The sequence below is a fragment of the Bifidobacterium sp. ESL0704 genome (assembly GCF_029392075.1).
Taxonomy (GTDB): Bacteria; Actinomycetota; Actinomycetes; order Actinomycetales; family Bifidobacteriaceae; genus Bifidobacterium.
In genome coordinates, this window is the sequence record NZ_CP113929.1 from 2306859 (window position 1) to 2364529 (window position 57671).

29 protein-coding genes (2 of these 29 cut by a window edge) are annotated in these 57671 nt (G+C 58.3%); 7 read left to right on the top strand and 22 right to left on the bottom strand.

Annotated features, from left to right (window positions below; translation table 11 throughout):
* A protein-coding gene (locus OZX64_RS08515; protein ID WP_277172726.1) for an aldo/keto reductase crosses the window boundary here: on the bottom strand, positions 1 to 443 show its start. Its footprint begins 499 nt before the window's first position; 443 of the gene's 942 nt are visible here — the first part of the coding sequence; it begins with the start codon at positions 441 to 443; the stop codon falls past the left edge of the window.
* A gap of 396 nt (positions 444 to 839) precedes the next feature.
* Between OZX64_RS08515 and OZX64_RS08520 the strand changes: the two genes are divergently transcribed.
* A complete protein-coding gene (locus OZX64_RS08520; RefSeq protein ID WP_277175034.1) occupies positions 840 to 2327 on the top strand; it encodes a C1 family peptidase in 1488 nt (495 codons plus the stop codon).
* An 850-nt stretch (positions 2328 to 3177) separates the two neighbouring features.
* Here the strand turns inward: OZX64_RS08520 and metG are convergent.
* Positions 3178 to 5055, bottom strand: a complete 1878-nt coding sequence (gene metG / locus OZX64_RS08525) for a methionine--tRNA ligase (RefSeq protein WP_277172729.1) — start codon at positions 5053 to 5055, stop codon at positions 3178 to 3180.
* Positions 5056 to 5260: 205 nt separating this feature from the next.
* On the opposite strand from metG, the gene OZX64_RS08530 reads away from it, so the two are divergent.
* Together OZX64_RS08530 and OZX64_RS08535 are read left to right on the top strand one after the other, a co-directional pair.
* Positions 5261 to 6151 carry a hypothetical protein gene (locus OZX64_RS08530; protein ID WP_277172732.1) on the top strand — a complete coding sequence of 297 codons (891 nt, stop codon included), beginning with the start codon at positions 5261 to 5263 and terminating at the stop codon, positions 6149 to 6151.
* 135 nt (positions 6152 to 6286) lie between these two features.
* The gene (locus OZX64_RS08535; protein ID WP_277172736.1) at positions 6287 to 8041 is read left to right on the top strand and encodes an MFS transporter; all 1755 of its coding nucleotides are present in this window, start codon (positions 6287 to 6289) and stop codon (positions 8039 to 8041) included.
* A gap of 526 nt (positions 8042 to 8567) precedes the next feature.
* Here the strand turns inward: OZX64_RS08535 and OZX64_RS08540 are convergent.
* The 8 genes from OZX64_RS08540 to OZX64_RS08575 form a co-directional block, all read right to left on the bottom strand.
* Entirely contained in the window at positions 8568 to 10496 is a 1929-nt protein-coding gene (locus OZX64_RS08540) for an isopeptide-forming domain-containing fimbrial protein (protein WP_277172739.1), read from the bottom strand.
* Between the two features lie 106 nt (positions 10497 to 10602).
* Entirely contained in the window at positions 10603 to 13686 is a 3084-nt protein-coding gene (locus tag OZX64_RS08545) for a hypothetical protein (RefSeq protein WP_277172742.1), read from the bottom strand.
* 578 nt (positions 13687 to 14264) lie between these two features.
* Complete coding sequence (locus tag OZX64_RS08550) at positions 14265 to 15245, bottom strand: class C sortase (protein WP_277172745.1); 981 nt, start codon at positions 15243 to 15245, stop codon at positions 14265 to 14267.
* A gap of 540 nt (positions 15246 to 15785) precedes the next feature.
* Positions 15786 to 17621 (bottom strand): ABC transporter ATP-binding protein, encoded by a 1836-nt coding sequence (locus OZX64_RS08555; RefSeq protein WP_277172748.1) that lies wholly within the window; start codon positions 17619 to 17621, stop codon positions 15786 to 15788.
* A 332-nt stretch (positions 17622 to 17953) separates the two neighbouring features.
* Positions 17954 to 19813: an ABC transporter ATP-binding protein gene (locus OZX64_RS08560; RefSeq protein WP_277172750.1), complete on the bottom strand. Its 1860-nt coding sequence runs from the start codon at positions 19811 to 19813 to the stop codon at positions 17954 to 17956.
* A 196-nt stretch (positions 19814 to 20009) separates the two neighbouring features.
* Entirely contained in the window at positions 20010 to 20576 is a 567-nt protein-coding gene (locus OZX64_RS08565) for a MarR family transcriptional regulator (RefSeq protein WP_277175035.1), read from the bottom strand.
* Positions 20577 to 20802: 226 nt separating this feature from the next.
* Complete coding sequence (locus OZX64_RS08570; RefSeq protein WP_277146035.1) at positions 20803 to 21006, bottom strand: hypothetical protein; 204 nt, start codon at positions 21004 to 21006, stop codon at positions 20803 to 20805.
* 405 nt (positions 21007 to 21411) lie between these two features.
* Positions 21412 to 22989, bottom strand: a complete 1578-nt coding sequence (locus OZX64_RS08575; RefSeq protein ID WP_277172753.1) for an amino acid permease — start codon at positions 22987 to 22989, stop codon at positions 21412 to 21414.
* Between the two features lie 546 nt (positions 22990 to 23535).
* Between OZX64_RS08575 and OZX64_RS08580 the strand changes: the two genes are divergently transcribed.
* Positions 23536 to 25158 (top strand): amino acid permease, encoded by a 1623-nt coding sequence (locus tag OZX64_RS08580; RefSeq protein WP_277172756.1) that lies wholly within the window; start codon positions 23536 to 23538, stop codon positions 25156 to 25158.
* A gap of 777 nt (positions 25159 to 25935) precedes the next feature.
* Here OZX64_RS08580 and OZX64_RS08585 read toward each other — a convergent pair.
* From OZX64_RS08585 to menB, 6 genes are all read right to left on the bottom strand, one after another.
* Positions 25936 to 26313 (bottom strand): hypothetical protein, encoded by a 378-nt coding sequence (locus tag OZX64_RS08585; RefSeq protein WP_277172759.1) that lies wholly within the window; start codon positions 26311 to 26313, stop codon positions 25936 to 25938.
* Positions 26314 to 27844: 1531 nt separating this feature from the next.
* Positions 27845 to 28900 (bottom strand): ketol-acid reductoisomerase, encoded by a 1056-nt coding sequence (gene ilvC / locus OZX64_RS08590; protein WP_277156520.1) that lies wholly within the window; start codon positions 28898 to 28900, stop codon positions 27845 to 27847.
* Positions 28901 to 29405: 505 nt separating this feature from the next.
* The gene (locus OZX64_RS08595) at positions 29406 to 30704 is read right to left on the bottom strand and encodes an MFS transporter (protein ID WP_277157482.1); all 1299 of its coding nucleotides are present in this window, start codon (positions 30702 to 30704) and stop codon (positions 29406 to 29408) included.
* An 820-nt stretch (positions 30705 to 31524) separates the two neighbouring features.
* A complete protein-coding gene (locus OZX64_RS08600) occupies positions 31525 to 32052 on the bottom strand; it encodes a hypothetical protein (RefSeq protein ID WP_277172762.1) in 528 nt (175 codons plus the stop codon).
* Positions 32053 to 32118: 66 nt separating this feature from the next.
* A complete protein-coding gene (locus OZX64_RS08605; protein WP_277172765.1) occupies positions 32119 to 34029 on the bottom strand; it encodes an AMP-binding protein in 1911 nt (636 codons plus the stop codon).
* Between the two features lie 260 nt (positions 34030 to 34289).
* Positions 34290 to 35114, bottom strand: a complete 825-nt coding sequence (gene menB / locus OZX64_RS08610; RefSeq protein ID WP_277172769.1) for a 1,4-dihydroxy-2-naphthoyl-CoA synthase — start codon at positions 35112 to 35114, stop codon at positions 34290 to 34292.
* A 417-nt stretch (positions 35115 to 35531) separates the two neighbouring features.
* On the opposite strand from menB, the gene OZX64_RS08615 reads away from it, so the two are divergent.
* Complete coding sequence (locus tag OZX64_RS08615) at positions 35532 to 35897, top strand: PaaI family thioesterase (protein WP_277172772.1); 366 nt, start codon at positions 35532 to 35534, stop codon at positions 35895 to 35897.
* Positions 35898 to 36110: 213 nt separating this feature from the next.
* Entirely contained in the window at positions 36111 to 37541 is a 1431-nt protein-coding gene (locus OZX64_RS08620; protein WP_277172776.1) for a DASS family sodium-coupled anion symporter, read from the top strand.
* 536 nt (positions 37542 to 38077) lie between these two features.
* Here OZX64_RS08620 and OZX64_RS08625 read toward each other — a convergent pair.
* From OZX64_RS08625 to OZX64_RS08645, 5 genes are all read right to left on the bottom strand, one after another.
* Positions 38078 to 39919 carry a ClC family H(+)/Cl(-) exchange transporter gene (locus tag OZX64_RS08625; protein WP_277172779.1) on the bottom strand — a complete coding sequence of 614 codons (1842 nt, stop codon included), beginning with the start codon at positions 39917 to 39919 and terminating at the stop codon, positions 38078 to 38080.
* A gap of 342 nt (positions 39920 to 40261) precedes the next feature.
* Positions 40262 to 41563, bottom strand: a complete 1302-nt coding sequence (locus OZX64_RS08630; RefSeq protein ID WP_277172782.1) for an adenylosuccinate synthase — start codon at positions 41561 to 41563, stop codon at positions 40262 to 40264.
* A gap of 358 nt (positions 41564 to 41921) precedes the next feature.
* The gene (locus tag OZX64_RS08635; RefSeq protein ID WP_277172786.1) at positions 41922 to 45065 is read right to left on the bottom strand and encodes an HAD-IC family P-type ATPase; all 3144 of its coding nucleotides are present in this window, start codon (positions 45063 to 45065) and stop codon (positions 41922 to 41924) included.
* Positions 45066 to 45274: 209 nt separating this feature from the next.
* The gene (locus OZX64_RS08640; RefSeq protein WP_277172790.1) at positions 45275 to 46663 is read right to left on the bottom strand and encodes a class C sortase; all 1389 of its coding nucleotides are present in this window, start codon (positions 46661 to 46663) and stop codon (positions 45275 to 45277) included.
* A 26-nt stretch (positions 46664 to 46689) separates the two neighbouring features.
* Positions 46690 to 48645, bottom strand: coding sequence for a hypothetical protein (locus OZX64_RS08645; protein WP_277172793.1), 1956 nt, complete (start codon positions 48643 to 48645; stop codon positions 46690 to 46692).
* A gap of 593 nt (positions 48646 to 49238) precedes the next feature.
* Between OZX64_RS08645 and OZX64_RS08650 the strand changes: the two genes are divergently transcribed.
* Complete coding sequence (locus OZX64_RS08650) at positions 49239 to 52004, top strand: hypothetical protein (RefSeq protein ID WP_277172797.1); 2766 nt, start codon at positions 49239 to 49241, stop codon at positions 52002 to 52004.
* On the opposite strand, the gene OZX64_RS08655 is transcribed toward OZX64_RS08650, so the two are convergent.
* On the bottom strand, positions 52001 to 57671 hold the 3' portion of the coding sequence (locus OZX64_RS08655; RefSeq protein ID WP_277172802.1) for an FctA domain-containing protein. 416 nt of this gene lie beyond the right edge of the window; the window shows 5671 of its 6087 coding nt (coding positions 417-6087); its start codon lies beyond the right edge, outside the window; its stop codon occupies positions 52001 to 52003. The genes OZX64_RS08650 and OZX64_RS08655 overlap by 4 nt on opposite strands.

Below are 57671 nucleotides of genomic sequence, written 5' to 3' on the forward strand. Positions count from 1 at the left end.
TTACCGGAGTTCTGCAACTCGTCGAACGCCTCGGCAATCTGCTCCAGTTCCATCAGCTGGTCCGGACGGTGCAGCAGCACCGAATCGACGTAATCGGTCTGCAGATTCTTCAGCTCGCTGTTAACCTGATCGACGAGGTACTGCTTGGTGAAGTCGTAGCGGTTGGCCTGGTCGTCGCTATCCGTGTCGCGATGGATGCCGACCTTGGTCTGCACGTAGATCTTGCTGCGGTCGACCTTGAGGTCCTGCAAGGCCTGCCCGAAGTGTCGGCTACTTTCGCCGTGCGTATAGCAATCCGCGGTATCGAAGAAATTCACGCCGCCATCCAACGCCGTACGCACGATTTGCGCCGATTCCTCTGCTGTTTTAGAGTTCATCCGCATCACGCCGAGAGCGGTGCACGAGGCATTCATGCCCGACGTTCCTAGCTCACTATATTTCATAAATGACCTTCCTTGGTGGGTACATCAGCTTCCAGTCTAGGGCAAGAGCGTGAAGTGTCTGAGACGCGGACGCTCACTTTTCGCGAGGCGCAACATTTCCTGCGGCGTCCTATCAGAGCGACATCCCTGCCGCAACCTCGCAGTACGACGTCGCTACCTCGCCACCTTCCAGCACGACACCACAACCCCGCCACCTTTCGGCACGACACCACAACCCCAGCACAACGTCATAGCACAACACAGCAAGCAACAATCACACAACAGTCTGCACCTACGAGCAAAGCGCTCGAAGACAAGTCCCACGATAAAATATGAGCAAACGATTATGGAGGCAAAATGAGCGAAAGCAACACCGCAGGCGACGAAGCGACAACGACGGGCACGGCCGCCGAAAAAATGGCCATGAGCACCGATGATGTGCGCCAATACCACGAAGCGTACAACACACAGCCCGCGGCCCGTGCCAACCATGTCGCCGCGAATGCCGCGGTCAACAACGGCGTGCTCAAGGCCGCGACCAGCTACGCCGGCACGCGCGAGCTTGCACACGATTTCTCGATCGAGCTGAAACAGGGCACCATCACCAACCAGCGCCAAAGCGGCCGCTGCTGGATGTTCGCGGCGCTCAACACCCTGCGTTACGAGCTGATGCACCGCTTCAAACTGGAAAACTTCGAGTTCTCCGAGACCTATCTGTTCTTCTGGGACAAGTTCGAGAAGTCGAACACCTATCTGGAAAACGTGCTGGCCACACTCGATGAGCCGACCGACAGCCGCACCTTCGAGGCAATCAACAGTTATCCGGCCGATGACGGCGGCTGGTGGCAGATGTTCGTCAACCTGGTCGACAAGTACGGGCTGGTACCGAAATCCGCCTATCCGGAATCCGCGAATTCCGAGAATTCCGACGCCTTTACGCAATACCTGACCACCAAGCTGCGCCAGTTTGCCATCGAACTGCGCAACCATCACGAGCAGGGCGCCAGCATCGACGAGCTGCGTGCGTTCAAGAAGAAATACATGGAGGACATCTATCGTATCTGCGCGATTGCGCTCGGCGAGCCGCCTGCCACGTTCGATTGGCGAGCGCGCGTCAAGGACGGCGACGACGATAAGGATTCGGCCGATAAAAAGAAAGCCAATGGCAAGGCCGCTGTCAACACCGGCACCGATTCCAAATCGAGCGAAGACAAATCCGCAACTACGATCGCAGCCAAAGACGCCAAGGGCGAATCCGGCATCGACGAGCGCAAACAGATCGTGGAAATCGGCATCACGCCGCTCGAGTTCTACCACAAGTACGTCCCGGTCGATGTCGACGATTTTGTGACGGTGTGCAACAACCCGATGCCGAGCCGCCCGTTCTATACGCATTTCCAGCTCAAATATTCGACCAACGTCGCCGAAACCGGCAATCTCGACTTCACCAACGTCCCCATCGATGTGCTGCGCAAGGCGGCCGTCGACCAGGTGAAGGCCGGGCATCCGATCTGGTTCGCTTGCGACTGCATGCAATACAGTTTGCGCGACAGCGGATATTTCAGCAAAGACGCGGTGCGGGTCGACGAGCTGTTCGGAACCGATTTCAGCATCGACAAGGCACACGGCCTCGAATACGGCGATTATCCGAGCAATCACGCCATGACCATCACCGGGGTCAATCTCGACAAAGACGGCCAGCCCAATCGCTGGAAAATCGAGAACAGCTGGGGCAAAGACAACGGGGATGACGGCTACTACGTGGCCGACGGCAAATGGTTCGACCAGTTCGTCACCGAGGTCATCATCCGCAAGGAGTTCTTGGACGAGAACACACTTAAGGCAACGGCCAGCGAACCTACCATCCTTGAACCGTGGCAGGTGCTCAGCGCTCGTTGCGACTGAATACGATGAGGCCCGCCTTCGCCTTCTGTGCAAAGCGTGGGCCTCATTGGCCAGCTTCCATCGGTCGATCCTCTCGTTCAATATCCATTAGTCAGCTTACCGGCTTGTCGGCTTACCGGTTTACCGGCTTACCGGCTTGTCGGCTTACCGGCTTACCGGCTTACCGGCTTACCGGCTTACCGGCTTGTCGGCTTACCGGCTTACCGGCTTACCGGCTTACCGGCTTACCGGCTTACCGGCCACCCGTTGGCTCGTCTCCCACAGCGGCGACACCGCGACGGGCTCGAAAACCGAGGTATCCCCCAGCTACTCACTGTCGAAATCCGTGTATGTTACTGGATCAGCATCGGTTTATGCATCCACGGAAACGAATACCCATTCGAAAAGCCGACGAAACCCGGAGGGCTGGGCACAAACAGGCAAAACCTACACAAAAAGAGATGCCCGGCGGAGAGAAGGCCGCCGGGCGAGAGAAGAGAGAAGAAGGTTCAATTATGGGATTCAGAGAAGAATCTCGCCAGCGGTTGAACCGCTGACACCTCTAATATAGCAGCATCTTCCTTGGGAAAATGATGTCCAGAACTCAAAGAAGCCTGTGAAAATTGTAACAATTATGCAACGATATGTCGAAATATGTGACCGCGGACACCTTTATATGCCTTTAACCGAATAAATCAAGCCCAACTCATCGACATACGGAAAGCAACTGTCGCTTTACCGACGAAAACCGTAATCGCAAAAGCTCAGCTCAAAGCACAAACCCCGCCAACGACACATGTCGCGGACGGGGTTGCCATCTAGCATCATGAGGCTCTAAGCCCCTACCGAGCTATCAGCCGTCAAGAAACCGTTACTTGCCGTTCTTTTCATCGGCAAGCTTTGCCTTGGCCTCCTTGAGACGTTCGGCTTCGGCCTCCTTGCGGGCGGCAAGATCGGCTTCAAAACGCGCCAGTTCTTCGTCGACGGCCTCTTTCGGAATCTTCTGGAAGATAGGCGAGGGCTTCGGAATCGTGGTACCTACGATCAACGGCTCGCTGCGCCACGGATGAACCGTGCGTCCAAGCTCATAGTCTCCGGTGATGATCGGATAGGTGAAACCGGGCTTATCGAGATCCTCGACCTCCTCGATATGCGGCAACGGCGAGAACGTGCCCACGCCGCCGAGCGCCTCCCAGACCTTCTGCGCGGCCTGCGGCAGGAACGGGGCGAGCAGGTGGTTCGCATCCGAGACCGCCTGCGCACACGTATGCAGCACAGTGCCGAGACGCTTCGGGTCGTCTTTGATCTTCCAAGGCTCGACCGCGGAGATGTACTTGTTGATGTCGCCGACGACTTTCATCGCCTCGTTCAGGGCGTTCTTCTGGTGGTGATGCTCGATGAGCCCGCCGACCGTATCGAAAGCGGTGGCCGTCTCCTCGAGCAGAGCACGGTCCTCGGCCGTCATGGAATCCTCGTCAAGCACCGGAATCTCGCCGAAGTTCTTGTACATAAGGTTGGCGACACGGTTGACCAGGTTACCCCAGCTGGCGGCAAGCTCCTCGTTGTTGTGACGCACGAACTCCGACCAGGTGAAATCGGCGTCGGAAGTCTCGGGGCCGGCCACGGAAATGTAGTAGCGGACGGCGTCAACCGGGTACCGCGCCAGAATATCCTTGACATAGATGACGATGCCGCGCGACGAGCTGAACTTCTTGCCCTCCATGGTCATGAACTCGCTGGCCACGACCTGCTCGGGCATGTTGAGTTTGCCGAACTCGCCCGGCTCGCCGCCCTTGGAACCCTCGCCGTTGTAGGCGAGCATCTCGGAAGGCCAGATCTGGGAATGGAAGGTGATGTTGTCTTTGCCCATGAAGTAATAGGCCGGAGACTTCGGATCGTTCCACCATTTCTTCCATGCGTCAGGCTCACCCTTGCGGCGGGCCCATTCGATGGAGGCGGACAAGTAGCCGATGACTGCATCGAACCAGACGTAGAGCTTCTTGTTGGGGTTGTCGATCCAGCCGTCGACCGGCACGGGGATGCCCCAGTCGATGTCGCGGGTGATGGCACGCGGCTTGACTTCCTTGAAGAGGCCCAGCGAGAAGTTGATGACGTTGGTACGCCAGCCCTTGCGGGTCTTGAGCCACGCCAGATTCGCCTCGGCGAGCGCCGGCAGGTCGAGGAAGAAGTGCTCGGTCTCCTTGAATTCCGGCTTTTCGCCGTTGATCTTGGAGACGGGGTTGATCAGTTCATCCGGATCGAGTTCGTTGCCGCAGTTGTCGCACTGGTCGCCGCGAGCGCCGTCCGCCCCGCAGATCGGGCAGGTGCCCTCGATGTAGCGGTCGGGCAGGGTACGGCCGGTGGAAGGCGAGATAGCGACCTTCTGCGTACCTTTATATATGTATCCGTTTTTCAGGCACTGCTTGAACAACTCCTGGACGACGTGCTCGTGGTTGCCCGTCGTGGTGCGGGTAAAGAGGTCGTAGCTTAAGCCCAGATCGCAGAGATCCTTGGCGATGACGCGGTTGTAGCGGTTGGCCAGCTCCTGCGGGCTCACCCCCTCCTTGTCCGCCTCGACCAGAATCGGGGTTCCGTGCTCGTCGGTGCCGGAAACCATCAGGACATCATTGCCCTTCATACGTTCGTAACGCGCGTATACGTCGGAAGGCACGCCGAAACCGGCAACGTGGCCGATATGGCGTGGACCGTTCGCATACGGCCATGCAACGTTTACCAAAATATGAGTCATAACTACTGATTATTGGGCCCAGCGGGGACAGCGAGGGGCTTTCGCCTTCAAGCAAGCCAACAGATTCGAGGCGATAAGCGGAACTGAAGCACTTGTTGACCGTGTCATCCACAATTGCGCCAATGCGACAGCCAGCTGTCCACATGTCCACCTTTTACCTGTTTTGTGTTGCAGGTCATACCATGTCATACCTATATTGCCAACCATGAACACTGCAACCATAGACGCACAGCGCACAGAGCACCCTTACTTCCGCAAACCGACAGACCGGGGTGGAGCGCTCGGCACCGGGCATCCGCCGCCGAGCGCCCGAGCAGATGCTGGCCGGCACAAAAGCACCGGCAGGCCGGGCATCCTCGGCCGGAAGCAACGCAAGCCGGCAAATCCGAAACTAGGCAAAGGCAGAAGCGAACGTTTCGAGCCAAACGTGCCAGACCTCGCTGCCCGCGGCACGATGGAGCGTCCCGGCAACATCGCCACCAGCACCGCGCCGCCCATTAACCGCACCGCGCCGCCCATTAACCACACCACGCCACCCAACCGCAGCACGCCCATGCTCATGAGCAATCGCGACCTGCCGGGCCCGTTAAGCATGAACCGGCTTGACGATTTCGGCGCCCTGCACCGTCTCGATGACATCAGCGCCTATCTCGCCGAATACTCGGACACGCTTTTCGGCAGAGGGATCATCATGACCAAAGTCGTGCCGAGCCACGCCATCGCCTGCAGCCGCAGTGCCCTGTGGGTATGGATGGGCGGCGGTTTCCCCGATGTCATCGACATCATCTCCGGATCGCACTTCCGCTCGATGGCCTATGGCCGTCCGATCAAAACATACGATCGCTGCGTCCCCGAAGGGCACATGAGCACCATCGCGGGCCTGAAAGTGACCTCGCCGACCAGAACGGCATGCGACATCGCGCTGATGAGCGGCGCCACCATACCGGGCAAACGTCGCTCGGAACTGATCTGCGCGATTATGCGGGAATACCATATCTCTCCAGCCGCTTGCCTCACGATCCTCGAAAAGAACCATTTCTGGCCGAATGTGCCGCAAGCCCGTCGGTTCTTCAAAGCCGTCCAATACTGTTTTTAGAATCCGCTCGTCGTCAATAGACAGATTGACGATTAAGCCCTACAAGAGAATAAAAAAGGTGAAGAGCTATCATGGTGTAATCGGCGTTCACGCTCACAGGCGATTTGAAACGCGCATCGAGAGGACAGATTTGCCATGTCATCACCGAATAAGCAGAACCGGAACCGCAGTGCGGCGAATGCGGAACGTGCCTCACACGGGGTCCATCCGATACAAAGCGTCAAACAGGTGATGCACATAGGAGCAGGCTCGCCGCAAGGCAAAACCGACAAGCCAACGATGCAGAAGGTCCATGTTCGCCGTCGCTTCCTGCGTGCCAAAGACATCACCGTCGTCGAGGAAAAGACGCTGAAGCAGGCCATCGCCGGCACCGTGGTCGGCAACTTCATGGAATGGTATGATTTCGGCATCTACGGCTACCTGGCGGTAACGATGGCCAGCGTCTTCACCAGCGGGCTGCCGAAAAGCATGAGCCTGATCGTGATGCTGCTCGGCTTTGCGGTGAGCTTCCTCGTCCGGCCTCTCGGCGGCATCATTCTCGGCCCGCTCGGCGACCGCGTGGGTCGGCAGAAGGTGCTGTTCCTGACCATGGGCATGATGGTGGTCTCCACCGCGCTTATCGGCATCCTGCCTACCAGCCATCAGATCGGAGCCTGGGCCATTGTGCCGCTCTATGCGCTGCAGATGGTGCAGGGCTTCTCGACCGGCGGCGAATACTCCGGGGCGACCACCTACATCTCGGAATTCTCACCCGATCGCAAACGTGGCTTCTACAGCGCCTGGCTCGACATGGGCTCCTACATCGGCTCGGCGTTCGGCGCGGCTATGGTGGCCATCACCACCATCGTGGCCGAACACGGCTGGGGCGCGGACGCGATGGTCAACGGCGGCTGGCGCATCCCCTACTTGCTGACCATCCCGCTGGGCATTCTAGCCATGGCATTGCGTACCCATATCCCCGAAACCCCGCAGTTCGCGGCGCATCAGGAACGCCAGGAAGAGGAACAGGCCGAACTCTCGCACGAGGCCCGCGAAGCCGCGTGGAGGCAGGAATCACCTTGGGACCGCCCCGGCACCATGCTTTACGTCATCAAGCGCCACTGGCGCCGTTTGCTCATCGCCGTCGCCATCGTCGCAGCCACCAACACCGCCGGTTACGTGCTCACCAGCTACATGCCGACCTACCTGCGTGAAGAAGTCGGCACCACGCCCACCATGGCCGCCGCTGCGACCGTGCCGGTACTCATCATCATGGCCCTGTGCCTGCCGCTGATCGGCCACCTTTCCGACATCATCGGCCGCAAACCCATCTATGCCATCGCCGTGATCTCAACGTTCGTCCTGATCTACCCGGCTTTCCAGCTGCTGCATCACGGCACGTTCTGGGCCATCCAGGGAGCTTTGGCGATGATCGCCATCCCCGTGGCCTTCTACGCCGGAGTCTCGGCGAGTACGCTGCCGGCGCTGTTCCCGACCGAATCGCGCTTCTCCGGCATGGGACTTTCCTATAACTTCGCGGTCTCGCTTTTCGGCGGCACCACGCCGCTGGTCTCTCAGGCGTTGATCACTTTGACCGGCAATCACGACATGCCTGGTTTCTATATCATGTTCTTCGCCATTTTCAGCGGCATCGCCTGCATCGTGATGCGCGAATCCTCGGCTTCGCCGCTGCCCGGATCCATGCCGACGGTAGGTAGCGAAGAAGAGGCACGCGAGTTGGTGCTGACCCAGGAGCAGAACCCGAAGATCGACACTTCGACCATGCCGATGCCTATGATCACTGTGGAGATTCCGGTCGGTCAGACCCTCCCCCAGCGCCCGGAAAACATTAAATTCACGCCGAAGAAATCATCAACCCCGGAGTCAACCTCGAAGCAAGACGATCGATAAAACACAAAGAGCACAACGAAGGCGCATAGACAAGCTCGGCATCCCGAAGCAGGCCAGTCGGCAGGATGCCCAGGAGCGCAATACCGATATGCCTATCGATGAAAGCCGAAGGTAAATTCGTACACACCAAGGCACGCTCACCAAGCCCGAACCGCCTAGTCAGCGCTTGAAGAGAGTCTGCCTCCTGCGTGGAACCGCCCCGGCCGGCACCCATCGAATGGCATGAGACATTACGGAAGGCCTATCTCACCTGCACGCGGGACGCCCGGTAACTTGGGGACGAGCCGCATGCAGGATCGGCCAGGTGCAGGATCGGCCAGGTGCAGGATCGGCCAATGTGGGACTGGGCGCGTACAGGACCGGCCAGGTGCCACTACATATATATAGGTGTGCCCGGAAAGCCAATATAGACTTTCCGGGCACACCCAGAATTCAGGACCGTCAACCGACGCTCGTGATTCGCCACCACTCCGCGTTCACAGCGGGCAGGAACGGCTCACCAACACCGGTCGGCGACCGAACGCACTCACGCGCTCAGCTTGCGGCGGGTCACGATCAGCAGGCTGGTCGCACCGGCCAGCGCCACGACCACGAGCAGCGCCAGCACCACACCAGCACCACCAGTCAACGGCAGCTGAGAGACCGAGTTCACGTTCTTGACCAAGATTGCACCTTTATCAGTGCTCATCGCCACATCGGTCAACGTTGGTTGTGCGTCAATCAGACCGAACACGGCGTCCTTGGTGTTGGTGTAGGCATCCGTGGCCGGCGTGGTGGCGTTGCCCTTCAACGTCACAACCGTGGACGGAAGGAACGTGCTCGAGAAACCGGGAGCTGCCTTCACTTCAGTGACGGTATAGTCGCCTTCCTTCAGCCCGTCGACGCGCAGTTCACCAGGGTGCTGCGCCTTATCATCACCACTGTGAGTACTCGGAGCAGAGGCCTCCGAATGGACCGCAAGATTTTCGACTGCATCCTCGGAATCTTGCTTGGCAGCCTTCTTGTATGAGCCGTCATCCAGCTTGTTGAACTTCACGACCTTTTTGGTGGCATTGTCGGTCACCTTGAACTCGGCACCAGCCAAGCCAGTGCTGTCGGCCTTCTTCAAGTTGATCAGATCAAAGTGACGGAAGTAGATGGTAGCGCTGGTGTCGCCACTGTCGCTGCCATCATTGCTGATGGAGCCATTGGAGCATTTTGTCGTATCAGTGGCAGTGGCGCAGTCGGTAACCTCACCCTTGCCGTCGCCGTCGGTACCAATTACCGCCTTATCTGTGCTGGGCTGCTTGCTGCTGTCGTTGGAATAGCCGAGCTTCACGCCGTTCTTCAGAGTGCCGCCCTGCGCATTATCATTGACCTTCATTGAATAAGTGATGACGATAGCATCCTGATACTTCAGGCTGCGGATAGACGGGGAAAGATCGAAGACCACATACTTGATACTGCCGTCGGCGTACGTCTGCGAGGTATCAACCGTGTAATCCGTGCCCTTCGTCAACTTCGTGCCACCGACGGTGACTATAGCATCGTTATTGTAATCCAAGCCAGTCTGTGAAGGCTGATCGATCATGGTGAAAATATAGTGTTTGAAACCAGTGGTCAGCGGCACCGCGCTGGTGAGCTTGTAGTGCAGCGTGCCACCAATCGACGGATCATTGTTGGTGCCATCGAGCACCTTCTTGACTGTCGGCGAATCGCTCTTCATATTGACTTGATTCAGAGCCAGGTCACCAAGCTTGTTGTAAACGACCGTATCGTTACCATTCTTGATGGTGATACCAGTGCTGACCAGCATCGGAATGGATGCCTTGCGAGACGTACCGACAGCGGCCGACGAGAAATCGGAAGTCACATCCTCGACGATGTACATGCCAGGGTGGGAGACAGAAAGCGTGGCGGTCTTGTTGTCCTCAGCAACAGTGGAGTTAGAGGCACCGATCTCGCTCTTGAAGGTGGCGTTGTCGCTGAGCTCGGTGACGAAGGTACGCAGGTTGCCATCGTAGCCATGCTTGCTTGGATCTACTGCCGTGGCAGTGTTCGATGTGGTATCATCACCGGACGTTCCATAGCCGAGCCACTTCGAAGCGACCTCGCCCACCGGGTTGTCCACGTACGCCGAGTCCTCAGCAGTCGAAACGCCGATGGCAGTCTTCGCATCAGTCAAAGCCTGCTTCGCAGCGGCCTTCAGTGTGCTGGTAGTACCAACGGACACGCTCGAAAGCGTTCCGGTATCGGCATCACCCGATGCGTTCTGGTAGTCACCGATCTTCACCGCGGCGAACTTATGACCCTTCAGCTTGGCCTCAGGAGAATTGACGGTGATGGTCTCGCTCTGAGCCTTGCTCAAGTCAATGGTGTCATTGGCTGCGTTTGCCACACCCAGCGGTGCCAATGCCAGCAAAGTAGCCGCTGACACTGCTACTCCCGCAAGCGTGCGTATGTTGAATTTTGTCATGGGAGTACCTCTCTCTTTCCCTATTGTTGTTTGATTGTGACAAATTTTTGATATGTTGCCGGGCATGCATCCGCCGCCTCACGACGACAGACGCTTCCCGGAAAATTTACCTTCGTCGAATGCTATGTCGAGCCTTGTCGCCTCGTCTGACGGCATGCAGGGGCCGGCCTTCAGCCAAGCCGATTCGATAGCGCTTCAACAGTTCGTACCCGCCGACCGTGACCACGATCATGGCCAATGCCAGCAGCCACACACCCCAAGGACGGTTACCGGTGAACGGCAACTTCTCAAGCGGCGGGGCCGGAATCACGGTCATGCTCTCCAGCGCAGACTGGTTGGTCAGAGTGCCATCGGCATCCACCTCTTGCGCCTGCACGGTCACCTTGCCTTTCGGAGTGCCGGGCTGCAGCGGAACTGACCAATTACCATTGGCATCGGCCGTGGTCGAAGTTTTTGCGCCTGCCGGCGTACCCTCAGGCCAGGTGATGGTAATCTTCGCGCCTGCTGCAACAGATTTCAGCGCCGGTCCGGTCGGTGAGACCACACCGCTAAGCCCGTGGTTGTTGGCGGTTTTCAGCCCAGCCTTGGGAGCGTAAAAGTCAACGGCCGAAGTCTTTTCACTGTTGATCTCGTCCCCCTCGCTATTGGCAGTGACGGCGGTGAAAGTGAACTCACAGCCCTTCTTGCCATTCGGGGTATGACCAACAAACCATGAGGTCGGCACCTGACACGTCCACTCGGTACCCGTCAGCTTGCCGGTGCCAGCGTCCGTCGTGCTCTTGGCCACGTTGGTCTGCGCACAGACCGTCAACTCATCGTTCGACGTCGGCGCAGCCCGACCAGTTGCCTGTTTCGAACGAACGACGGCGGCAACGGAGCGTACAGACCCTGAAGTCTTCGTCTTACCTGCCTTCGTGGAGCTCAGCGCTTGCGCCGACCCCTTGTCGACATGCTGGGCGTAAAGCTTCATCGACGAGCCACCCTCGTTCGAGTACACCTTGCCGGAAACGGTGACCTGCGGATCGGTGCCCTCGAGTTTGCCGTTGACCGTATACGGAGCCACGACCTTGTCGACGCTCGGCGCCGGATCCAACGGCATCTTGAACTGCACCAAAGAAACCGGCGAGAAGAAGGATGACAACTCCATACGCATACCATTCATCTGTGTTGTCATATCCGTCTGATAGGCGTGGTAACGCCGCAAACGTTCAGTCGGCTGCGTAGCATCGACCGTGTCATCTGCGTCAGTGGCCTGTATCGACCACTTGCCGTCATCGCCTACCCTAGCCTTGCCAACCAGATGACCTGTGTTCTCGTAATCGTCAGTCGTGCCTTTGACGATGATGTTCTTCTTACTGCCGTCCGAATAGTTACCAGGCGAATTGGGAACATCCTCGTACAAGGAAATCCACTGGCCAGGCGTGCCGGTGCCTTTGATAGTGGGCTGGCTTGCACCGGAACGGGCGATGGCCTTGTTGTCACCAAGAGCGAACTGACTATCACCGCTTGCCATATCGGAGAAGGCAATGTCGGAGTTATCTTCGTTATCGGCAGAGACACTAGTAATCGTCGGCACCTTCGGACGGGAGACGTCGTACTTATAGAACGCCGTGTTGTTGACCCAGCCCTTGTCCATCTGAGCCTGCGCCACGTCCGGATGATTATTAGCCATATCGAGGGTAATGCCCGGGTTGTTTGTGTCCGCGTTGGTCGCACACCCATTGGCATCGACGTTCGGCCAACTGACCAGCCTGAAGTAGCCGTCACCCGGGTCTTCGGCCTTCGCTTTCTTGAAGTCGATGGAGCCATCCGCGTTCTGTGCCGGCTGCATGGGACCGCCAGCCTGGTTCGTGCCTTCGGTCGGACGATAGTAAAGATTGTCCTCATGTTTGCCTGCATTGTTCTCGTTGTAGGCAAAAGGATCGTCGTTGTCGAGCCTATAGGCACTGCTGGTACCACCATCGGACCTCTCTGAGGCGGCACCAGCGCCAGTAACCAGCCGCGCGCCGTCACCGGTTAATGAGGTTACCGGCACCCACTTGGTGTTGTCCTTGAGCTCCATCCATTCGTACCAATACGACTTATACCGATGACATGTGTCGATTCGAGAAGCGTTCCTCTGGTTGTCATACCAACTAAGGACAAATGAGTTCGGTGGAGCTACTCCCTCATCGGTTCCGTTCGGGTGATCCGAGGGACTATAAGTTGAATGCGTCGCGCCACCTTTTCTATCTTGGTCATGATTGCCTCTGCTGTCATCCAAATTACTGTAGAAGCTACCGCCAAGGCCGTAGTCAGACACAAGGCCCCAATTCGATTGATTGCCACTCCACAGATATGGCGGCTGATTGTTATAGCTCATAAAGAGGTTAGGCTGATCACAACCTTTGGTCCAATCACCATTCGACCCGTCACAATACGGGAACAGCTGCACATGATAACCCGCCATGATGTTAGTCGTCAGGCCGTAATGGCTTTGATACCAATCCAAGTCCCCGCGTCCATTGATTTTATAGTTAGCGGAATCAATCGCTGCATGTCCTACCATCACCCAGACCTGGGCGGCATCAGTCGTGCGGCCATTGGCCTCAGTATCTTTCCACCAACCGTCTGACCTGTCATCCGGATAGTTGACATCCGCTACGAACGACACGGTGACATAGTCGTAGAGACCAGAATGAACGATCTTGTGGATTGTGTAGTACTCGTGTTGGTTGGCCGCCCACTGATTTGCACCTAATTTGCCATCAGCGGTAGCCGCATACTTGACAGCTCCACCATGCTCATAGACCTCACCCAATCCATTTCCGTTAATCTGGTTATCGACGAAATTGTATACAAAGCGCAGACCCGTATCACCAGACCATGAGCCTGTCTGAATCACGTGACCGTCCTTTTCGGTCGACACCTCACCATGGGCCACGCGTATCACCGCGTCAATACGAATCTCATCGATATCGGTGTTGATCTTGTCGTTGTACGAAAGCATCTGGAAGAGGTGCGGCGTCCGGTCAGCCCCATTGGGAGCTGTCTTATCGTAAGAGTCACGCCACTTAGTGTCGCGGGTATTGGCATCGCGGGCGTCCACAGCGGAATCAGCCTGGGCGTCATCGGCAGAAGCCGACGAGAGGACATACCCTCCGCCCAGCACCGTCATGACTGCGACGAATACTGCCAATACCAATCTCACCACACCACGATTCCGCAAAACAATCACGCTCCATACCGGCGTGCCAATCCACCAAACGGTGTGAGATGACACACATCATCGTCCTACATCAAACGATACTAATTCCAAATATCCGAACCTGCACGCAATCCTAAAGAGAACTGCATCACAATCCGTGCATGACGAATATAACACTTTCCCCCGAATAAGTGAAATACAGAAAATCGTTTTACTTAGCGATCTTCCATCACGAAACTCCGCTGATACGATACTCCCGATAGTGATGCAAATCATGACAAAGTATAACAATTACAATCATTTTCTGTACTTAAGCAGACACCTCAATTCGTATTGCAAAATTAAAAAAATAGAAAAATAATTTTTCTCTATCTGCGTAATTCATATGATGTGCGTCACAAAATTTCAGCTATCCAGACGCCGCTTGTCCGCCTCAAGCTCACACTCACGATAACGACGCCTCCTCGCGCCTACGCATCTTCCTCGAAAGGCACCATCGCCCTTCAACGGTCTGGCGTCAACGCCATATAGCGCTTGCCTGTGCAACCACCGACAAGCGCATACCTCGACATGGAAACCGGCTACAGCCGCATCTGACGCCTGATACGCGGGGGACGCGGGCCCTCGGCCGCATGCCGAATCTTCCACGGCTTACGATGCGAGAACCGCACCGCTGGCAGCCCCAGCAGCAGACCTGCCACGGCAACGAGAATGCCATAGAGCATGCCGTCGCCCTTGGCATTGTCCGGCTCAGGAATCGGTTCAGGAATCGGCTGCCTGGTTCCGGTGACGATCAGACGCTCCGTGTTGACCCCATAAGGCGTGCAGGTCATCAACGTGACCAGATCGCGGCCCGGAACCACCTTGTAAAGATGGGTGTCGCTCGGCTTGATGACATGGATGCCGACCACGCGGTAGCCCATGGTACGGTTCAAGGTCTGCACGTAGAAAATGTCGCCTTGCTTCAGCTCGTCCAAGCGGGTAAAGAGCAGTGCGCTCGACAAACCGGTGTGCCCGCTCAGCACGGCGTTGGTCGAAGGGCCTCCCACCGGCAGGCTCGTGCCGTAAAGATGGCCCGCGCCATGGAGCAGGACTTCATCGGAGGTGCCATGGTAGATCGGCATCTTCACCGAAATCTTGGGAATGCGGATGACACCCATCACCCCGGTGCCGTCATTCAACAGCGACTGGTATTCGGTGTCCTTTTCGCTCAGCGGTTTCGCCTTGGCGCCGCCTTTGTCGAAGGGATCGGTGTACTCCCCCAGCTGGGCCTGGCCAGATTCGAAAATACGGCGGTTGTAGGACTGGGCGCGATGGTACTCGCTGGCGACCTTGCCCTGCGGCCAGCGCGAGATGCGATCGATCGAGTTCTGCACGGCGGCGTTCTCCCGATACATGTCGATCGTCCAGCGTGCGGGGAACCAGCAAATCGACACGATAAGGGCCACCAGAAAAATCGCGATAAGCGCGTCGACGATATAAATGGCTACCTGCCGACGATGGCTGATACGCCCGCTGTTATCGTTGATAATCGTCTCGAACGTAAGATCATCAAGCTCCACGCTGCATCTCCATATCCCTAGCCGTCACCAGACACCACAATGTAATGCCGACACTTGAACGAACATACCACCAAAGCTACCGGAAATCGAATGCGGTCACCCTATGCGAGCTTCGTCGCTGCGCCAAGCAGCCAGCAGGGAGAAACCATTCCCCATGGCGGCTTCTGCCGCGGGCGGGCAGCCTCAATGCCATACAATCCGCCAGAGCCAGAGCCGCTGCGTGTTCATATCGAGGTCTCAACGTGCCCCGGGCTGCGTTGACGGCGAGCTCCAGCATCACGTCGCAACACGCCGATTCGTCCCGTTGCGCCATAGACCATCCCCGGTTTCTCCGGAACCGTAAAAGTCTTGGTATCCCTATGTGCGTATCGATATGCCGGAGAGCCTTCGGATCATCCTGCACCGTTTCCGGCACAACGAGAAACCCCGTCTGCCCCGGAACGCCGAAGCGCGTCGGAAGCAGACGGGGTGATCACGGTTCCACGGACCATGCTCAATGACCGAGCAACCATGCCAAAGACACGGCCGGCCGCAGAGGCGCTAATCCACCAACTCGGAGAACTGGCTGTTGTAGAGGTCGGCGTAGAAACCGCCGGCAGCCAACAACTCGCCGTGGGTACCGCGCTCGACGATGTCGCCGTGGTTCATCACCAGGATCATGTCCGCGTCCTTGATGGTCGAGAGGCGGTGCGCAATCACGAAGCTCGTGCGGCCCACCGTCAGCGCGTCCATCGCCTGCTGAATCAGCTCCTCGGTGCGGGTGTCGACCGACGAGGTGGCCTCGTCCAAGATCAGGATTGGCGCGTCCTGCACCATCGCGCGGGCGATGGTCAGCAACTGGCGCTGGCCGGCCGAAAGCGAGGTGTTGTCGTCGAGGACGGTGTCGTAGCCCTGCGGCAGCGAGCGCACGTAATGATCGAGCCCGACGGCCTTGCACGCCTGCTCGATCTGCTCATCGGTGACGCCTTTCTTGGCATAGGCGACATTTTCGCGCACGGTGCCATGGAAGACCCACGTGTCCTGCAACACCATCGAGAACTGCTCGTGTACGTTGGCTCGCGGCACGGTGGAGGTGTCGATGCCGTCGATGGTCATGGAGCCGCCGTCGATGTCGTAGAAGCGCATCAGCAGATTGACCATGGTGGATTTGCCGGCCCCGGTCGGGCCGACGATGGCGACTTTCTGGCCCGCCTTCACCGACGCAGAGAAGTCGTGAATAATCGTCTTGCCGGGCTCGTAGCCGAAGTTGACATCCTTGAATTCGACGTCGCCACGCACACGCGCGGGCTTGCCGGTCTTCGGGTCGCGGCCGAGCAACGCGGGCTTCTTGCTCTCGTCGCTCATCTCGGGCTCCTCGAGGAAGCCGAAGACGCGCTCGGATGCGGCGGCGCAACGCTGCAGGTTCTGGAAGGCCTGTGCGAACTGCGAAAGCGGCTGGGTGAAGAGACGGACGTACATCATGAAGGCCACGATGACGCCGAACTCGATCTTGCCGTCGATGGCGAGCGCCCCGCCCACAATGCAGACCGCGCCGAAGCTCAGGTTGCCGATCATGTTCATCATCGGGCCCATCAGGCCGGAGAGGAACTGGCTCTTCCACGCGGAATCGTAGAGGTCGTTGTTGTACTTCTCGAAGCGGCGGATGGAGTCGGCCTCACCGTTGTAGGCCTTGACGACGGTGTGGCCGGCGTACATCTCCTCGACATGGCCGTTAACCTCGCCGAGCGCGAGTTGCTGCTGGGCGAAGTACTTCTGCGAGTATTTCATGATGAGCATCATCACCACGATGCCCAGAATCGAGACCACGATGGCGCAGACGGTCATGATGACGTTGTTGTAGAACATCATCGCCAGCGAGCCGACGAAAAGCGTGACCGAGGTGATCAGCATGCCCAGCGACTGGCCCAGGGTCTGGCCGATGGCGTCGACGTCGTTGGTGATGCGCGAGAGCACGTCGCCATAGCTGGTCTTGTCGAAATACTTGAGCGGCAGCTTGTTGATCTTGTCGGAAATCGAGCGGCGCAGGCTCTGGCCGACGCGCTGGGTGACCGTGGCCATCATCCACTGCTGGACGTAGCCCAGCACCGCGTACCCCGCGTACAGACCGACCAGCAGCCACGCGATGCGCGTGACCTCGCCCATGTCGACCGCGCCCATCACCGGCTTGCCGTGCACCATGGCGGGCAGTCCCTTGGCGATGGCGTTGGTCATGTTCTTCAGCTGGTCAGGCCCGATGATCTGGCAGATAGTGCCGGCGGCACCCAGCACAAGCGCGACGACGATAGCGGGCACGTACTTCTTGCAGTACCGCACCAGCTTGGCCATCACTCCGCCGAAATCGGCCGGCTTCTCGACCGGTCCCCTCATTCTTGGCATTTGTTCACTACTTTCGTTTTCAAATTCCTACGTTGATTATGATTTCAGTATCTGCGTGCAGCTGCTGCGTGCGGATTCATTCATTCCTCCGCTGCCGAAGTGGGTCTACGACATGGGTTTGTAGCTTTTCGACGAACCCCGGCTACAAACCCAGCATCAAGGCCCGCTTAAACATGGGTTTGTAGCTTTCGTACGAATAAAAGCTACAAAACCTGCATCTGCACCTTCCTCAACATGGGTTTGTAGCTTTCCGACGGACTTTAGCTACAAAACCTGTTCCTGCACATTCCTCACGTGAATCGGCACCGTGCCTGACGCACGATGAGCACCGTTCACGCAGCCAGCTCGTCGGGACTCAGCTGGGACTCGGCGATCTGCTGGTAGACCTCGCAGGTGGCGAGCAGCTCCTTGTGCGTGCCGAGGCCGACGACCTTGCCATCATCGAGCACGACGATCTGGTCGGCGTCCATGATGGTGCCGACGCGCTGGGCAACGATGAGCTTGGTCGCGTCGGCCGCGTGCTCCTTCAGGGCGTCGCGCACCGCACGGTCGGTCTTGAAATCGAGCGCGCTGAACGAGTCATCGAAGACCATGATCTCGGGGTGGCGGTAGACGGCGCGGGCGATGGAAAGCCGCTGCTTCTGGCCGCCGGAGACGTTGGAGCCGCCTTGCGCAATCGGCGCATCGTAGCCGCCTTCCATGCGGTCGACGAACTCGCCGGCCTGCGCCACCTCACTGGCGGCGCGGACATCGGCTTTTTGCTCGGCGCTCAGCTCGTCGCGCTGGCTTTCACCGGCAATCAACTCCAATTCGCGCTTGCGCCCAGCCGCGGTTGAGGTGTCGGCCACCTCGACGGTTTCGGCATCTCCGGGCTGGTCGCCGTAGCTGACGTTGGACGCCACAGTGCCCTTGAACATCACCGATTGCTGTGGCACGTAACCGATCTTGTCGCGCAGCGCCTTGATGTCGTAATCACGGACGTTGACGCCGTCGATCAACACCTCGCCCTCGGTGGTGTCATAGAAGCGCGGCACGAGATTGACCAGCGTGGATTTGCCCGAACCGGTGGAGCCGATGAAGGCAACGGTCTGGCCACGGCGGGCGGTGAAGCTGACGCCGCGCAGCATCTCGTCGCGGGTGTCCGGGTAGGCGAAGCCGACGTTGCGGAACTCGACGGTGCCGGTCTCGCCGGGTTTGCCCTCGCGCACGGAACCAGACTTGACGGAAGGCTCGGTGTCCAACACCTCCATGACGCGCTGGGCGGAGACGTCGGCGCGCGGCCACAGTACGAAGACCATGCTTAGGAGCAGGAACGCCATGATGACCTGCATCGCGTAGCTGGAAAAGACGACCATATTCGAAAAATCGGTAAGCTTGTCGGCCGGCAGCGCGGCGTCCTTGATGAGGTAGGCGCCGATCCAGTAAATCGCCAGGCCCAGCCCGTTCATCACGCTGGACATGACCGGAATCATCGCGGCCATCGCGCGGGTGGTGAACAGTTGCGTGCGGGTCAGGTCGTCATTGACGCGGGCGAACTTGGCCTCCTGATAGTCCTCGGCGTTATAGGCGCGGACGACGCGCAGGCCGGTCAGGTTCTCGCGGGCGACGGCGTTGATATTGTCGGTCAGGCGCTGCATCGAGCGGAACTTCGGCATGACCAGAGTCATGATGATGACGACGAACACCAGCATCGCGACGGTGGCGATCCCTGTGGCGAGCGTCCATTGGAAGCCCTTACCTGCGATCTTGCACACCGCCCAGACCGCCATGATCGGAGCGCGGAAGACCAACAGGACTCCCATCGTGATGAACATCTGGATCTGCGTGATGTCGTTGGTGGAACGGGTGATGAGCGAGGCCGTGGAGAATCTGCTCATCTCGGCCGGCCCGAAGGACTCGACCTTACGGAACTCGAGCGAGCGCAGGCGTTGGCTGAACGAGGCGCCGACGCGGGCCATGAAGTAGCCGACGGCGATGGCGCAGACGACCGAGCCCAGCGAGACGAGCAGCATCTTGCCGCCCTCTTTGAAGATGTCAGCCATCTTGCTGCCCGGCGTCTCGACCAGCGCCGTGACCCGTGACATGTAGTCCGGCAGTTTCAGGTCGAAAAAGACCTGGCCGGCAATGAAGGCAAGGCTGAGCAGCATCTGACCGATCTCCGTTTTGGAGAGGTATTTGCTGATACGAAGCATGGATCCCCTTTCATACTTCTTTGGAATAGCCAACGAATTTATTGACTACCCATAGATTACTTACAGTGTTAGATATTTGATTATCTGCGCGGTACATTACACGCAATCTTTACCTTTGATGCGAATTTCGCCACGCGCTTGCACGCGCGTACTGCTCCAGCTCGCACCCGTCGCGAGTTGATGCGGAAACCTTGCTTCACGCCTTCGCGCCAGCCGAATCCGGCTCATCTTTACGGGCTGCGCTCACACTTTCGCCACCCGAGTCGAGCCATGCCCGATGACGCTGCTCCCAGTCCGCAAACGCCTGCGAAACCTCGGCGGCGCTGGGACGATCCTCGCCAGGCTTGCACACCGTAAGGTAGACGATAAATTCCTCGGCCAGATTCACGAACTCACGAGCCCTGCGCTCACCCATCTGCGAAAAGATCCAGCAGACGGCCGAGTCGATCTTCCCCTGGTCGCCGGCGGCCTGTTCGCGGCCGGCATCGGTCAAGGAGACCAATACATTGCGCCGGTCCTTCGCGTCGATCTCACGCGAAACGAGCCCCTTCGACTCCAAAGCCTTAAGCAGCGCGGAGATGCGGCCGGAACTGGCATGGAGCGCAACGGCAAGCTGGGTGGGCGTAGCGGTACCGTGCCGCAACAACTGGCGCAACACGAACGGCTCGCCCCGGTTCGAACGGTCCAGCTCGTTCCACAACACTGATTTGCTGTTCGCCGCGCTCCAGTTGAGGTCGCGCAACGCCTCCTGCTCAAAACCCATCATTCACTCCGTTACTCTTCTTCGATGGCATTAATCCTAACACCGATGAATAGTTTGCACTAGAAGCTTTCGCGGATACAGGAACATCTACCGAAAAACGGATTCGCATTCTTTGCCCCCTCCACGAAACCGACAACCGCACAAACAAAAACTTCCCGCCTCAAGGGACGAACCCAAGAGACGGGAAGACTAAAGTCTAAATTTTTAAATCCCGAACAGAACCCTATCAGGCCTTTGCAACCGGACGAAGATCAGCATGATGACGCTTGAGATACTCACCGACCGCCTCACGAATGAGTACAGAAGGACGAACCTCTTCATCCGCCGCTCCCGAAAGAACCCAATCAGCGAGCTCCGACGTCGCACGAACGCACCAAGTACGCTCTTGAAGCTGACGAACCCCATGCTGTGCCTTAACCGCCTTAGCCATTTCCTACCTCCATTATTATGAATAAAACTTGTGTTACCGATAGCCTAACTGTAACACATTTTCGGTAAACCGAAACAGTTACACACCGATTGTGAGCCAACTATCATCACACAAACCCCGTTGGTGCAAGTTCCCTAAACACCAACAATATTCAAGGTAATACAGCTTTCAGATTTGTCAATCTGTATTTCAGCCAACACCGCGATTTCACCCAATCCATTTCGGATAAAAATTATCCAAAACCCAATATTTGCAATATCTTTCGGGGACTTAAAACCTTTTAAAAAAGATTTTACGCTCTTGGCGTAATCCTCGAAAACCGTGGTGCGACACGCCCGAAATGGAATATGGCACACTCATCAAACGTTCTAACAAAAAAATACCGATTCATTACCCATTTTCGGTTCAGACCAGCAGCTCGACCTCTCTGCCGCGGTAACGAATCAGGCTGTAACCGCCGAAAAGCACCAGCCAGACCAGCCCGGCGATAGCCGAACCACGGGTGTCGGGAGCCAAGAACAACGTGGCGTAGATGAACACGAAGAAGAAGATCGTCAGCGTATTCGTGAGCTTGTAGGCCGGCATCACGAAACCGTCGGCCTCGAAATCGGCGGAACGGCGATAGCACTGGTGCGCCACCATCGTCAGGATGTAGATGAAGATGATCGCGGCGCTGGAGGCCGAGGCGAAGAGCACGAACGCGCTGGAAATCTGCGGAATCGCGTTGATGACCGGCGAAAGCAGGATGAAGCAGGCGGAGACCACGATGGCGCGGGCCGGAACCCTGTTCTTCGAGACGACGCCAAGCTTCTTGAGCGTGGGCGAGGTGGAGACCTCGGCGAGCTGGAAGAGGTGGCGACCGGCGGAATAGAGCAGCGAGTTCAACGCGGAGGACGCAGCGGTGATGACCACGAAGAAGACCAGCGCCGAGGCCCACTTGAGGCCCGCGTACTGGAAGACCATGATGAACGGGGAGGCGAAGGAGCCGTCCTTGTTCGGCTTGAACGACTGCCACGGCACAATCAGCATGATGGCGATCAGCGCGCCGACATAGAAGATCAGGATGCGCATGATGATCTCGTTGATGGCTTTCGGCAGCACCTTGCGCGGGTTTTTGGTCTCGCTGACGGTGACGCCGACGAATTCGATCATCTCGTAGGAGAAGAAGACCATCTGGAAAGCCATGAGGAAGGCGACCCAGCCGTTGGGCGCCAAGGTCAGGCCGTTGAAGATGTTGTCTAGGCCCGCATGGCCGGCCGGGCTGATATGGTCGACGCCGTGGACCTGCACGGCGGGATAGTGGAAGTTGACGATGACCATGACCACGGCGGTGACGATCAGGCCGACTATCAGGGTGATCTTGATCATCGAGAACCAGAATTCGGTCTCGCCGAACGCTTTGACCGCAATGAGATTGATGATCGCGAGCAATGCGAGGAAGCAGACCTCGATCAGCGGCTGCCACGCGCGCAGATCGAAGCCGAATGTGTCGAAGAAGGTGACGAAATACGTGCCGACCGCGGTTATTTCGCTCAAGCCCATAAGGATAAGGACGATCCAGTAGGTCCAGCCTGCGAAATGCCCCCAGCCGGAGCCGAGGTAACGGCCGATGAAATTGATGAAGGTATGCTGGTCCGGATCGTGATACATCAGCTCGCCGATGGCCCGCATCAGGAGGAACATCATCAGGCCGACGAGGATGTAGACCAGGATGATGCTGGGGCCGGTGAAGGCGATCGACTTGCCGGAGCCCAGGAACAGGCCGGTGCCGATGGTGCCGCCGATGGCGATGAACTGGACGTGGCGATTGCTCAGGCCACGCTCGAGCTGGTTGCTCTCCTCGCCCGCGCTGCCGCCGCCAGGTCGGGAAGCGTTTGCCGACGTGCCCGTTGCCGTGGCGTTGGCTGCTGACGATGCATGTGCAGCTTTGGCGTTGGTTCCGGCATCGGTCGCGGTATTCCTGCTTCCATCCATTGGTGTCATAATCTTCCCTTCGCTTCTTGCTGCTTCAAGCGCAATAGTGAATAGAGTACGCCGGAAGAGATGACATCGGGGTTTCCGGGGGCGGTTTTCGGGGGAATTACCGCCGATAAAGTGACAATATATGATGAAAACTGACACAAATAATCGACTTTTCCGCGCAAGCAACACGCCATTTCAGCGTTTATCGCTCGTTGATGGCGCAAATGCAAAAGTTTTGGTCAGTGTCTCATAACGTGGACTATTTCACAGCGCCAACGAAGGCCAACAGCGCAAACCAAGCGGAACCGGCTCGAATTGAACAAACTCGAGACGCGCACTTCAAGGCGAGGCGCGGGAGAGCCTTTGTCAAATCCCGAACCAACCAACGCAAATATCCCCTTACGGCCTTAGACTTTCGAAATGTTGGGGAAATTTTCAAACGAGCCGCACACGCCAGCCGCCAATCACGGTCGAACGACCCGCGTGGTCTATTTCCGTCAAAGCGCCGCGCCGAAACGCGCGACACGTAATACACGAGCAGGGAATCCCGTGAAAGAGGAGCGCCACATGACTGGTCAGTCGGGCACAATAACAGACAACAATACAAGCGGCGGAAACGGCATAGGCACAAGCCGCGCGAACGCTGGCACAGCAGCCGGCAACCTTCCTAGCAGCGGCGGCGATGCCGGAAATATCGGGAAATCTGCAAAACCAAGAAAACAAGGCGGCAACCACGTCCTGCGCAAGCTCAAGACCCGACAAATCTCGATGATCGCACTCGGCGGGTGCATCGGCACCGGCCTTTTCATGACCTCCGGCGGCACCATCGCCGAAGCCGGGCCTGGCGGCGGACTCGTGGCCTACGCGGCCATGGGCGTGATGATCTACTTCTTGATGACCAGCCTCGGCGAGCTCGCCACCAACATGCCCGTCTCCGGATCGTTCGCCGTCTACAGTTCCAAATACGTCGACCCGGCGCTCGGCTTCGCGATGGGCTGGGACTACTGGCTCAACTGGGCCATCGCCGGCGCCACCGATATCTCGACCGCCGCGCTTTTGATGCAGTACTGGTTCCCGAAGTCCCCGGGCTGGGTGTGGAGCCTGACGATGCTCGTTATCATCTTCTGCCTCAACGCCTTCGTGGTCTCCGCGTTCGGCGAGACGGAATTCTGGCTGGCGCTGATCAAGGTCGTCACCATCATCATCTTCATCGTCGTGGGGCTGCTGATGATCTGCGGCATCATGTTCCAGCCGGCCGTCGGTTTCAAGAACTTCACCTATAAAGGCGGGCCGTTCATCGGCGGTTTGCCCGCAATCATGGGCGTCTTCCTCATCGCCGGCTACTCGTTCCAAGGCACCGAGGTCGTGGGCGTGACCGCGGGCGAATCCGAGAATCCGACGCAGGCGGTGCCGAAGGCCATCAACAACGTCTTCTGGCGCATCATCCTCTTCTATCTGCTTTCGATCTTCGTGATCGCGGCCATCATCCCCTACACCGACCCGAACCTGCTCGGCGCTTCCGACAGCAACATCGCGATGTCGCCGTTTACCATCGTTTTCGAGAAGGCCGGACTGGCGGGCGCGGCAAGCATCATGAACGCCGTCGTGCTCACCTCGATTTTGTCGGCCGTCAACACCGGCGCCTACGCCTCCAGCCGCATGCTCTACGGCATGGCGAAAGACGGCTATGCACCGAAGTTCCTGGGAACCACCACCAAGCGCGGGGTGCCGCTTGCAGCGCTGATCACCACGCTGTGCATCGAGGCGCTGGCGTTCTCGAGCAGCATTTTTGGGCCGAAATTCTATATGTGGCTGGTCACCGCGACCGGCCTGACCGGCTTCATTTCCTGGATCGGCATCGCGCTGAGCCACTTCCGCTTCCGTCGCGCGTTCAAGCTGCAAGGCCACAAGCTCTCTGAGCTCAAGTACCGCGCCAAGCTCTTCCCGTTCGGGCCTCTCCTGGCCATCGTGCTCTGCTTGCTGGTGATCTGCGGACAGGACCTGCCAGGCTTTGCCTCCGGTAACTGGGGCGAGCTGCTGGCCACCTATTTCAGCGTCATCCTCGTCGCCATCCTCTACTTCGGCTTCAAATTCACGCGCCACACCCACATCGTGAAACTTGCGGACATGGACGTCTCCTCGGCCCGCCCCGAAGTGCTGAAAAAGCAGGCCGAAGCGTCCACCAAGTAAGGGATCCTCGGCCGCCGGATAAGAAACCGCAACAACCAAGCAGGAGCCGGCAGTGGCCGCAAAGTGGCATGACCATCATTAACCCGCCTGGCCGCAACGCACACGAATATCATGCACCGTTCCCGGCCAGGCTTGCTGGAGGTTTCACGACGCAAATCACCCAACCCGCGACACAAAAGCTCCAGCAACCGTCGACAGCGGAGGTTTCACGACGCAAAACACCCAACCCGCGACACAAAAACTCCAACAACTTACGACAGTGGAGACTTTGCGACGCAAAACACCCAATCTGCGACACAAAAGCTCCAGCAAGCCACAGTAACGGAGGAAACACGACGCAAAACAGGCCGATAGCGACACAAAAGCTCCAACATCCGACGATAATGGAGGAAATGCGACGCAAAACAGGCCAATAGCGACACGAAACCTCCAACACCAGACGATAATGGAGGAAATGCGACGCAAAACAGGCCGATAGCGACACAAAAGCTCCGACAACCCACGACAGCGGAGGAAATGCGACGCAAAACAGGCCGCTAGCGATACCAAAAGTTGTCAATAGGCCGGCACGTCCAAGCTCGCAGCATTCGCAAGTTGGCATCAAATCGCACAGCATCCCCGAACACATCTTACGCAAAAAGAAAGTTGCCTCTCGATCCGCTTCTCGCCAATCGGGAGGCAACTGAACAACCAGATAAAAGTCAAATCACTGCTGTTGCCGGCGCTGTAAGACCCGGCGCCAAGCGCAACCATGCAGACAACCGAGTAGAGGCAACGTCAAGCAACAAGATATGTTGCCATCTCGGATCCAGCCTCGGTTTCATCGATACCGACCGCATAAGCGGCGGATTGAATCTTGGAGTCGGCGGTGCGGCCGGCCTTGTCGCCTTGGTCGGGTTCGGTGGCCGGATTCACGTGAATCGTGCTGTCCGGTCCTTCCTGAGCCTCCGATTCGGTCTGCATATAGACTGCGGAAACAGGATGCGGTGCCTCGACGACCGTATAGGTATGCATATCTTTAAGGATTGCGAATACGGCCACAGCGGCAAGCGCAAAGAAGGCGAGGCGGTAAACGATGCCTTTGATACGCGAGATGGCTGAGCCACGAGACTTTCTGCGGGCCGTCTTATCTACGAACCGATTGCTTCTTGCCATGGCTGCCGTCCTTAAACGCGTAAATTCGTCGCCCCTCGCCCAGCGATTGGCGATTCAGCCCGCCCGCGTAAGAAGTGATTGATCAATATTCAACAAGTGATTGCTGAATGCGTAAAAAGACTATCGTTCTCACAGCGCGTCAAAAACCAAAATTTGCGTATGGCGGCGCATCGTTGCACAAACGTCATTCGCTGATTATTGGCCTGATTATACAAAAACTGTTGATTTTATACGGTTTGCAGCCACTTTCATACGCGCGGACCCGCCTTCTGGAATTTCGGGGAATGTAACACCACTCACAGATCAAAAATCCCATACCGCGCAAGAGAGCATTCACCTAACGTAATGGGCACCGTTCCAGCAAACGCCGTATTGTCAAAATATGCGAGCGACGCCGCCACATCCTTATGATTTCAGTGCCCAACCCGGTATCCACAGCACGTAACGACACCACTGCATCCACACGGTTCCAGCGCCCAAACCAGTATCCATAGTTCATAACACCACTGCCACACCCGTATGACCCCGGCACCCAACCCGATATTCGTAGCGCGTAACGCCACCGCCACACCCGCACGATTCCAGCGCCCAACCCAGTATCCACAGTTCATAACACCACTGCCGCATCCGTATGACTCCGGCACCCAACCCGATATTCGTAGCGCGTAACGGCAATGCCACATACGTATGATTTCAGCACCTAATCCGATAGCCACAGTATGTAACGATATCCGCATTACGTATGACAACCCGTGATTGCCATTTTCGCAACAGCTGGGTCTGGGCCGTTTGCGCTCCATGCCACAGTGCGCAAAACGAACGCCAAGAAGAATCCATCCATGCTTACTTGTCGGGTTTCCCATGAAGGTAATCATTTCAGATAAAGAATATTATGCATTTTACCTAGTTATTCATGTGGTTATACATTTTGCAGCATTTCGTGCCGGAAATCCGCCGTCGATGATCCGACATGTTGCCCGCGCGGCCACCAGAGACGTCGATTCCCGTCGGTCGGGCATCGCCAATGGCCCATCCGCCTGCACTGTTGTTCGTTACTGGAACTTTTGCGACGCAAAAAGACCAGACAGCGTCACAAAAGCTCCAACAACAAACAATAACGGCAGAATCACGACGCAAAAAGACCAGACAGCGTCACAAAAGCTCCAACAACAAACGATAACGGCAGAATCACGACGCAAAACAACCAAATAGCGTCACAAATCCGCCACGAGCTCACTGTCCAGCAAAAGTCATCCCACGATCCGCACAAGCACACAAGCCACGCAAACCACGCAAACCACGCAAACCGCACAATCCGCACAATCCGCACAATCCGCACAATCCGCACAATCCGCACAATCCACACAAACCACACAAACCACACAAACCAGCCAGCCACCAGCCAACCAACCAACCACCACAAACAACAAAAATTGCCACCGGGCCGAAACCCGATGGCAACCTTTCACTCTCTATCTCTCGCCGGCAAACCCGACGAACGGCGTAACGCCGCCTATATCAACGAATCGAATTACTTCTGCACCTGCGTACGGGCGATGGAGCCGTTGAAGGACTCGTTCTCATCGGCGTCCGCAGCCTTGCCCTTGAGCCAGGAGAACATCGAACGGAGCTTCGGGCCGACAGTCTCGATCTTTTCGTGGCTGTACTTCTCCTGCAGTTCCTTGAAGTGCGGGGCGCCAGCGGCCTGATCGTCCATGAATTCCTTGGCGAACGAACCGTCCTGAATGCGCTGCAGCTGATGCTCCATGTTGTGGCGGGTATGCTCGTCGATCACAGTGGAAGTGAAATCGCCGTACTGTGCGGTGTCGGAGCAGGACCAACGCGCCTTGTTCAGGCCGCCCTCGTTCATCAGGTCGACGAGCATCTTCAGCTCGTGGCAGACCTCGAAGTAGGCGATCTCCGGCTGATAGCCGGCGTCGGTGAGGACCTCGAAACCGGTCTCGACCAAGTGGTTGACGCCGCCCATGAGCACGTCCTGCTCACCGAAGAGGTCGGTTTCGGTCTCTTCCTTGAAGGTGGTCTTGATGGCACCGGCGCGCAGGGCGCCAAGAGCCTTGGCATAGGCGAGGGTGATGGCCCAGCCGTCGCCCTTGTCGTCGTTCTCGCAGGCGACAACCACCGGCACACCACGGCCGGCGACGTACTCGCGGCGAACGATGTGGCCCGGGCCCTTCGGAGCGACCATGAAGGTCATGTGGCCCTTGCCCGGCTTGATGTAGCCGTAACGAATGTTGAAGCCGTGCGCGAAGGCGAGCGCCGCATCGGGCTTCATGTTGGGCTCGACCTCTTCCTTATAGATCGTGCCCTGATACTGATCAGGAGCCAGGAACATAATGATGTCCGCAACCTTCGCCATATCAGCGACGGACATGACCTCAAGTCCCTGCTCCTTGGCGTACTCAACGGACTTGGAGGTAGGCCGCAGACCGACGACGACGTCCACACCGGAGTCGCGCAGGTTCAGCGCGTGGGCGTGACCTTGCGAGCCGTAACCGATGATACCGACCTTCTTGCCGTCGAGAACGGAAAGATCAGCGTCGTCTTCGTACCAGATTTGTGCTGCCATAATATGCACTCCTTGCATAATTTATTATTATTTGCCCCGGATCAGGCACCTTGCCTGCCGAAGCCTAGAAACTGGCTCTTGATCAAAAGGGATTTTGTCCCGTTAACTGCTCATTGTAACGCCGGTCACAGCGCAAACCACGCCGCCGTCCAATTATCGAACAGTTATTTTTCGGAATCATCCCAGACCGCTCAAAGTCACGAGCCAGCCTCACATCTTCACTATTCTTGCTATTCAGTTATTGATATTCAGTTATACGAATTACGAGCCTTCCCGGATATCCACCGCCCCGGGCCTCGCATGGCCAACGGCTTCCTCATCGCGGGTTTGTAGCCAATCAGAAAGTTAATGCTACAAACCCATGTTTAGGAGCTTCCTTATCTCGGGTTTGTAGCTCAACCGAGATAGAAAGCTACAAACCCATGAAAAAGGTCACCATATATGGGGTTGCGGGCCGCGGACCGCAGCGCGGGGCACAGGACGGATGACGGGCTGAGGCCGGCGATCACGCGGTGAAGTCGGTGTCCTTGGTTTCCTTGCAGGTGAGTAGGGAGACCAAGCAGCACAACGCCATCACGGCCATATAGAGGCCGACCGAACGCACGCCCCAGTGGGACGAGAGCCAGGTGGCGACGGTCGGGACGAAGGCCGCACCGACGATGGCGGCGAGGTTGTAGCCCAGACCGGAGCCGGAGTAACGGATGTTGGCGCTGAAGAGCTCGGGCAGAATCGCGCCAACCGGACCGAAGGCGATGCCCATCAGCGCGAAGCCGACGCACAGGAAGACCATGATTTCCGCGAAGTTGCGGTGGCCCATCAGCAGGTAGGGGAAGACGAACGAGAAGACGACCAGAGCGACCGCGGAGAACATCAGCACGCGGCGACGGCCGAGCCTGTCGGCGTAGACGCACGAGAGCACGATGAATGCGGCGAAGACGCAGACGGCGACCATGAGCATCAACAGGTACTCGCGGTTGGTGAAGCCGAGACCACCGCCGCCCTCGCCCTTGGGCTTGGTGCCCCAGGCCAGCGACCAAGTAGCCAGCGTGTAGAAGAGGGTGTAGGTGACCGCGACGATGAACGTGGCCTGCAAGACCTGACGCCAGCTGGTGCGGAAGACTTCCTTCAGCGGCGATTTGACGGTCTTCTTCTGCTCTTGGGCGAGGCGGAAAATCGGGGTTTCCTCCATGTGGACGCGCACGACCAGGCCGATCACGACCAGCACGATGGAAAGCAGGAACGGCACGCGCCAGCCCCACGCGAGCATCTGCTGCTCGTTGCAGAACGATTCGAGCAGGAAGTAGGTGCCGTTGGAGAGGAAGAACCCGATCGGAGCGCCGAGTTCAGGGAACGAGCCATAGAGCGCACGCTTGTTGGCCGGGGCGTTTTCGGTGGCGACCAGCGCCGCGCCGGACCATTCGCCGCCAAGCCCGATGCCTTGGATGAAGCGGCAAAGGCAGAGCACGACGACGGCGAGCAGGCCCCACTGGCTGTAGGTCGGCAGGCAGCCGATGAGGAACGTGGCCAGGCCCATGGTCATCAGGCTGACGACCAAGGTGGTCTTGCGGCCCATGCGGTCGCCGAAGTGGCCGAAAATCAGGGAGCCCAACGGACGGGCGACGAAGGCGATGCCGAAGGTCAGGAGGCTGACCAGAAGCGCCACGGTCGGGTTGGTCTTGTCCGAGAAGAAAATCTTCGGAAAATAGTTGGCCGAGGCGGTGCCGTAAGCATAGAAATCGTAGAATTCAATGGCCGTGCCGACCATCGAGGCGGCGATGACGGTGCCGACCGAATCGTGGGCCATCGCCTGAAGTTTCGCCGTGCTTGCGGCCGTTGCCGCATTGCCGTTGCCGCTGCTACTGCCGTTCCCAGCCGCTGTGTCGACTGATGTCATAATGTTCTCCTCCGATACGCCATGTACCGATTACTGCTTCATTCGTTCTCTCGTCGCTCTCGCCGCCCGCAGCCTGCAGCTTGCAGCCCGCACCCGCAGCCCGCGTTGTGCTTGCTGTGCGGACAGTTGGTTTGGGAATCCTCCAATATCGCCTGAATTCCGTCTGCATTGTCGGTTTGAGTCTTGCGTTGTTGAGTTTTATTGTTCGTATACGTTCTTGCGGCACTACCACGGTGACCTTTTGGGGCGTAATAACAAATGAACCCTGCCGTTGGATGCAGGGTTCAGAAAGCTATATGCTTCGATATCTTTGATATCGCCATTCGTTCGACCGAACGATTTGCTTGCTTGCCCTGCCTTCATTGGCGGGGCTCAAGCTGAATGCGAAAATCAGGCCGCCAACGAAGACGGGCTAATAATTCGTGCTGATTGTGCGCTGAAACTCATCAATCCGTTCCTCATGGCGTCCTCCCTTCACGTTTACCGAGTTCTTTCGGGCTCTTGACCCGTTTAGTTAGAACCATAGACCCGGCATCGCGCGACCTTCGGCACAATGTCCGTTATGTGGACAAAATTCAATGATCTGGTGCACACAATCGTCATCCCGCTGTCTGGCATAAATACGGCGTACATCATCAGTTGCACCATAAACAAACTGCTTGCTGCTGCGCAACGGCTTATATATGGCGCAACTGACTGCTTATTCGGCGATGAGACGGGCTGACAGCGGTCAAGCTTGTGTGCCAGTACCTCCAGGCTCATCAAGTTCATTGGAACCGGCGGAATCAAGCCAATCGGCCGGGTTACCGGAATCGGCAGGTCTACCAGAATCAACCCAATCAGCAGAGTTACCAGAATTTACGGAACTACCAAAGTCGGCCGAACTACCAAAATCGGCCAAATCAACCGGTTTGCCAGAACCAACCCAATCAACCGGACCACCAGAGTCGACAGGACCAGACGGACCAACCGGACTAGACGGACCAACCGGACCACCAGAATCGACAGGATCAACCGGACCAACCGGACTAGACGAATCAACCGAATCAGATGAATCAGATGAATCAGATGAATCAGATGAATCAGATGAATCAACCGGACCACCGATTCCATCGAACTTGTTCACGCTATCATCGCCCTGTGCCGCTGAACGATGACGCAGAGCAACAATCACGCCACCTGCCACAAGCAGAATGACCATAAGCGCTACGACGCCGGCGATAGCCGCTCCTGTCGTAGCTAACAGACGTACACCCATCAAGTCTCCCTAACTAGTGGTCCAGTAATCCAGCAATTACACCTTAACAGCATCGTGGCCATATCGTCACTTACTCAGCAGGAACCTTCGCACCTTGCCGGTGCTGGTCCGCGGCAAGGAATCGACCCGGTAGAACCGCTTCGGCACCTTATAATGCGCGAGGCGAGCACGGCCAAATTCGCGCAACCGCGCAACCGTGGAAGCATCCGGCTCATTGCGACCGTCGGCAGCAGCCTTTTTGGCAGCCGTAGCCGCAGCCTCAGCATCGCAACGGCACACCACGTAGGCGACCGGCACCTCGCCCCACTTCTCGTCCAGCTCGGAAGCGACGGCAATCTCGTCGATGCCCGGGCAGTCGGCGTAGACCCGCTCGACCTCTTCGGGGAAGACATGCTCGCCGCCGGAGATGATCATGTTGTCGAGCCTGCCGTCGATATAAAGATAGCCGTCGACGTCAAAATGACCGACATCGCCCGTCTTATACCAGCCGTCAGCGGTTTTCTTGGCTTCCATCGCACCGGGCCGATTCAGGTATCCGGGAGTCAGCGCTCCTGTTTTAATGAGAATCTCGCCGGTCGCGCTGGCCAGCTTCATCGAAGTGGTGAAGTATGGCTTGCCGCTGGAAAGCAGCTTTCGAGCGCCGTCGCCCGTGCTTGTGCCGACAATCTGCGAGCAGGTTTCGGTCATGCCGTATGAACGCACGACCACCATACCGAGCTTATGGCAACGCTTCAGCAATGCAAGGTCAGACTTCTCTCCGCCCAGAATAAAACCTTTGAACGTCGACGAATAACCGAAATGAGAAGGCAACAGCTGCGTCGAATCGGCTTCATCTGCCGAATGGTCCGCTTGCTTTCCGTCTGCCGACGCAAGCGCCGCATCCGACGTAGCATGTCGTTCCGCGCCAAACGGGTCCGAAACCGCGCCCGGCATCATGGTTGCCGTCACGTCCAGTGCGCCGTCAGATCCTCCTCCGACCAACACACGCTGCTCATGTACCGGCACCAGCTGTTTGAGCATCGTGGGCACTACCGAAACCCAAGTCACTGGCTCTTCGGCCAAGATCCGTTCCATCTCTTCAGCGTCGAAATGGTTCATCAGCCGCACGGCGACGCCGAAAATCAGGCCACGCAGAATAATGGAATATCCACTGATATGGAAAATCGGCACGGCGCACAGCCATTCGTCGGACGGTTCGGTGCCGAGATTGAGCGCCACGCTCGTCGCCGAGGTGAAGTGGTTGCGCACGGTCTGCTGAATGCCTTTCGGCGCACCCGTCGACCCGGAGGTGAACATGATGCTGACCACCTGATCGTCGGCGAATTCCCTCGGAATCGCCGAAGCAGCAGCATCCAAACCTTCGGCATCAGATTCGCTGATGCCCACGCCGACAACGCTGGCAACATCAACAACGCCGGTCGCGCCGTGAACATCCACGCCATTATTGTCCACGATTCCGGCTTCGGCCACGCCCCCATAAGGGTCACCGGGTACCACGCCACCGGCGCCAGCCTCAAATCTGAACGTTGTATCGGCACCAACTGAGCTGGAATGAAGGCCATCGGACTTCAATTCGCCGGCTTCGGCGAACACCTGATCAAAACTCAGCACACGGACGCCGGTCTCGCCAGATGCCTTGTCGCCCAACAGGTCAACAGGCAAACTGTCATCCTTCAGACAGCAGGCGACTTCGGCGTCGCTCATTTGCTGGGCGAGCTCGTCATTGGTCAGACGCTTGTTGAGCCAGACCACCGTCTTGCCATACAGCAGCAGGGTAACGGCCATCAGGTAACCACGGAGGTCGTTGTCGGAAACCAGCGCGACATTCCGCGTCTTGAACGCCCCGAACCGGTCAAGCGCCGAGCCCAGGGCTTTGGCCCGTTCGAACACCTCACGGAAGGTGTAGCGCACCTCCCCGTCATCCACCGCCAGCCGCTCCGGTGTCAACTCTGCCCGTTTCAGCACCCAGTTATCCATCAATACCCCCTGTATTCATCCGTTTTCAGCATCTTGGTGCCACCAAGTCGCCGAAAAAACGAACACTTCGATGATATTTCATGTTTTTGCCCCATCTTGGTGCACCAAGACCCCCGAAAAACGAAGAATGAGGCCCAATTTCGCAAAAATAGGGGGACTTGGTGGCACCAAGATGGCAGAAAGCGCGACCTTTTCGGAAATCGGGACGGCGACTTCGCGCAATTATCGAAGTCCACCGCCCCTATGCACAACTTGCAGGATCACGGGAATTTCGGGAACTGGTCGAAATTGGGCGTGCGCTTCTGGTTGAACGCGTCGCGGCCTTCCTTGGCCTCGTCGGTGGTGTAGAAGAGCATGGTCGCGTCGCCGCCGAGCTGCTGCAGGCCGGCGAGCCCGTCGGTCGCGGCGTTCATGGAGGCCTTGATGAAACGCAGGGCCATGGGCGACTTGGTCAGCAGCTCGCGGCACCACTTGATGGTCTCGTCCTCGATGTCGGCCAGCGGCACGACCTTGTTGATCCAGCCCATCTGCAGCGCCTCCTCGGCGGTGTAGAAGTGGCCGAGGAACCAGACTTCCTTCGCGCGCTTCTGGCCGATGACGTCGGCGAGCAGGCCGGAGCCATAGCCTGCGTCGAAGCTGCCGACCTTGGGCCCGGTCTGGCCAAACTTCGCGTTGTCTGCCGCGATCGTCAGGTCGCAGACCAGTTGCAGCACATTGCCGCCGCCCACGGACCAGCCGCGCACCATCGCGATGACGGGCTTGGGAATGATGCGGATAAGGTGTTGCAGGTCGAGCACGTTCAAGCGCGCGACGTGATCGGAACCGACGTAGCCGCCGTTGCCGCGCACTCCCTGGTCGCCGCCCGACGAGAACGCGAGATCGCCCGCGCCGGTGAAGATGATGACACCGACCGTCGCGTCATCACGGCAAATCGTGAAGGCGTCGATCAGCTCCTCGATGGTCTTCGGTGTGAAAGCGTTGCGCTTCTCGGGCCGATTGATGGTGATTTTGGCTATATGGTCGAGCCGCTCGAAGAGTATTTCGTCATACTCCTTGACGGTCTCAAAGGTTTGGTCACTTGCCATTGCCTCTCCTTTATTGCTTGTTACATCTACGGCATTAGGCACACCATCCGACATGCCATCAGTCACGGTGGAAAGCGCTGTCGGAATCCTGACGAAGCGGGCACGAGACCGACGGACAAGCCGACGTGATTCGTCATCCAAGGCACGGCTGGTCAATCTTTCACAACACAATTGTCGCCGCACCGACCACGAATACCGCAGAGCGCTCAAATCCGGATGCCGAGATACCGGTTTCCACACTACCCCATCAAAGCGGGCGTATGCTGTGAATGTGCGGTGCTTCACCTTACGGTTTCAATTCCACCGGATTCAATCGTCGGGCCACCGGCTTCGCCCCTCATTTACCTCGGCAAACGCCGGACAACGCACGTTCCATCCCCCATCCCCCATACAGATACGATACGAGGTTCTGATCCGATGTCATTTGCAAACTACCTAGGAATCCGCCAACAAGAGATCTCAGCCACGAAGGTCATCCTGACCTTGCCGGTCACCGAAAACCTGCTCCAGCCATTCGGCGCGCTGCACGGCGGGGTGAACGCCGTGCTCGCCGAGGAAGCCGCGAGCCTAGGCGCCTTGGCACGCCTCGACAAGGCCCACGTCCCCGTCGGCATCGACGTTTCGACCCACCATTTTCGTCCGGTTTCTTCAGGCACGCTGACGGCCACCGCCACCCCTGATTTCGTCGGCCGGACAACGCAGACCTGGCGTGTGGAGGTACGGATGGGCAGCAAACTCACCAGCGTCTCGACGGTGACGCTGGCCGTGCGCGAGCGCCGATAAGCCACATATCATCGGCAAAACGGCCCGCTACGGCCCATCGCCGCCAACCGGCATACAAACCTTTGCCGTACTCAATTTTCAAACTGGCGATTACAAGATTATTGACGTATGGTGTCGGTAGTTGCTCAACCGTGACCACGCCCCGCGAAGCCGTACACCGAAATCGGCTACCCGCCGGATGCGGCCCTTCCTGAAAGGATTGTGGTTCCCGATATGGCTTCCGCCTCGACCAAGAAGAAAATCCCGCTTATTGTGTTTCTGCTCTGCTGCGTAGGACTGGTGGCGATGTGGTTCACGCCCGCTCCGGCGCATGTGCAGACCGCCGGCTGGCATAGCTTCGCCATCGTGCTCTTCTTCCTGGCCGGCTGCGTGCTCAACGTCGCGCCGCTGTCGATTCTGTCGCTGACGATGATGTCGCTGCTGGGCCTGACCTTCACCATGCCGGCTGGTACGCTCATCTCGTTCTTCGGGTCCGGGCCGGTGTGGCTCGTGCTTTTCGCGTTCTTCATGGCCATCGGCTTCCGCAAGACCAATCTCGGCGCGCGCATGGCCTACTGGCTCATCGCGCATTTCGGCCGCAGTCCGCTGGCGCTGGCCTACGTCATGGCCATCTGCGACCTCATCCTGGCGCCGGTCATCCCCAACACCAACGCGCGCGGCGCCGGCATCCTCTTCCCCATCAACCAGTCGCTGGTCGAAGCGCTTGACGAGCCGAAAGATCCGAGCAAACGTTCGGTCAGTTCGTTCCTCACCTTGGCCACGTTCCACTTGAACCTCATCATCGGCGGGCTCTTCCTCACCTCAATGGCCACGAATCCGCTGGTGGCAAGTATGGCCGCCAGCACCTTCCATATCACAATCTCATGGTTCCAATGGTTCGCCTACGCCAGCGTGCCCACGCTGCTCGCGGCCGTGATAGTGCCGATTGTCATCCTCGCCATCCATCACCCGGAAAGCCAGAGTGCCGACCTCTCCGTCGTTCACAAAACCGCCCAGGATGCGTTGAAGAAGATGCCGAAGATGGCCGTCAACGAGTATCTGATGATCGCCGCGTTCGTTCTAGTCGTCATCCTTTGGGGCACCTCGTCGGTCACCAAGCTCGACAACACCATCATCGCGCTGCTCGGCCTGACCGTCCTGCTCGTCCTGCGTATCATCGACCTCGATGACGTCTTCGCCGAAAAGCAGGGCTGGAACATCCTGCTGTGGCTCGCGCCGCTTATCGGCGTCACCGGCTACCTCAACGAGACCGGCGTGGTCGGCTGGATCAAGAAGGTCCTCACCTCAAGCGTGGCGGGCATCCCGGCATGGCTGGCTATCGTGGTCATCGTGTTGCTCTACCTTTATGTGCACTACCTGCTTACCAGCGTGCTCGTCCACGTGCAGACGTTCTTTATTCCGTTCGCGCTCATCCTGGTCTCACTTGGGGTGCCGCCGATTGTGGCGACCATGCTGCTCGGCCTGTTGACCTGCGTCTCCCCCGGCACGACCCACTACGGCACCGGCACTGCGTCGATCTACTTCTCGACCGGATACGTCAGCCAAAAGGAATGGTGGAAGACCGGCTTTATCGTCAGTCTCGTCAACCTCGTCATCTACGCCGGCGTCGGCACCCTTTGGTGGAAACTGCTCGGCCTGTGGTAAAAGGCGCAGAAGAAATCCTGCGGCAAAAGGCCGATTACCGTTCCATGCGCGCTCAATTCCCGTCAGCATACAATGGTCTCATATATTCCCCGCAAAGGGGCGAAATGTCCGGCACCAAGTCGATGAGGATCCGCACGCGGCAAATCGCATTGTACGAAAGCAACGAGCGCAATGCCCATCTCGATATACAAGTGCAAGAGGAAACGGCCTGGCTTTCGTAACAATAGATAGGAACGCTATTTGACAGAGATATAACCGCCGTTGGAAAGCACATAGCCAGCGACGCAGCGGGAACAGGAAACACCGCAGAATCCTTGCCATAATCCTTACCGAACATGATCGGCGTCCAACCCTGTTCATTCCTAAAACAACAACGGAATAACACTTTTTAGAGATAAAGATGTTCCTATCTACATTTATTTGGAGATATTAATATGCGCACCACAATATATATGCTTATCGGGGACACCGCTTGATCTGGAAATGTCCGTTATCCCGGGTACCGATTAACGGGCTGTACGAGGAAAGCGATGACGCTACCGGCTTGCGACGGTTCCCGGAAGTTGCCCCGAGTGGCCGGCCATATAGCGGTCGAGAAGGGCGTCGTAGATCGGCTTGGTGCCGGTCAGGTCCGATACCAGCAGGGCAATGAAACTACAGGCGGCGACCGGAAGCATATGCATCAAAGTGCCGCTCATTTCAACGGTCAGAAGGATCGAAGTCATCGGCGCCTTGACGGAAGCGGTCAGCGCTCCGGCCATCGCGCACACGGCGAATAATGGAATGATTTTGGCTTCGACGATCGGATTCCCGTTGATTTCGATCGCATGAAGCGAGACCCCGAAAACGGAACCGGTGAGCGTACCGACCGCGAGAATCGGCATGAAGATCCCGCCGGGCACGCCGCTGCCGAAGCTCGTGGACGTGAACAGCATCTTGACGACCAACAGAATCACGAGGAATGTGACGCCACCGGTCGCACGTTCCGCGAAACCGATAAGGCTTTCGCCGCCACCCAAGACCTGCGGCAGGAAAATACCGACCGGCAGCGCGACAGCCAGCGAAATCATCGGACGAATCCACCACGGCAATTTGTTATAGAGCGTCTGGAAACCAAGCAGCAGTTTGTTCATCGACACGCCGATCAGACCGGCGACAAGGCCCAGCGGAATCATCCACCAATACTCCGGCAGGCTTAGTTGTGTCAGACGCGCGAAATCAAGCACCGGCTTCAGGCCGAACCAATATTTCGAGACGAGATCGGCGGAAAGGGAGGCCGCGGCGGCTGAAAGCAGGATGACCGGCGAAAAGTTGTGATGAACCTCTTCAAGCGCGAACATCATGCCGGAAAGCGGGGCGTTGAACGCGGAGGAAAGGCCGGCGGCGGCGCCTGCGGTGATAAGAATATTCGTTTCGGCAGTTTTGGGCCCGCCCGCGCCTTCGCTGCCATCCGCCTGACGGTGAGCTTTCGGCGGAAAATCGCCATCGGCTAGGCGGCCGTTGGCACTGGTGGCACTGGTGGCATTTGTATCGGTGACGGTAGCGGCGTTATTGACAGTATTGACATTATCGGCGGCATCGACAGCAACGGCATTTGTATTGGTGACGGTATTGGTATCGGTGACAGCAGCGACGTCATCGACATTTGTATCGGTGACAGTATTTGTATCGGTGACAGCAACGGCATCATTGGCGACATTGGTAGCGGCATCGATGCCATTGGCGACAGTGGCGGCACTGTCGGCTTCGTCGGCAATATTGATGTTACTGGCCATTCCCCCCGCTACGACGGTGCCGGATTCCTGCATATTTGCATATATGGCTTTACCCGTATTCACACCGAGGTGCGAGGCGTTGCTTGCTCTGGCGTTCGTGCCCGCATCCACATGGTTCAAACCAGCCGCATCGGCCGATTCTGTAACGGTTCCGCCTTGACGGCGAAGCCTTCTCGCAATTTGTGTCATACCCTGGCTGGAGGCGGCACCGATCTGGATCGACGGGCCTTCGCGTCCGAGCGACAGGCCGAACATGCCGCAGAGCAGACCACCTGCGAACCTGACGACGAGCACTATGCCCGCCCGCATCTTCAAGCCAAGCCGCACGACGCCCTCGACTTGTGGGATGCCACTGCCGGACGCCATCGGCTCGAGCCGTATCAGCCAGGCGACGAATAGGCCGACAAGCGCGGCTGCAAGAGCCCAGGGCGCGATAAGCCACGGATTGCTGCGGATTTGCGGGTACATCCAGCGCGCGAACTGCGTACCCCATTCGATACCCTGGCGGTAGCAGGTGACCAGCACCCCAGCAACCAGGCCGCAGGCCACCGCACGCGCCGCCACAATCCACTGGCTGCGCCGCGATATACCCACCGTTGCCATCTGTTGCCGATTCCTTCCCGTACCAGTTCTTCACAGAGCCACTGACCGTTCGCGCACTTTTCTGACGCTGCCGTCGAAAAAGTGCTAGTTAGCAACTCTTAAATGCATTAATCTGACGTTACCGTAAGAAAAGTGCAGGCTGGCATGCCTAAAGTGCACCATTCCAACGCTAGCGTCGAAAAAGTGCACTTTGCAGTTCCCGGTACCATTCTCACGCCAACCGTCGAAAAAGTGCATCTTACGGTTCCTTAAATGCACTATTTTGACGCCAATGCAGAAAAAGTGCACCCTAGCAATCCTAAAGTGCACTTTTTATACAGTATCAGCAATACGCTCTGGTGCTCAGTCGACGAGCGAGCGCACCTCGATGATGTGGTCGCGCTGCGGGCCGGTGCCGATGGCGGAGATACGGCAGTTGGAAATCTCCTCAAGCCGCTTGACATAAGCCTGGGTATTAGCCGGCAAATCCTCGAACTTGTGGACCTTCGAGATGTCCTCGGTCCAACCGGGCATGGTCTCGTAGACGGGCTTGGCGTTGGCGAACGCCTCCTGGTCGATAGGCATGTCATCGTAGCGGGTGTAGGTGCCGTCACCGTTGTCGACATCGTAGGCGACGCAGATCGGAATCTCGTTGAGGCCGGTCAGCACGTCGAGCTTGGTGAGCACGATGTCGGTCAAGCCATTAACCTGCGTGGCGTAACGGGTGACGACGGCATCGAACCAGCCGCAACGACGCGGACGGCCGGTGGTCACGCCGAACTCATGACCCTGCGCGCGCAGCCATTCGCCGGAATCGTCCAGCAGCTCGGTCGGGAACGGGCCCTCGCCCACGCGGGTGACATACGCCTTGGCCACGCCGATGACGCGGTCGATCTTGGTGGGGCCGACGCCCGTGCCGGTGCAGGCGCCGCCGGCGGTCGGGTTGGAAGAAGTGACAAACGGATACGTGCCATGGTCAACGTCGAGCATCGTGGCCTGGCCGCCCTCGAAGAGCACGGTCTTGCCATCGGCAATCGCCTTGTTCAAGAGCAGCGAAGTGTTGGTCGCGTAAGGCTTCAAGCGCTCACCGAGCTTCAGCAGTTCGTCGGTGGTCTCGTCGACATCAATCGGACGGCGGTTGTAAAGCTTGACGAGCATCTGGTTCTTCTGGTGCAGGCTGGCCTCGACCTTGTCGTGCAAGCGGTCGGCGTCGAAGAGATCGTGCACGCGGATGCCCACACGGTTAATCTTGTCGGCGTAGGCCGGGCCGATGCCGCGGCCGGTGGTACCGATCTTGTGCTTGCCGAGGAAGCGTTCGGTCACCTTGTCGATAACGCGGTGGTACGGCGCAATGACCTGCGCGGATTCGCTGACGCGCAGTTTCGAGCAGTCCACGCCGCGGGCTTCAAGTCCATCAATCTCCTCAAAGAGCACTTCAGGATCAACCACGACGCCGTTGCCGATGACCGGCGTGACGTGCGGGTTCACCACACCACTGGGCAGCAGGTGCAGCGCATAGGTCTCGTCGCCGACGACCACCGTATGGCCCGCATTGTTGCCACCGTTGAAGCGCGCGACATAGTCGACCTTCGTACCGATAAGGTCGGTCGCCTTGCCTTTGCCTTCATCTCCCCATTGAGCACCAATCAGAACAATTCCAGGCATACTAACCTCCCGAGATTCGCGTTATTTCGCCGTTACAAGCCTACCGTCACGCCTATACCAGCAGCCGCTGTCCCCTCTAATCAAATTGTGAATTCTGCGTTATTGAGCCATCTTGGTGCACCAAGATGCCGTTTTTACGGTAATTTCCCCACCAAAGTTACGAAAACACCTATTCTTGGTGCACCAAGATGCCGTTTTTATGGCAATTCCGCAGCCAAACCACGAAAATATGGGAACTTGGTGCACCAAGATGCCAATAAAATGCGGATTTTGCAGGTCTTTCACATTTTAACGGCATATATTTAGCGCCTTCAGTTCAAGCACACGAACATATCAACACGCAAAAGCAGGTGTTCTTTTATACATCCCGTTCGCGCAGGGCAGTCAGGGCCCAAAGGATCGAGACGACGTCGATGGCCTCCTGCATGAACGCCCCAACCACTACCGGAATGAGGTTGAACGCGGCGGCGACCATGCAGACCAGCGCCAGCCCGAGGCCAGTGACCACGGCCTGCAGCATGGTGCGCTTGGTCTGGCGAGCGATGGCGACGGCGCGCGGCACGTCGGCGATATCGTCATTCATGATGACCACCTGGGCGGTTTGCGAGGCGGCAGTGGAGGTGCCGTCCGTCATCGCGATGCCGATATCGGCCGCGGCCAGCACCGGGGCATCGTTGACGCCGTCGCCGACCATCACCGAAATCGGGCGCGGCTTCGGTTGGCCGGAAAGCCGATCGAGAAGCGTCTCGATTTTCGAGGAGTGCGACAACGTTTCATGTGAAACAGCCTTGACTGCCGCTACCTTATCCTGCGGCAGCAGATCGGCGCGAACATCGTCAATGCCAACTTCCGAAGCAATTACGTCGGCTGAGCTGCGGGAGTCGCCGGTCAGCATGGTCACCGCACCCACACCCAAGGAGCGCAGACGCCGCAACGATTCGCGAGCATTATCGCGCGGCACGTCGCGCAGCACGATACGTGCGGCCAGAAGCCCATCAACCGAAACGTACGCCACCATTTCGTCGGCCGCACGAGGGCTAAACCGCGAAGTCGAGAAAGCATCGCTCTCACGTGAGGCGGCATCCGCATCATCGCTTGATGAGGCAGAATTTTCCAAGTAATCGTTATCAGCCCGAACGCCTGCAGACTTTTCCCTATTATTTCGGTTGTCTTGATTATCCTGCGAACATACAGCAGAGCCGCCTATCTGCGCCGAAGCAGAGGTACCGGCAATTTCGGCAACGCCGGATTTCGCGGCGACGCTTACGTTGTCATCGGCATGATTCGGCATTGCCACCCCAGCAAGCGCACCACCGCCGCCAGCGTTTGCGCCCGCTGCGAAACTCAGCCGGCCGACGCGCACCATGTGGCCCTCGACCATGCCCCGCACACCGCTGCCAGCATCTTCGTGCACGTCCTTGACCACCGGGAAAGCAGTGCGACCGTTGTGCAACTTCTTCGACGCCGCGGCCCCGGCAGCGACGATGCCCTGCGCGAGGATATGCACCGAATAGGTCTCCACCACCGCGGCAAGCTCGACGATGACGTCTTCAAGACGTGACGCATCGGAAGATTCAGACCGGCCAGCGCTATCGGTACCTACAGCAACAACCTCACCGGCGTTAGTGGGACCGCTCTCATCGTTGTGCACGGCAACGGACTCACCGGCATCGGCAGAATCATCCTCACCGCCATCAGCGTTTCCGCCGTTGTTGCCAACACTGCCCATGGCAGCGTCATTGTTTTCGTCGTTGAGGCCAGCCACGGAATCGGCTCTTAAGCCCAAAAGCCCAGGCAGCCGCCCACGCGCCTCGTCCGGCACGTCAACCCGCACAACCTGCGGCCTGGTGACCGTAAGCGTGCCAGTTTTATCGAAGAAAATATGCGAGACCTTGCCGAGATTTTCCAGAACCTCCTGCGTTTTCGTCAGGATTCCGGCCTTCGCGAGCCTTCCCGTTCCAGCCATATACGCTACAGGTGCGGCGATGAGCAGCGGGCAGGGCGTGGCCAGAACGAGCACCTGCGCAAACCGTTCCGGGGTGCCGGAAGCGATCCACGCGGCAACGCCGATCACCAGCGAAATAATGGTGAACGGCACCGCGAGCACATCGGCGGTCTTCACCACGGGCGCACGCGAGGCACGCGCGGAATCGACCAGCTGCATGGTCTGCTGATACTGCGAATCCTGCGCCAGCTGCGTGGCACGCATCACGATCATCGTCGAGCCGTTGATGGCTCCGCTCATCACGCGAGCGCCCGCAAACACGGTGCGTGGCAACGGTTCGCCATTGATGGCGCTCAAGTCGAGCGTCGCCGTGCCGCTCAAAAGCTTGCCGTCCACCGGAATCGTCTCGCCGGGCAAGACCACCAGCACATCGCCGAGCGCCACCTGGCCGACCGGCACGGTGTGGAAATGAGCGTCTTGCGCGGCCTGTGATTCCATGGTTTTCACAGCCTGCGAGGTTCGGGCCAGCGATCCGCCGATAAATGTATGCCGTGCCAGCGAGCCTGCCGGCTGGGTGCGCTTCCCTCGGGAATCTTGCGAACCGTTCCGGGAGCTTGCGGCATTGTCCTTCGCCACGGAAGAAAGCTCGCAGTTGCAATCATCGGCATCAATCACGCACAGGTTGTTTTCCCGTTCGCGCGCATTCCCTTTCGGCAACGCGGCAGCCAACGTTGCCCGGAAACCGTCGGCCAAACGCTTGTCGCTGCTGGCAAACAGCGCGGCAAGATGGTCGTTTTCGGCAAACTCCTCCCGTTTCATGGTTTCGGCACAAGTGGCGCCGACTTTGCTCGCCGGAGAATAGCGTTTGACCGTTTTATCCGGATTCTCAGGAACGCCCGCACCCCCAGTATTGCCGACCGTTTCCAGACTATCGGCACGCTTAGCGTCACCAATAGTCCCAACGTTATTTGTATTATCTATACTTTCGATATCCGCATGATTCCCGTCGTTCTGCGGTCCGGTTGTATCGGCAGAGTGACCGCCATCCACTTTCCCGGCCGCACCGACCCCGGGCAAATCCGAGATATGCGCCATCTGCGGGGCGGCGGCGACCAGGGCGCTCAGGTTGCTTTCGGCCTTGGTCTGCGCGAATTCTTCGATGGCTTCGCCCGACCAAATCATCAATACCACGGCCCAAGCCGCCCAATACTCCTGCACGCCAAGTGTGGAAAGCAGCGCAAGGATCGCGAGCACGTCGATGCCCACATGGCCGGCCTTCAAGGAAGCGATCATGCCGCAGATGGAATCGAAAACGGAATAGGCAACGAGCAGCACCACGATAAGCTGGCCGACGGAAGGGTTGAACGCGAACGGACCGACGTGCCACGCTCCGACAGCTGGCGGAGCCGCCACAAAATTGCCGATTTTCAGTGCACCGAAGCCGCCCAGCCATGGACGATAATTCCAGAACAATGCCACAAAAACCGCAGCAACAATAGTGATGGGAAGCATCGGTACCTGTCGGCAGATACCAGCAGCCTTGCGAATAATCCGCATGATTCTCCTTGCGCGTGTGCTGCTAAAGCCACGAGTCACACAAGTTACGCGGCCAAAGCAAGTTGGTCACGCCTTGTTAACCCACCGGCGACGCGAAGCCACCGATACACGGCGTAAAGATTATGAAATCAAGTATAGCGGTATCACGTCGACAACCCGTCCCAAAAACTCGCGTGGGTCGCCACGGATCCTGCAAGGAGCAGCAGCCGCTATATGATGCCGAAGAAATAAGCGACGTGGGCATCGAACCACGCGTAGCCGAGGTCGAAGACGGGCAGAAAACCGGTGCGCATCATCATCCCGAATGCGGCCCACGCACAAGCCAAAGCGACGAAAGCCAGCAACCAGAGCAACGTGGTGAGCAAGGCGATTTTCGCCCGCAGACGGCCGGCCGAACGGTGGCGGCGACCGAGACGGCTTGCATCACGGAATTCCTGGTCTTGCGCCTCGAACCGGTCAAGGGCATCGGCAAGGATACGGCTCAGCCGCGCACGGCGGCGACGGGTGAGCGCCATGCCCACCGCAGCCAGCATGACCAGCACCAGAAACAGCCACATCGTCCACAAGGGCGCACCGCTCGGCTGGGTCGCGGGCACTCCCTCCCCCACAAAATGGCCGCGAACGAGCAGGCGATGGTCGTTGACGCCGTAGGGCGTGCAGGTGAGCAGCGTGACGTAGTTGCCGCCGTCAATCGGCTGCAACCGGCTCACGTCGTCGGGCAACACCACGGAAATCCGGTCGACCCGGTAACTCAGCCGATGGTTCAGCACACGAATCTGAAAAACGTTCCCACGCTTCAATTGCGTGAGGTTGTCGAAAAGAATATGGCCGACGAGACCGGTGTGGCCGGTGACGACGGGCTGGATGCCGGTGTCGTCGGTCGGCAGCGGGGTCGTGGCGAGATGACCGGTGGCCCGCGCCAGCGCCTCGTCCGAAGTGCCGTGCTCGATAGGCAGCTTCACATGAATCTTGGGGATGTCGACATATCCCATCATGCCTTTGCCATCCACATTGAGCGTTTGGTAATAGCGGTCGAAAGGCGCTTTGATGTTGGCGTTGCGGAACGGGTCGCGCACCGGCAGACGCCCGATTTCGGCATTATACGACTTGGCATCGTTCCACATCCGCCGCTGGGCAGACGGCGAAAGCTTGGAGACGATGGCATCGTAGGCGTCGATGGCGGCCTGCGGCTGGCGATAGTTCACATAATCCGCGACCAGCGGATAGAGGAAAATCGCCAGCCCGACCAAGAAAATGACTATATCGATGAGGCTGCGGGGCTTGCGCGCCTTCGCGTGACGGGCAGACAAACCGGGCGCGACAGAAGCAACCGAGCCCGTGCGGCTGACGGTTCCATCCGGTTCGATGGTTCCATCCGATTCAACGGTTCCAACAACCGCGCTCGTCTGATCGGGTTCAACCGGTTTGGCCAACACGTCAGAGCCAGTCGCCTCAGCTGCCTTGGCTGCCTCCGCATGGCCGGCAGCATCCACCGAATCGGTCGTCTCGATTGCCTCCGCCCCGGATGTTTCCGCCTTGCCGGCCGCGTCCGCTGCCTCGGTCGAAGAACCGCCCGATCGGACGGTACGGCTTGCCACGACCCTCCTCATCGACTTCGCCGGTTTCACCGCGCGGTCGTCTGTTCCGCTTTCAGAACCGCACGATGACGACGCCATGCGGCGAGCGCCATCACCATCGCGCCCAGCACCAAGAAGAGCACAATGCCCATGCCACCGGTAAGCGGCAGTCCCAAAGGTCGGCCGAAGATATCGGTGGCCTTCCAGTTCTTCATGCCGACAGTGATGAGTTTGCCGAAGACGTCCTTGGCATCTTTGGGTGCGCTCTCGTACGCGCCGAACAAAGAACTCGACTTAGTGTTGGACGGGTCGTAACCGGCAGGGAAGATACCTTCCGGGTTTGAAGTGACGATGTCTTCCTCGCTCTTGCCCGCAATCGCGCTGAAGTCGAGCTGTTTGAAGACCTCGCGCGCACGCGCGTACCCCACGGGTGCCTTGTATTCCTCGATGTTGACCTTGAGACCCACGCCCTTCCAGGTCGTCGGATCGGAAGGATCGGTTTTCTCCATCACCGGCAGATCGACGAAGCTGACGATACCGGCATTGTTGGAAGCCGCCTCGATGAAATCGACACCTTCCGGCCGCTTGTCGCTGTCGGCGTAGAACTTGCCATCGCTGGCCAGGAAGCGCGCGTCGCTGTCCGGATCCGAAAGCCGGAAGACTGCCCCCGGCAGGCCGTTGCCGTCGGTGTCGGTTTTGACGAACTGGAAGCCGGCGGTCGGGCTATGCGAAGCACCAGGCAGTGGCTTCGGAGTGTAGTTGTGGTCTGCGAAGGCGATGTTGCCCATATGCCCGGCGTCGACGCTGATGGAGTCGCCGTTCGCGGTCACTTGGGTCTTCAGATCGATGCGCAGCAGGATACGATGGTCCTTCTGGACTCCTGTAATCAGGCTCTTGAACGTGGCGACGTCCTTGAAGAAGTCGAAGGTCAGGTAGGTGGTGCCCGCGCCGTCAGTGCCGACCTCGCGACCATCCTGGGTGGTCATCGACTGGCCTTTGTACGTCGAATTGATACGCTTGGGAGCGGTATGGCCCGTCGAGTATGAGTACACTCCCGCCGGCACGTCATGAGTAACCTGCCGGCCGTTGTCGGCGGTGAACGTCACGCTCACCGTAGGATCGGCGATGGTCTTCAATGAAGCGGGCAAGCGGTCAATGATGCGCAGCTGCACCCCAGTTCCGTCGGTGGCAATGTTCGTGTCATCGATATTCGAAAGCTGTAGGAGGCTGCTGTCCTTGCTGGCCTGCGGATTGCTGTCGTTGGCAATCACTTGGGTGATCTCGTAATCCTGCTTATCGCCGACCTGCGCGATGGCGGAACCGGTGGTGTGGGTCATGACCTTGGAAAGCTGGTTTGTGGTTTGGTTCTTGGGGAACAGGTGGAGGTTATAGATATAGCCGACGCTAGTCGTGCCGTTCGTGTCGGTCTGCGTGGTACGGTACGGCAGGCCGAAAATGGAATCCTCGACGAACGCGCGGCTGCTGTAGCGGCTGCCGGTCTGATGGAGCAGATAGTGGTGCTCGCCCTTGGGGAAACCGGTGCTTAACGTCTTGTGATCAGCATCCACGAACCACTGGTTCGAGTTGATGGATCCGTCGGCACCGGTCGAGCCGTAATAGACATGCCCCTCACCCATCTTCACGAATGTGTTCGAGTCGTTGACCGAGACCTGCGACCACCGCAATCCTTCGGCAGGCTGCACTTCGCTGAGTTCGAAATCGGCTCCGGAATTGGCCTGGCGACCCTCGGCGGCCTCATGCTGATCGTTGGCGGAGCCGGTGGAGGCGAAGCCCTCGTCGCTGGAAAGATACGAAGTCACCGTCAGCGTCGGCACCTTGTTCGGATCGATGGCACCGGCGACGAAATCGTCCTGGTCCCCGTAAGTCGGCAGCTTCGACGTGGGATCGACACCATCTGCGGCCTCGGCGCGGGCGACGGGACCCGCCAGAGCCAGCAGCGTCGCCAACGCCAGCAACAGCGCTACGAAACGCTTTCCTTTCAATCGATTTTGCAATAATCTGCTCAATGGAGCACTTCCCCTCGTTTTACAATCATTGTCATCGACAGCCGTCAAACGGTGTGATGGAGGACAAAACGGGTACAAGTGCGAACCTCAAACCCGGCATACAGCGCCTTACATCGCGAATCATGCCTGCTGTGGTGACAATGGCGACGGAAAAACCGACGCCCTAACAAACTTTGCCTATGCGAATATAGCGGAACCATCATGGTGCGTGACGGAGCACTCGCCCACAGCAGATATGAAATAACTCACGAATACTACTGATTGGCCTAAGTTTTTAGTCATTTATTCATGAATAGTCTAAATAATCATGAGCGATGGCCGCGCTTTGCCAGCTGCGTTCCCCTTGCCCGATACCGGCGTCGCCGAAAACGACAAAACAACAGCGACATGGCAGGACTTATCGCATCAAATCGTCTCAGACCCCATTTGGCGACTATCACACAATTCACGGCCGCGCAAACCCGTCGCAGACATTGAACCATTCATTTCGCCTGAAGCCTAGCGCAACGGTGTACCCTCTGTACGTCACCAGATACCAATCGCGGCAACACAACGTAAGGAGGCAGAAAGTGCGTGCATTCGGCGAAAAATCACGCTGGAGCGCATACGCCCACGGCCTTCTTGCCCTGTCGTTGGCAATCCTTACGCTGCTCTCGACCCTAATCGCCATCCAGCCTTACGCCACCGCGCAAAGCGCGATGGACGATATCGATGCGACGACACCAATCACCCAGCCACAGCCTTCTCACGCACCCATCCAGAAAACCGCCACCGCCGGCACACAGGCGACCGGCGTCGACCACAAACCCCGCCTCTACCGGATGCTCAATTACAACTCACGCATCGACGCGTCCATGGACGAGCTGCGCATGGACTTCGTGCTGCGAGTGGCGCACGGTGACGTTAACCCGCAGAGAAGCAACCCCGGACTGACCATCGTCTACTCCTACGACGGCACGACCACCAACACGCGCACAGCCACCTACCTCGGAGCGCAAAGCGACGCCGGCAAGATCAAATACTGGACGGACAACGAGGCCGATGACTTCGTGATCCAAGCGAGCCAGACGGTCGGCGATTACGACTATCTCGCGATTTCGATACGCGGCGATTTCGACTATCCCAACAGCCCCGACCCTAATATCATAGGCGGCACGCAGGTGCCGCTGTATGTCTACGCCGTGCTCGGCAACGTAGGCGCGCTCTCGGTGCAGCAGATGGAGAGCATGCCGTCGATTGCCACCAACATGGCCACAGACCCCACCACCGGCAAGGCGCTGCCGTTGCACACCTACGCGACCGACCGCTGCACCAGCCCGGCACCGGTGAACGGCAAAATCACCTGCACCGGCAACGGGCCGATCCTGGGCATCGGCTACGACTCCACCCCGCAGATGTTCAACAGCGAGGCCGGCACCGGCTGGGGGCTCAACGTAGCGCACGGCTTTTCGCAGGTTGGCGCCGGCCCAGGCATCGCGCCGGCGCACTCGTTCTTCACCTACTTCAACGACTACGACCTCGTCTCGCGCGACAACGGCACCTCCGACGGCGACGGGCTGGCCAACCCGCACCCCTACTCCGTGGTGAGCTCGTTCTATTTCCAATGGCTGGCCTTAAGCGAAACCGGCCAATGGGTACCGGCGGACGCACTGACCCCGACCGCGCAGATCGGCACGCAAAAGCCCGGCAACACGGCCAATTTCAACAAATGGAACAACTATTCCGCACTCAACCTCCCAGCTTCCGGCACCAACACCGCCATGCTGGCCTCAGGCGACGCGCAACGGCCGGACGGCTCCATCGATTTCGCCCGCGCGATGGCCGAACAAAAAACAGGCGGCAGGCCCAGCGGCTACTTCAAACTGGTGGTCTGGCCGATCACACGCAGTTCCGCCGGCAGCGACGACCGATACATCACCGCGCAGGATCAAGACATCTTCAACCCGCTCACCTCCACAGCAAGCGGCACCAGCAACGGCGGCAAGGGCGTCACCGCAGGTATGAGCGCAGCCGAAGCAAAACGAATTATCGACCTCGGATGGTCGAACGCCTCCGTCTTCGACGGTTTCGCGCTTGCCAAGCCCACACCTCCCACCATCGACGCGCCAAAAGTCGGGCCCAGCGGCCTGCTCTACGCCTCCACGCAGAACGTCGGCGGTACCGGAACGCCGGGGATGGACGTCGATCTGTTCGTCTCCACACCGGACCCAGCCAGTGGCGAAGTGGCCAGCACGACCGCCAAACGGGTGGAATCGTACGTCGGCACGGCCACCGTGGGCGCGGACGGGCGCTGGAAGCTGCCGGACAGCGTCGACGAATCCGACCCCTATGCCCGAATCCGCTCCTACCGCGCCTGGCAATACCCGCCGCCGGGTTCAGGCTCCAAAACCGCGTCATCGGCCCAAAGAACACCGGCATCGGCCCAGGAAGCCACCGCCGCAACATCGGCCCCGGGCAACTCCGTCAATCCGCTCGACCTGTCCGGCTATTCGAATATCTATACGGTGACTTTCACACCTGCGCCAGCCAAGACTCCTGTCATCAGCTCCGTCAGCATTCCGCACACCCTGGCCTCGGCCGGGGGCAAACTGGCTACAGGGGCAGCGGTCAAGGTCTCCGGCACCGCCGTCTGGCCAATCGGCGAGGCAGCCACCACGTTGAGCCTCTGCGTACAACCCGCCGACGCCGATTATCATCCGCTCTCCGGCAGCGCAGCCGTCTGCACCGATGTCACCGTCAAACCCGGCCAAAAAACCTGGTCGGTCGCCATACCCGCTCTGCGCCTTCTGCCGCCTGCGATGCCGAAGGGCACGAACCACGCCGTCCTATCCGCCGCGCTGCGCAACGCGCGAGGCGCACTTTCGAAAGCAGCCCAGCGCAAAGAGATACTGGACATGGTTGCGCCGACATTACAGGTCGACAGCGCCGACAATCTTGCCATCATCGGCGGGACCGAGGATGACACCGACCGGCCTGAAACCGGTGACACTGTCACCATCAGCTGGCCCGACGGGCAACGCTCCACAACAACCACCGACCACGACGGCCATTGGCAGATCACCGTCCCGGAATCGTCCGCCTCACCAAACGCCAAAGGACAGTACACCGTTTCCGTCGTGGACGATCAGCACAATGAGGGCGCCGACCAGGACTACGACCTGCCGCTGCCTCCCCCGACCTCGCCTCTGCCCAAAGCCGGAAGCGCGTCGGTGTGGGTCTGGCTGGCGGCACTGTGCGCAAGCGTGGCAACGGCGATTGCACGTTATGCGTATAAGCGCCGAACCTGTGCCGCAACCGCATTCGCAGCCGCGCAGCGCAAAAATCGACACGATTAGCGCGATTGACGCGAACGCTCAAGACCACTGGTCAGCAGTCCCAAGGCGAGCGCCAACAGGGCGAGAGAAGCAACCACGAACGCATCGGCTCCGGTCTTCGCCAGCTTCTTGCCGGCAAGCGCCTGCCCATCCGGCATCATCCCCGCTGGTTTTGGCGGAACAGGCGTGTAGGCGTTGGTGAACGTCGGCACGCTCTCCGAGTGCCCCTTGGCGTCGGTGTACGTGACGCTGGCGACGAGCTTATGGCTATCGGCATCCTCACGAACGCTCACCACGGCATGCTGAACGCTGGTGTCATAGGTGACGCGAGGGCGTGAGCCGCTCGCCTCACGGATGGTGTAGTGGTAATCACCAGTGTGGGTGAACCGCAGTGTCTTGAATGTCGCATGCCCCGTACCCGAGGTAGCGTCGACAAACGACCTGGTCCCAGCGAGCGACGGCTCGGCATGCGGCAATTCACTGGTCTGAGAGCCGACCATAAAGTCAGCGGTCTGCGAACCGTTGGCCGGCGCATGGGATTCATGGCCGTCCTCTTCAAGCGTGGCTTGGAACTCACGGTTCTGCAAGTCCCGACCTTTCAGATGCTTGTCGGCACTGAGAACGGCATCGGCCTCCGTCGGCGTGTAGACGTTCGTGAACGTCGCCGAAGTGGCGCTTTCACCCTCGCCAGCCAACGCATACGAGACCGAGGCCTTCAGCTTGCCGCTCTCGTCGGTCACCGTCACGGTGGCCGTGTACTGGCTATCGTCATATTGGCTGATTGTCGAATCATGTCCAGCTTGTTCCTTGACCGTGTACTTATAGACGCCAGGCGCGCTGTACGTCACGTCAGGGAACTTGAAACTGCCATCACTACCGTTGGTAACGCTGGTCTTGCTCGGCATTGGGCTGCTCACGTCCGAGCTATCAGCACTGTACTTGCCACCGGCGTCGGCGATGGTGAACGTGAATTCGCCATCCTTTGGTTGACGTGGCGCGGTCCCGCTATCGGTGTTGCGGATGACCTTATTACCGCCGACATGGGCCGTCGTAGGATTCGGCTTATACGTGTTGTTGAACGTGATGCCGATGCCGTCGGCAGGCGCTTCGCCCTTCTTATTGACCGAATGCGAGGCGATGACCAGATTGCCGTGCTGGTTGTCTGTAATCGTCCATTTAGCCTGCCACACCGTCTGATCCCTGGAGATGCCGGTTTCACTGGTGGCGTCCTCGGTAACGTCGAAGACGTAGTCGCCGGCCTTGTCGAACGAGACACCGGGGAACGTGATATTGCCATCGGCGTCGTTGCTGGCATGCTGGGCCGTGATAGTGGTAGAACCATCAGGCTGGCTGACCGGCGTCATGGTGAAGTTGAACTCGTTGCCCGCAAGAGGAGCATGACTCTGGTGCGCGCCAATCTTGAGCTCCTTGCTTGCTTTCAGCACCACCGGCACCGCAGACGGCTTATAGGTATTGGTAAAGGCCGCTGCAGTAACGGCAGCTCCGCTGGCGTCAGTCAGCGTCGCGGTGACGTCCTTCTTATAAGTGACGAAATTGTCTTTGACCGTAATCGTCAACTTGTACTCGGTGGGTATGCCCGACGCCTGCGAGACGCCCGCAGGAAGGTCCGTGGTGTCCTCGGTAATCGTATAGACGTAAGTGAAAGGTCCCGGCGAAGGGAGCCTCAACTTGTCGGCGTCGATATTGACGGTGGTCTTGCCAATGTCGCTGCCGGTACCGCCTACGGTGACGCTGGAGGGCAACGCCTGTCCCGAACCGGTCGCCGGCGCGTCGCCGACGGGCGTGATGTTGAACTTGTACTTCTCGCCGCTCGTCCAGTCTCGTCCCTCGAGCTTCTTGGTGATGTCGAAGCTGGCCTTGTTGGCCTCTAACGGACCGACGAATCCCGCGTTCTCGTACGTGTCCTCATACAGCGGGCTGGACATTTCCTTGGACGTGGGGAACTCGTTCAAAGATATGCCGGAGCCCCTCATGGCATCTTTGTCAGCCTTGCTGTTGACGGTCCTATCGCTACCTTGATTGGCTTTGGTGAGCCCCCAGCCGTCAGGCACGTCAAGTTTCACACGGTATCCCGAGCCCGCCGGAACGCCATCGAACAGATAGCTACCATCATTTTGGGTCTTGGCTTTCAGCGGATGACCATAAACATCATTCACGGTGGCACCGGCGTCGTTGACCAGGCTTATGCCAATATTAGACAGGATGGGCTCAGTCGAGTCCATGATGCCGTTGTGGTTGTAGTCATACCACAGGAATCCGCTGACGGTGCGATCATAGGTCTGTAGCAACGCGATGACGTTGTTGGAGCCGTCCGCCCACTGCTGCTCGTACTTGTCTCCTGCCTTATTGCCGTTAGGAGCCAAGGTGGTATCGATCTGAACGCTGCCGCTGGGAGGCAACATCGGCAGCTCGAAGGCCATCGCCGTGATGCCGTTGGCAGGCATGGCAGCCCGGCTCTCGGCGGCGATGGAGACGGTATAGTCGCCATGGCCATCAGCGACGAGATCGGCCGTGGGCCAATCGTCCACCTGGACGCGTGTGATGGTCGCCGGATTCACGTCCTTGCTCCGCCAATGCGTGTCCGTGGAATACCGCACCACCAAACCATTCAGCGAGGCACCGCCTTGTGGTTTGATCTTCATGTTCTTGATGCCATAGGTGCCATGGTACGTGGAGAGCGTGTCGCTACTGGTACCCAGTTTGTGGTCGTTATACGGCATGATCTCCACCGCATAGGGGTTGCTTTCATCCGCCTGCGCGTAATTGCCGAACGTCGATATGTAGCCGACAGGCTCGGAAGTCTCGTTGATGAGCTGCTTGGCCTGCGTGGCCAGACTCGCGGCTCTGAGCTTGGAGACCCTCATGCCCGCCGAGTCCAACGTTCCCTTGGAAGCATTAGGCGCAACATGGTAGTTCGTGGACATTACGCTGGCCTTCACTTGGAAGTCGGCTCCGTCTTTCACGTCCTTACCCGGGTCGATTTCGTCGCCGATCGTGGTGCTGAAGTGGATGGCGCGGTTTCGATCATCGCGTGCTACGTCTGGAATCTGCCAGACAAGGGTGGTGGTGCCGTCAGGATTATTGGTGATGGTCGGTTTAAGTAAGGTTCCGCCGATCACCGTACCTGGGTCAGGCACATGCTGTTGGTAGTCGCCATCGAGTTTGGACGAGTTCTCCACATAGTGCAGACCCTTGGGCAAGGTGGCGGTGACGCTGACATCCGTCTTGCCATTGCCGCTCATGCTGTGTACTCTGGCGGCAATGGCCCAATCAACGCTACGCTCTCGCTTATCGAGGTCGTACACGGACTTGGCCACCGATCCCGTCCTCTGCGCGACGCTGATATCGACCGCCGGCTTCTCGCCGGCCACATAGAGCGCGTCGCCCCATTGCCGCACGTGGGTGCCGGTGCCGGAATTCGCCACATAGCCATTTTCATCATATGCAGGCTTCTTGTAGTTGTTCTGGAAGGTGGCCGTGTCGATCTTGCCTTTGAGATTGTCCTTGAAATACCAATCCATCGGGTTCTGGGCCGTGCTCCAGTCGAGCCAGTCCGTGTCATCGCCGTCGAGCGAATAGCTCAGCTGCTTGGCCGTCTTCATCTGCCCGCGCGTATACATGTAGGCCACCGCGCTCAGCTGCGCCACTCTGCCCATGGGGGCATCAGCGCGAACCTTGGCTTTGATGTTGCCCATGCTGAATTTGGTCTCGATGCCTTCGCTTGAGCTCAAAGCCGCTTGGTTGGAGGCGAGCAGGATGCCTACGATGGTGCCATGCGACTGCGCCTCGGCCTTCGTGTCGTAATATTTCAGGTCGTCAATGCCGGCCTTGTCTTGTTCGGCGTCGCTGGACCATCCCGACCCATTCGGCTTGACCGCGTATTTGGCCTTAACCGGCGAAGCCTTGTTCCAGAACGGATTGGGGTCGTTCCAGCTGTGGAAGAATCCGTTCTTCCCGCTGTAGCCACCTGCGTCGAGATGGTTCTCATCCTCCAAGTCGATGACTTTGGGATCGATTTTCAGCAATATCATATGGCCCACAGGCAGGCCTGAGTACTGTTGCGTAAACACGTACCCTGGCGTGAGGCGAATCGGGTCGCCCGGCGAGGCGACGTCCGTGTCCTGTTGGTCATCGGCGGCCATCCACCCGCCGCAGTCGACGCCATCCTCCTCATAATCGTGATCCGTGGCGCAGGCATAGCCGAAGAACGGCGCGATGGAACCCGGAACGACCAAGCTGATCCTGTTTGGCCGCCAATTGTCGTTATCGCCCGAAGCCTGGTCGCTGCGATCCAGCATGCCATTGGCATGATTGTAGTCTTGTGAATTCCCCTCGGCATCGGTATACTGCAGGCCGCCTTCGTCGGCTTGGTCCAATGCGGTTATGCCTGTTCCATATGTCTGCCCGATTTGCTCGTCACTCATAGTGACCGGATGGAAAAGATACAGATAGCCGGTGGAAATCTCACCGATCTTCTGTGTAGTGCAATTGTTGCCCATGAACGTCTCGTCGCATCCGGTATCGCCCTGTATCGAGCTGCCCTGCCGCGCCCAGAACGGACCAATCGCGTAATCTTTCAAAGTAAAGTTATAAGAGGCCCAGCCGGCGCCACGGCTTCCCTGCTCAACCGTATAGTCGCCGTTGTCGTAGGTCACGTTGTGGTCTTTGGTGTCCTTATGGGTACGGAAACCACCGGCGAGCGTGTAGTTGTCGAACCGAGGCATGTAGCCCTGCGTGTCGTTGTTGAGCTCTCGTCCTGGCGTCGAGGGCGTCGCCTTCTGTTTCACCGCGTCCGCGTGGCTCATGATCGGAGTCGTGGCCGGAGCCAGCCCCCAGAACTTGGTCTGCACGCTCTCGTCGTTAGTAGCCCGACCAGGTCCGTCGGTACACTGCTGATCGGTACTGGTATCTTTGCACCAATTATCAACGGTGTTCACGGTGAATTTCAGGTCCCCCTGAGGAGCCTCCAGCCCCTTCATGCCCTTGCCGCGGTTGAGGTCCGAGTCGGGCCAACGCAAATCGACGGCCCACGGCAAACCGGTGATGTAGCCACGCTGCTTGCCAAGGCCGTAGTTGGGTTGATGCTCCGCGCCAGGCTTGTCGAAATCGAACGTTCTGACCGGCGACGCTTGGGTGACATAGCCGTTTCCAGCGTTCGCGCCAATGCGGATGTCGAGGCTTGTCTTGGCGCTGATGGTCAGCTCCTGCGGTATGTCGGTCTGGCCTGCGGTGTCGCCCGTGTATTCGGAGCGCGCGTTCACGGTCGGCTTGATCTTTTCACCATTGTTCATGGCATTGATCTTCAGAATGATAATGACCGATGCGGTGCCGGGAGCGACATAACCTCCGGGGGTGTTGTTCGAGACGTGGCGCCAGAAAACATAATCCTGCGTCCCGTCCGGATTATCCGTTTCCGTGCTGGGATACTGAGGGTCCTGATCAATCCAAGTCATGGAGGCGGTGTCGATGACCGCCTTGGTCTTATTCACCGGAACGTGGACATCGAAGCGTATCCGGGCATCACGGTAATAGTCGGTTGGTGACGCCGGGGTCAGCGTATAGCTGTAATCGTAGGTGACTTTATCGAAGGAACGGACGATGTTGTTGCTGGCGCTGGAGTCATTGCCTTGATCGTCGTTGCTGTCGAATGGCACCTCGCCCGTTTGC

Coding starts and splice junctions, on each gene's coding strand:
- OZX64_RS08520 (WP_277175034.1), top strand. CDS start 840: ATGGCCATGAGCACCGATGATGTGCGCCAATACCACGAAGCGTACAAC.
- metG (WP_277172729.1), bottom strand. CDS start 5,055: ATGACTCATATTTTGGTAAACGTTGCATGGCCGTATGCGAACGGTCCA.
- OZX64_RS08530 (WP_277172732.1), top strand. CDS start 5,261: ATGAACACTGCAACCATAGACGCACAGCGCACAGAGCACCCTTACTTC.
- OZX64_RS08535 (WP_277172736.1), top strand. CDS start 6,287: ATGTCATCACCGAATAAGCAGAACCGGAACCGCAGTGCGGCGAATGCG.
- OZX64_RS08540 (WP_277172739.1), bottom strand. CDS start 10,496: ATGACAAAATTCAACATACGCACGCTTGCGGGAGTAGCAGTGTCAGCG.
- OZX64_RS08555 (WP_277172748.1), bottom strand. CDS start 17,621: ATGCCAAGAATGAGGGGACCGGTCGAGAAGCCGGCCGATTTCGGCGGA.
- OZX64_RS08560 (WP_277172750.1), bottom strand. CDS start 19,813: ATGCTTCGTATCAGCAAATACCTCTCCAAAACGGAGATCGGTCAGATG.
- OZX64_RS08565 (WP_277175035.1), bottom strand. CDS start 20,576: ATGGGTTTTGAGCAGGAGGCGTTGCGCGACCTCAACTGGAGCGCGGCG.
- OZX64_RS08570 (WP_277146035.1), bottom strand. CDS start 21,006: ATGGCTAAGGCGGTTAAGGCACAGCATGGGGTTCGTCAGCTTCAAGAG.
- OZX64_RS08575 (WP_277172753.1), bottom strand. CDS start 22,989: ATGACACCAATGGATGGAAGCAGGAATACCGCGACCGATGCCGGAACC.
- OZX64_RS08580 (WP_277172756.1), top strand. CDS start 23,536: ATGACTGGTCAGTCGGGCACAATAACAGACAACAATACAAGCGGCGGA.
- OZX64_RS08585 (WP_277172759.1), bottom strand. CDS start 26,313: ATGGCAAGAAGCAATCGGTTCGTAGATAAGACGGCCCGCAGAAAGTCT.
- ilvC (WP_277156520.1), bottom strand. CDS start 28,900: ATGGCAGCACAAATCTGGTACGAAGACGACGCTGATCTTTCCGTTCTC.
- OZX64_RS08595 (WP_277157482.1), bottom strand. CDS start 30,704: ATGGCCCACGATTCGGTCGGCACCGTCATCGCCGCCTCGATGGTCGGC.
- OZX64_RS08600 (WP_277172762.1), bottom strand. CDS start 32,052: ATGGGTGTACGTCTGTTAGCTACGACAGGAGCGGCTATCGCCGGCGTC.
- OZX64_RS08605 (WP_277172765.1), bottom strand. CDS start 34,029: ATGGATAACTGGGTGCTGAAACGGGCAGAGTTGACACCGGAGCGGCTG.
- menB (WP_277172769.1), bottom strand. CDS start 35,114: ATGGCAAGTGACCAAACCTTTGAGACCGTCAAGGAGTATGACGAAATA.
- OZX64_RS08615 (WP_277172772.1), top strand. CDS start 35,532: ATGTCATTTGCAAACTACCTAGGAATCCGCCAACAAGAGATCTCAGCC.
- OZX64_RS08620 (WP_277172776.1), top strand. CDS start 36,111: ATGGCTTCCGCCTCGACCAAGAAGAAAATCCCGCTTATTGTGTTTCTG.
- OZX64_RS08625 (WP_277172779.1), bottom strand. CDS start 39,919: ATGGCAACGGTGGGTATATCGCGGCGCAGCCAGTGGATTGTGGCGGCG.
- OZX64_RS08630 (WP_277172782.1), bottom strand. CDS start 41,563: ATGCCTGGAATTGTTCTGATTGGTGCTCAATGGGGAGATGAAGGCAAA.
- OZX64_RS08635 (WP_277172786.1), bottom strand. CDS start 45,065: ATGCGGATTATTCGCAAGGCTGCTGGTATCTGCCGACAGGTACCGATG.